Source organism: Streptomyces sp. NPDC007971 (assembly GCF_042958635.1).
Taxonomy (GTDB): domain Bacteria; phylum Actinomycetota; class Actinomycetes; order Streptomycetales; family Streptomycetaceae; genus Streptomyces.
Map to the genome: position 1 here is coordinate 57,672 of NZ_JBIBJK010000027.1, position 56,755 is coordinate 114,426.

General features: G+C 70.5%; 50 protein-coding genes and 3 pseudogenes (2 of these 53 only partly in view). 30 read left to right on the top strand and 23 right to left on the bottom strand.

Features of this window, described 5'->3' with window-relative positions:
- The 5 genes in view from ACFZCP_RS39750 to ACFZCP_RS39770 are tightly spaced (at most 13 nt apart) and all read left to right on the top strand, a layout consistent with a single transcriptional unit that may run on beyond the window.
- Positions 1–131 carry the end of a thiamine pyrophosphate-dependent enzyme gene (locus ACFZCP_RS39750; RefSeq protein ID WP_391439640.1) on the top strand. The gene continues 712 nt to the left of window position 1, outside the view, so 131 of the gene's 843 nt are visible here — the last part of the coding sequence; its start codon lies beyond the left edge, outside the window; it ends in the stop codon at positions 129–131.
- Positions 128–1,144, top strand: coding sequence for a transketolase C-terminal domain-containing protein (locus ACFZCP_RS39755; protein WP_391439645.1), 1,017 nt, complete (start codon positions 128–130; stop codon positions 1,142–1,144). Before ACFZCP_RS39750 ends, ACFZCP_RS39755 begins: the two co-directional genes overlap by 4 nt.
- Position 1,145: 1 nt before the next feature.
- Complete coding sequence (gene lysW, locus ACFZCP_RS39760) at positions 1,146–1,322, top strand: lysine biosynthesis protein LysW (protein ID WP_391439652.1); 177 nt, start codon at positions 1,146–1,148, stop codon at positions 1,320–1,322.
- Between the two features lie 13 nt (positions 1,323–1,335).
- Positions 1,336–2,361 carry an N-acetyl-gamma-glutamyl-phosphate reductase gene (argC, locus tag ACFZCP_RS39765; protein WP_391439911.1) on the top strand — a complete coding sequence of 342 codons (1,026 nt, stop codon included), beginning with the start codon at positions 1,336–1,338 and terminating at the stop codon, positions 2,359–2,361.
- On the top strand, positions 2,358–3,233 hold the full coding sequence (locus tag ACFZCP_RS39770; protein ID WP_362698552.1) for a [LysW]-aminoadipate kinase: 876 nt from the start codon (positions 2,358–2,360) through the stop codon (positions 3,231–3,233). Before argC ends, ACFZCP_RS39770 begins: the two co-directional genes overlap by 4 nt.
- On the opposite strand, the gene ACFZCP_RS39775 is transcribed toward ACFZCP_RS39770, so the two are convergent.
- Together ACFZCP_RS39775 and ACFZCP_RS39780 are read right to left on the bottom strand one after the other, a co-directional pair.
- Positions 3,225–4,286, bottom strand: a complete 1,062-nt coding sequence (locus ACFZCP_RS39775) for an acyl-CoA dehydrogenase family protein (protein WP_391439657.1) — start codon at positions 4,284–4,286, stop codon at positions 3,225–3,227. The genes ACFZCP_RS39770 and ACFZCP_RS39775 overlap by 9 nt on opposite strands.
- 1 nt (position 4,287) lies before the next feature.
- Entirely contained in the window at positions 4,288–5,457 is a 1,170-nt protein-coding gene (locus ACFZCP_RS39780) for an acyl-CoA dehydrogenase family protein (protein WP_391439661.1), read from the bottom strand.
- Between the two features lie 125 nt (positions 5,458–5,582).
- Here ACFZCP_RS39780 and ACFZCP_RS39785 point away from each other — a divergent pair, with 125 nt between their 5' ends.
- Positions 5,583–8,831 (top strand): amino acid adenylation domain-containing protein, encoded by a 3,249-nt coding sequence (locus ACFZCP_RS39785; protein WP_391439666.1) that lies wholly within the window; start codon positions 5,583–5,585, stop codon positions 8,829–8,831.
- Here the strand turns inward: ACFZCP_RS39785 and ACFZCP_RS39790 are convergent.
- The 5 genes from ACFZCP_RS39790 to ACFZCP_RS39810 all read right to left on the bottom strand — a co-directional run bounded on the left by ACFZCP_RS39790 (position 8,809) and on the right by ACFZCP_RS39810 (position 18,178).
- Complete coding sequence (locus tag ACFZCP_RS39790; RefSeq protein ID WP_391439673.1) at positions 8,809–9,564, bottom strand: 3-oxoacyl-ACP reductase FabG; 756 nt, start codon at positions 9,562–9,564, stop codon at positions 8,809–8,811. The genes ACFZCP_RS39785 and ACFZCP_RS39790 overlap by 23 nt on opposite strands.
- A complete protein-coding gene (locus ACFZCP_RS39795) occupies positions 9,561–9,755 on the bottom strand; it encodes an MbtH family NRPS accessory protein (RefSeq protein ID WP_362698537.1) in 195 nt (64 codons plus the stop codon). Before ACFZCP_RS39795 ends, ACFZCP_RS39790 begins: the two co-directional genes overlap by 4 nt.
- A complete protein-coding gene (locus ACFZCP_RS39800) occupies positions 9,752–10,558 on the bottom strand; it encodes an alpha/beta fold hydrolase (RefSeq protein WP_391439678.1) in 807 nt (268 codons plus the stop codon). Before ACFZCP_RS39800 ends, ACFZCP_RS39795 begins: the two co-directional genes overlap by 4 nt.
- Before the next feature lie 37 nt (positions 10,559–10,595).
- Positions 10,596–17,747, bottom strand: a complete 7,152-nt coding sequence (locus ACFZCP_RS39805; RefSeq protein ID WP_391439681.1) for an amino acid adenylation domain-containing protein — start codon at positions 17,745–17,747, stop codon at positions 10,596–10,598.
- A 149-nt stretch (positions 17,748–17,896) separates the two neighbouring features.
- Entirely contained in the window at positions 17,897–18,178 is a 282-nt protein-coding gene (locus ACFZCP_RS39810; RefSeq protein ID WP_391439686.1) for a phosphopantetheine-binding protein, read from the bottom strand.
- A 419-nt stretch (positions 18,179–18,597) separates the two neighbouring features.
- Here ACFZCP_RS39810 and ACFZCP_RS39815 point away from each other — a divergent pair, with 419 nt between their 5' ends.
- The 3 genes from ACFZCP_RS39815 to ACFZCP_RS39825 all read left to right on the top strand — a co-directional run bounded on the left by ACFZCP_RS39815 (position 18,598) and on the right by ACFZCP_RS39825 (position 22,156).
- The gene (locus ACFZCP_RS39815) at positions 18,598–20,445 is read left to right on the top strand and encodes a RiPP maturation radical SAM C-methyltransferase (RefSeq protein WP_391439690.1); all 1,848 of its coding nucleotides are present in this window, start codon (positions 18,598–18,600) and stop codon (positions 20,443–20,445) included.
- A 60-nt stretch (positions 20,446–20,505) separates the two neighbouring features.
- Entirely contained in the window at positions 20,506–21,792 is a 1,287-nt protein-coding gene (locus ACFZCP_RS39820) for an MFS transporter (RefSeq protein WP_391439695.1), read from the top strand.
- Positions 21,793–21,910: 118 nt separating this feature from the next.
- Positions 21,911–22,156, top strand: coding sequence for a hypothetical protein (locus tag ACFZCP_RS39825; protein WP_391439700.1), 246 nt, complete (start codon positions 21,911–21,913; stop codon positions 22,154–22,156).
- A gap of 319 nt (positions 22,157–22,475) precedes the next feature.
- On the opposite strand, the gene ligA is transcribed toward ACFZCP_RS39825, so the two are convergent.
- A complete protein-coding gene (gene ligA / locus ACFZCP_RS39830) occupies positions 22,476–24,560 on the bottom strand; it encodes an NAD-dependent DNA ligase LigA (RefSeq protein ID WP_391439703.1) in 2,085 nt (694 codons plus the stop codon).
- A 613-nt stretch (positions 24,561–25,173) separates the two neighbouring features.
- Between ligA and ACFZCP_RS39835 the strand changes: the two genes are divergently transcribed.
- From ACFZCP_RS39835 to ACFZCP_RS39845, 3 genes are all read left to right on the top strand, one after another.
- Complete coding sequence (locus ACFZCP_RS39835) at positions 25,174–25,827, top strand: transglycosylase family protein (RefSeq protein ID WP_391439707.1); 654 nt, start codon at positions 25,174–25,176, stop codon at positions 25,825–25,827.
- A 123-nt stretch (positions 25,828–25,950) separates the two neighbouring features.
- Positions 25,951–26,223 (top strand): hypothetical protein, encoded by a 273-nt coding sequence (locus ACFZCP_RS39840; protein WP_362698511.1) that lies wholly within the window; start codon positions 25,951–25,953, stop codon positions 26,221–26,223.
- 608 nt (positions 26,224–26,831) lie between these two features.
- Entirely contained in the window at positions 26,832–27,578 is a 747-nt protein-coding gene (locus tag ACFZCP_RS39845; protein WP_391439714.1) for a VC0807 family protein, read from the top strand.
- 481 nt (positions 27,579–28,059) lie between these two features.
- Here ACFZCP_RS39845 and ACFZCP_RS39850 read toward each other — a convergent pair whose 3' ends face one another.
- The 3 genes from ACFZCP_RS39850 to ACFZCP_RS39860 form a co-directional block, all read right to left on the bottom strand.
- The gene (locus ACFZCP_RS39850) at positions 28,060–29,583 is read right to left on the bottom strand and encodes a reprolysin-like metallopeptidase (RefSeq protein ID WP_391439718.1); all 1,524 of its coding nucleotides are present in this window, start codon (positions 29,581–29,583) and stop codon (positions 28,060–28,062) included.
- Between the two features lie 381 nt (positions 29,584–29,964).
- Positions 29,965–30,315, bottom strand: a complete 351-nt coding sequence (locus ACFZCP_RS39855; protein ID WP_391439723.1) for a DJ-1/PfpI family protein — start codon at positions 30,313–30,315, stop codon at positions 29,965–29,967.
- Positions 30,312–30,449 carry a hypothetical protein gene (locus ACFZCP_RS39860; RefSeq protein ID WP_391439727.1) on the bottom strand — a complete coding sequence of 46 codons (138 nt, stop codon included), beginning with the start codon at positions 30,447–30,449 and terminating at the stop codon, positions 30,312–30,314. The genes ACFZCP_RS39855 and ACFZCP_RS39860 overlap by 4 nt, the downstream gene beginning before the upstream one ends.
- Positions 30,450–30,736: 287 nt before the next feature.
- On the opposite strand from ACFZCP_RS39860, the pseudogene ACFZCP_RS39865 reads away from it, so the two are divergent.
- The 3 genes and pseudogenes from ACFZCP_RS39865 to ACFZCP_RS39875 form a co-directional block, all read left to right on the top strand.
- Positions 30,737–30,886 (top strand): annotated as a pseudogene (locus ACFZCP_RS39865) (alpha/beta fold hydrolase); the annotation flags it as partial.
- 345 nt (positions 30,887–31,231) lie between these two features.
- A complete protein-coding gene (locus ACFZCP_RS39870) occupies positions 31,232–32,044 on the top strand; it encodes an SDR family NAD(P)-dependent oxidoreductase (RefSeq protein WP_391439732.1) in 813 nt (270 codons plus the stop codon).
- 273 nt (positions 32,045–32,317) lie between these two features.
- On the top strand, positions 32,318–32,659 hold the full coding sequence (locus tag ACFZCP_RS39875; RefSeq protein ID WP_391439736.1) for a DUF4440 domain-containing protein: 342 nt from the start codon (positions 32,318–32,320) through the stop codon (positions 32,657–32,659).
- A 61-nt stretch (positions 32,660–32,720) separates the two neighbouring features.
- On the opposite strand, the pseudogene ACFZCP_RS39880 reads toward ACFZCP_RS39875, so the two are convergent.
- Positions 32,721–32,906, bottom strand: a pseudogene (locus ACFZCP_RS39880) (AAA family ATPase); the annotation flags it as partial.
- A 332-nt stretch (positions 32,907–33,238) separates the two neighbouring features.
- On the opposite strand from ACFZCP_RS39880, the gene ACFZCP_RS39885 reads away from it, so the two are divergent.
- The 6 genes from ACFZCP_RS39885 (at position 33,239) to ACFZCP_RS39910 (ending at position 39,578) form a co-directional block, all read left to right on the top strand.
- Complete coding sequence (locus tag ACFZCP_RS39885; RefSeq protein WP_391439741.1) at positions 33,239–34,924, top strand: TROVE domain-containing protein; 1,686 nt, start codon at positions 33,239–33,241, stop codon at positions 34,922–34,924.
- A gap of 1,212 nt (positions 34,925–36,136) precedes the next feature.
- Positions 36,137–37,150: an Ig-like domain-containing protein gene (locus tag ACFZCP_RS39890; RefSeq protein ID WP_391439744.1), complete on the top strand. Its 1,014-nt coding sequence runs from the start codon at positions 36,137–36,139 to the stop codon at positions 37,148–37,150.
- Between the two features lie 79 nt (positions 37,151–37,229).
- On the top strand, positions 37,230–37,736 hold the full coding sequence (locus ACFZCP_RS39895) for a SigE family RNA polymerase sigma factor (RefSeq protein WP_391439749.1): 507 nt from the start codon (positions 37,230–37,232) through the stop codon (positions 37,734–37,736).
- Positions 37,729–38,445 (top strand): hypothetical protein, encoded by a 717-nt coding sequence (locus tag ACFZCP_RS39900; protein ID WP_391439753.1) that lies wholly within the window; start codon positions 37,729–37,731, stop codon positions 38,443–38,445. Before ACFZCP_RS39895 ends, ACFZCP_RS39900 begins: the two co-directional genes overlap by 8 nt.
- Positions 38,446–38,862: 417 nt before the next feature.
- Positions 38,863–39,255 (top strand): nuclear transport factor 2 family protein, encoded by a 393-nt coding sequence (locus tag ACFZCP_RS39905; RefSeq protein ID WP_391439758.1) that lies wholly within the window; start codon positions 38,863–38,865, stop codon positions 39,253–39,255.
- 182 nt (positions 39,256–39,437) lie between these two features.
- The gene (locus ACFZCP_RS39910; protein WP_391439762.1) at positions 39,438–39,578 is read left to right on the top strand and encodes a hypothetical protein; all 141 of its coding nucleotides are present in this window, start codon (positions 39,438–39,440) and stop codon (positions 39,576–39,578) included.
- Between the two features lie 236 nt (positions 39,579–39,814).
- Here the strand turns inward: ACFZCP_RS39910 and ACFZCP_RS39915 are convergent, their stop codons facing one another.
- The 4 genes from ACFZCP_RS39915 to ACFZCP_RS39930 all read right to left on the bottom strand — a co-directional run bounded on the left by ACFZCP_RS39915 (position 39,815) and on the right by ACFZCP_RS39930 (position 43,864).
- The gene (locus tag ACFZCP_RS39915; RefSeq protein WP_391439768.1) at positions 39,815–40,204 is read right to left on the bottom strand and encodes a VOC family protein; all 390 of its coding nucleotides are present in this window, start codon (positions 40,202–40,204) and stop codon (positions 39,815–39,817) included.
- A gap of 460 nt (positions 40,205–40,664) precedes the next feature.
- The gene (locus tag ACFZCP_RS39920; RefSeq protein ID WP_391439773.1) at positions 40,665–41,537 is read right to left on the bottom strand and encodes an RNA polymerase sigma-70 factor; all 873 of its coding nucleotides are present in this window, start codon (positions 41,535–41,537) and stop codon (positions 40,665–40,667) included.
- Positions 41,534–42,112, bottom strand: coding sequence for a carboxymuconolactone decarboxylase family protein (locus tag ACFZCP_RS39925; RefSeq protein ID WP_391439914.1), 579 nt, complete (start codon positions 42,110–42,112; stop codon positions 41,534–41,536). Before ACFZCP_RS39925 ends, ACFZCP_RS39920 begins: the two co-directional genes overlap by 4 nt.
- A 963-nt stretch (positions 42,113–43,075) precedes the next feature.
- Positions 43,076–43,864, bottom strand: a complete 789-nt coding sequence (locus ACFZCP_RS39930; RefSeq protein WP_391439777.1) for a TatD family hydrolase — start codon at positions 43,862–43,864, stop codon at positions 43,076–43,078.
- 101 nt (positions 43,865–43,965) lie between these two features.
- On the opposite strand from ACFZCP_RS39930, the gene ACFZCP_RS39935 reads away from it, so the two are divergent.
- A complete protein-coding gene (locus ACFZCP_RS39935) occupies positions 43,966–44,358 on the top strand; it encodes a MerR family transcriptional regulator (protein ID WP_362699999.1) in 393 nt (130 codons plus the stop codon).
- A 305-nt stretch (positions 44,359–44,663) separates the two neighbouring features.
- On the opposite strand, the gene ACFZCP_RS39940 is transcribed toward ACFZCP_RS39935, so the two are convergent.
- Positions 44,664–45,248: an SUKH-4 family immunity protein gene (locus tag ACFZCP_RS39940; RefSeq protein ID WP_391439785.1), complete on the bottom strand. Its 585-nt coding sequence runs from the start codon at positions 45,246–45,248 to the stop codon at positions 44,664–44,666.
- Between the two features lie 487 nt (positions 45,249–45,735).
- On the bottom strand, positions 45,736–46,173 hold the full coding sequence (locus ACFZCP_RS39945; RefSeq protein ID WP_391439790.1) for a hypothetical protein: 438 nt from the start codon (positions 46,171–46,173) through the stop codon (positions 45,736–45,738).
- 911 nt (positions 46,174–47,084) lie between these two features.
- Between ACFZCP_RS39945 and ACFZCP_RS39950 the strand changes: the two genes are divergently transcribed.
- From ACFZCP_RS39950 to ACFZCP_RS39960, 3 genes are all read left to right on the top strand, one after another.
- Positions 47,085–47,465: a hypothetical protein gene (locus tag ACFZCP_RS39950; RefSeq protein WP_391439792.1), complete on the top strand. Its 381-nt coding sequence runs from the start codon at positions 47,085–47,087 to the stop codon at positions 47,463–47,465.
- A 129-nt stretch (positions 47,466–47,594) separates the two neighbouring features.
- Positions 47,595–48,002, top strand: coding sequence for a hypothetical protein (locus tag ACFZCP_RS39955; protein ID WP_391439795.1), 408 nt, complete (start codon positions 47,595–47,597; stop codon positions 48,000–48,002).
- A gap of 327 nt (positions 48,003–48,329) precedes the next feature.
- The gene (locus tag ACFZCP_RS39960) at positions 48,330–48,833 is read left to right on the top strand and encodes a hypothetical protein (RefSeq protein WP_391439798.1); all 504 of its coding nucleotides are present in this window, start codon (positions 48,330–48,332) and stop codon (positions 48,831–48,833) included.
- 89 nt (positions 48,834–48,922) lie between these two features.
- On the opposite strand, the gene ACFZCP_RS39965 is transcribed toward ACFZCP_RS39960, so the two are convergent.
- The 4 genes from ACFZCP_RS39965 to ACFZCP_RS39980 all read right to left on the bottom strand — a co-directional run bounded on the left by ACFZCP_RS39965 (position 48,923) and on the right by ACFZCP_RS39980 (position 52,216).
- Positions 48,923–49,363, bottom strand: coding sequence for a contact-dependent growth inhibition system immunity protein (locus ACFZCP_RS39965; protein WP_391439801.1), 441 nt, complete (start codon positions 49,361–49,363; stop codon positions 48,923–48,925).
- Positions 49,364–49,468: 105 nt separating this feature from the next.
- Positions 49,469–49,876: a hypothetical protein gene (locus ACFZCP_RS39970; protein WP_391439804.1), complete on the bottom strand. Its 408-nt coding sequence runs from the start codon at positions 49,874–49,876 to the stop codon at positions 49,469–49,471.
- A 381-nt stretch (positions 49,877–50,257) separates the two neighbouring features.
- Complete coding sequence (locus ACFZCP_RS39975) at positions 50,258–51,109, bottom strand: hypothetical protein (protein ID WP_391439809.1); 852 nt, start codon at positions 51,107–51,109, stop codon at positions 50,258–50,260.
- A gap of 735 nt (positions 51,110–51,844) precedes the next feature.
- The gene (locus ACFZCP_RS39980; RefSeq protein WP_391439815.1) at positions 51,845–52,216 is read right to left on the bottom strand and encodes a winged helix-turn-helix transcriptional regulator; all 372 of its coding nucleotides are present in this window, start codon (positions 52,214–52,216) and stop codon (positions 51,845–51,847) included.
- A gap of 92 nt (positions 52,217–52,308) precedes the next feature.
- On the opposite strand from ACFZCP_RS39980, the gene ACFZCP_RS39985 reads away from it, so the two are divergent.
- Positions 52,309–53,148 (top strand): NAD(P)H-binding protein, encoded by an 840-nt coding sequence (locus ACFZCP_RS39985; protein ID WP_391439819.1) that lies wholly within the window; start codon positions 52,309–52,311, stop codon positions 53,146–53,148.
- A gap of 105 nt (positions 53,149–53,253) precedes the next feature.
- Here ACFZCP_RS39985 and ACFZCP_RS39990 read toward each other — a convergent pair.
- A pseudogene (locus ACFZCP_RS39990) lies at positions 53,254–53,576 on the bottom strand (HAD-IC family P-type ATPase); the annotation flags it as partial.
- A gap of 613 nt (positions 53,577–54,189) precedes the next feature.
- On the opposite strand from ACFZCP_RS39990, the gene ACFZCP_RS39995 reads away from it, so the two are divergent.
- The 4 genes from ACFZCP_RS39995 to dacB all read left to right on the top strand — a co-directional run.
- The gene (locus ACFZCP_RS39995) at positions 54,190–54,486 is read left to right on the top strand and encodes a hypothetical protein (protein ID WP_391439822.1); all 297 of its coding nucleotides are present in this window, start codon (positions 54,190–54,192) and stop codon (positions 54,484–54,486) included.
- A 62-nt stretch (positions 54,487–54,548) separates the two neighbouring features.
- Complete coding sequence (locus ACFZCP_RS40000; protein ID WP_391439917.1) at positions 54,549–55,055, top strand: SigE family RNA polymerase sigma factor; 507 nt, start codon at positions 54,549–54,551, stop codon at positions 55,053–55,055.
- Positions 55,048–55,770 carry a hypothetical protein gene (locus tag ACFZCP_RS40005; RefSeq protein ID WP_391439827.1) on the top strand — a complete coding sequence of 241 codons (723 nt, stop codon included), beginning with the start codon at positions 55,048–55,050 and terminating at the stop codon, positions 55,768–55,770. Before ACFZCP_RS40000 ends, ACFZCP_RS40005 begins: the two co-directional genes overlap by 8 nt.
- Positions 55,771–56,329: 559 nt before the next feature.
- A protein-coding gene (gene dacB / locus ACFZCP_RS40010; protein ID WP_391439835.1) for a D-alanyl-D-alanine carboxypeptidase/D-alanyl-D-alanine-endopeptidase crosses the window boundary here: on the top strand, positions 56,330–56,755 show its beginning. The gene runs 942 nt beyond the window's last position; 426 of the gene's 1,368 nt are visible here — the first part of the coding sequence; its start codon is at positions 56,330–56,332; its stop codon lies off the right edge, out of view.

Here is a 56,755-nt window from a genome sequence, read left to right on the forward strand (position 1 = left end):
CCAGGACCACGAAAGGCCGTGGAGTGCCCCTCTTCGAAGACCGCAAGAAGAGCCACTACGTACGGCTCACCCCCCGCCTGCACGAGCGGGCGCTGGCGGGGCTGCGCGCCCGGCGAAGGAATCAGGCGTGACAGCGGCCCAGGACAGCCCCCTGTCCATCCAGGACTCGTGGGCCGAGCTGTACACGGACACCGCCCGGGGCGTCCACCGGCGGATCCTGCTCGAACTGGCCCGCGGCGACGAGCGGATCTACTGCGTGGACTCCGACACCGGCGGTTTCGAGGACGACTTCGCGGCCGAACTGCCCGGCCAGTACGTCAACGTCGGCATCGCCGAGGCGAACCTGCTCGGCATGTCCGCCGGACTCGCCGCCGCCGGGCTGATCCCCTTCGCCCACACGATGAGCACCTTCGCCACCACCCGCGCCCTGGAGCAGCTGAAGCTCGACGTGGCGGGCAACAACCTGCCCGTGCGGGTGGTCGCCACCCACGGCGGCCTCTCCGCCGGCCACTACGGCCCCTCGCACCACGCCGTCCAGGACCTCGCCATCCTGCGGACGCTGCCCCACCTGACCGTCCTCGTACCGGCGGACGCCGGCGAGACGGCCCTCGCCGTGCGGGCCGCCGCCCACCACCCGGGCCCGGTCTATATCCGGCTCGGCCGCAACGCGACACCGCAGATCCACCACGAGCCCTACGACTTCCGCATCGGCACCTCCGTGCAACTGGCCGACGGCGACGACCTGACCGTCGTCGCGACCGGGCCCCTGCCCGTCCACTTCGCGGGCGGCGCACGGGAGGTGCTGGCGGAGCGGGGCATCGCCGCCCGGGTGGTGAACATGCACACCATCAAGCCCCTCGACCGGGCCGCCCTGCTGCGCGCCGCGGCGGAGACCGCCGGCATCGTCACCGTGGAGGACCACCTCGACGCGGGCGGGCTCGGCGGTGCCGTGAGCGAGGTAGTGAGCGCCGAACATCCCTGCCGGGTCCGCCGGGTCGCTATCGCGGACCGCTATCTCGACACCGTCGGCGACGAGCGGGAGCTGCTTGCGGACGCGGGCGTCACCGTCGACCGCATCGTGACGGAGGCGCTGACCCTGCTCGACCCCGCACGGACGGACCACCCCAACCCAAGGAGAAGGTGACATGGCCACAGCCACAGCCACGTGCCCCAGCTGCGAGAGCGACGTCGCGCTCGACGCCGCGCCCCGGCAGCACGAGATCGTCGAGTGCGGGGACTGCCACAGCGAGCTGGAGGTCCTCAGCCTCGACCCTGTCCTGCTGGCGATGGCGCCCGAGGTCGAAGAGGACTGGGGTGAATGAGACACGGGGCGGGATGATCCGGGCGGGCATCGTCGGCGCGAGCGGCTACATCGGAGGGGAGCTGTGCCGGATCCTGCTCGGCCATCCCCGCCTGGAACTGGTCGCGCCGGTCTCGCGCAGCCTCGCGGGCCGGCGGGTCGACGGCGCCCACCCGAACCTGCGCGGTCTGACCGACCTGGCCTTCAAGGCGCCCGAGGACGCGCCGGAGTGCGACGTGATCTTCCTTGCCACGCCGCACCGGGAAACCATGGGCATGGTGTCCGACTGGGCCGGCCGGACGGACTGCCTGATCGACCTCAGCGCCGACTTCCGCCTGCGCGATCCGGCCGTGTACGAGCGCTACTACGGCGCCCCGCACACCGCCCCCGACCTGCTGCCGTCCTTCGTCACGGGATGGCCCGAGCAACATCGCAAGGAACTCGCCGACGCCGACCGGATCAGTGTGCCCGGCTGCATGGCGAACGCCGCCGTCCTGGCGCTGTACCCCCTCGTGGCGGCGGGGCTGATCGGGGAGACGGCCACCGTGGACGGCCGGATCGGTTCCAGCGGCTCGGGATCCGGGGCCGGGGCGATGAACCTGCACGCCGAACGCAGCGGTGCCCTGCGGGTGTTCGCGCCCACAGGCCACCGCCACGAGGCGGAGGTGGCGCAGGCCACCGGCCTGACCGTGCGGATGAGCGCGACCGGCGTGGAGGCCGTGCGCGGCGCACAGGTGCTGTGCCGGGCCCTCCTGGTGAACGAGGTGCGCGAGGCCGACCTGCGCCGTGTCTACCGCGACTGCTACGGCGCGCAACCCTTCGTCCGGGTGGTCGCCCAGAGGCGCGGGCTCTACCGGCTGCCCGAGCCGAAGATCCTCAGCGGGTCCAACTTCTGCGACGTGGGCTTCGCCCTCGACGCCGACCGCGGCGAGGTCATCGCCGTCGCGGCGCTCGACAATCTGGTGAAGGGAGCGGCCGGCAACGCCGTGCAGTGCCTCAACATCAGACAGGGCTGGCCGGAGCGCCTGGGGCTGGAGTTCCCCGGGCTGCACCCGCTGTGAGCGCGGCCCCGTCCGGCACGCCGGACATCGTGGTGGTCAAGTGCGGGGGCAGCGGCGCGCTGGACGTCGACCGGCTCTGCGAGGACGTCGCGGAACTGACCTCGCTCGGCCGCGACGTGGTGCTGGTGCACGGCGGTTCCGCCGAGATGAGCCGCCTCGCGGACCAGCTCGGTGTACGCCTGCGCCACCTCACCGCACCCGACGGCGTGGTCACCCGCTACACCGACGCGGCCACCCTCGACGTGCTCACGCTCGCACTGACCGGCCGGGTCAAACCCGCGCTCGTCGCCGCTCTCGGCCGGCACGACGTCCGCGCCGTCGGACTGACCGGGCTCGACGCCGGGTTGCTGCGGGCCCGCCGCAAGAAGGCCGTACGGGCGGTGGTCGACGGGCGGCGCACCATCGTGCGCGACGACCGCAGCGGCCGGATCACCGACGTGAACGCGCGGCTGCTGCTGGACCTGCTCGCCGCCGGCATCGTCCCGGTGGTGTCGCCTCCGGCGCTCGCGGAGGACGGAGAACCGGTCAACACCAATGCCGACCGGGCCGCAGCGGCCGTCGCCGGGGCGCTGCGGGCACGCTCCCTGGTGTTTCTCACGGGGGCACCCGGGGTGCTCACCGACCCCGAGGATCCCGCCAGCGTGCTGGACACCTACCCGGTGCCGGCGCTGGGGGAGCGGGCACCCTCCTGGGTGCGCGGCGGGATGACCGTCAAGCTGGTCGCGGCCCGCGAGGCACTGCTCGCCGGGGTGCCGGAGGTGTGGATCACGGACGGCGGTGCCGCCCACCCGCTCAAGGCCGTCTCCGGCGACGGTCCCGGCACCAGGCTCACGCTGCCCGGGCCGCCGCCGGTCGACCTTCCGTCACCGTAGCCGCAGCGCTCCCGCCTCGCGCCACAGCGAGGTGGGGGCGCCCCACCGGGTCGCCTCGACGGCGGCGGTCCGGTAGTGGCGCTGGACCGCGAAGTCACCGGTGATGCCGGCGGCACCGTGGACATGCACCGCGTGCGCGGTCACCTGGAGCGCGAGCTCCGCCGCGTAGGCGAGCGACTGGGTGGCGCCGACGGCCGCCGGCCGGCCGCCGTCGGCGTCCCACGCGGCCTCGTGCACCAGCAGGCGCACCGCCTCCAGATGCGCGAACTGCTCGGCCAGCGGGAACGCGACGGCCTGGTTCTCACCGATGGGACGGCCGAACTGGTGTCGGTTCGCGGCCCGTTGGACCGCAAGCCGATGTGCGCCGCAGGCCAGACCCAGCAGATGGGCCGCCTGCCGCAGCCGGGCGCGCACGAGGAGGGGCGACGGCCGGCCGTCGGCATCGTGCAATGGCTCCGACAGGGCCTGCGCCGGGACTCCGGTCAGCGCCAGCCGCCGGACGCCTTCGCGCCGGGTGGCCGTGCCGGCCAGTCCGGGGGCATCGGCGGCCACCACGGCGAGCACCGTGCCGTCGGCGGTCCGGGCCGGCACGACGTGGAACGCGGCGTCCGGCGGGGCGGCGGGCAGTGCGCACTCGCCGTCGAGTGCCCAGCCTTCCCGGCCGCGAGCGGCCCGGACCCCGGTGCCGACGCCCAGCCCGGCGCCGGTCTTGCCCGCCCCGAGCAGCGGCAGCACCCGGGTCAGAGCGGCGGATCGGGAACCGGGTCCCTCGCCCTCGGGCGCCCGGACGATGTCGGCGAGCACCGCGTGGGCCTGGTAGGGATCGGGTGCCGCCAGGCGGCCCAGTTCCTCGCACACCGGCACTGCGCAGGCGAGGGGGAACGCCAGACCGCCCATCGCGTCGGGCAGTTCGAGGGCGAACAGATCCAGATCGGTGAGCACACCATGGACCTCGGCCGGATCCATCCGCCCGCCGGGGCCCGCCAGCGGGTCGAGTCGGGCGCGCAGGGCCCGCACCAGGTCCCGCTGCACCTCGTCACGTTCGAGATGCATGTCAGTGCACCTCCGGGGCGGCCGAAGGGGCGGGTTCGGCGGCGAACAGGAACCCGGAGATCGTCTGCAGCATCATCTCGGACGTGCCGCCGGCCACCGTCAGCCCCGGCGCCTCCCGGTAGGCGCCGTCCAGGGCGTCGGCCAGGTCGTCGGGGGCGTCCGCCGCATGCCGCGTCATCGCCCAGCGCGCGACGGACGCGGCCTGCTCGCTGGCGTACCACTTGGCGGTGGACGTCCGGAGTTCGTCGAGCCGTCCGGCGTCGGCGGAGCCGACACAGCGCCAGGCCAGCAGGGCCGCCGCGCGGGTTGCCGCACCGTGCCGGCCGATGTCGGCCAGCCAGTCCGCGGCCGGACCGGGCTCCGGAGCCGGTCCGAGGGTGAGGCCCGCGCAGCCGGCCGCGTACCAGCGTTCGGCGCGCAGGGCGAAGTCGAAGCCCGTGCGCTCCAGCGGAAGCGCCTCGGCCAGGACCGCCCAGCCGTCGCCGACCTCGCCCACGACGGCGGCCGGGCCGACGCGAATGCCCTCCAGCTCCACCCGGTGGAACTGCTCGTCGGCCATGGTGTCCAGGCGCTCCACGTGGACGCCGGGCGCGTGCATGTCCACGAGGAAGAGGGTGAGACCTGCGTAGCGCGAGCCCTCCAGGGAGGTGCGTGCAGCGCACAGGCCGTAGTCGGTGATGCCGCTCTTCAGGTTGAAGATCTTGACACCGTCGATCCGGTAGCCGTCCTCGACGGCGACGGCCCGCGTGGTCAGCGCGCTCAGGTCGGAGCCCACGTCGGGCTCGGTGTAGAGGACGCTCGCGAACCGCCGGCCGGCCGCCAGTTCCGGCAGGATCCGCAGTCTCTGTTCCTCGGTGCCGGCGAGCAGCACCAGTTTGCCCACGGTCTGGATGCCGTTGACGAAGAGTGTGTCGGGGACGCCCGCGCGCATCATCTCCTCCACGGCGAGCGCCGCGTGGGCGGCTGTTTGGCCCTGGCCCCCGTAGCGGCGCGGCCAGTCCACCCCGAGCAGCCCGCGCTCCCCGAGCAGCCGGTAGAGGTCGCGTTCGTCGGGCTCGCGCTCGCGGCTGTCGCGTAAGCGCGCCAACTCCGTTGCCACGGCGTCGGACCGGAGCTGCGTCCGGACCCGGTCGCGGAACTGTGACTCGTCGGCACTGTGGCCGAAATCCATATGTCCCCCCGTGTGTGGATCATATGCGGGGCACTCTCCCGGATCCCGGGAGAACACCGCCGACGAGCCTAGTCCATGGGATCGTGGCTCGTCCTGGAGTTCGATCAGGGTGATAGCGTGGGAGAATGCCGCGACTTGACCGGACGGCCGACGACGGTGCGAGCGCGCTGTCCGCCGCGCAGCAACGGCAGTGGATCGCCGACCGGGCGGTCACCGAACCCCCCGACCACGTGGTCCTGCGGTGGCGCGTCCGCGGCTCTCTCGACACGACGGCCCTGCGGGCGGCGCTGACCGCCCTGCTGGAACGGCACCCGGCGCTGCGCACCCGGCTGAGTCCGGACGGCGCCGTGCCGCAACCGACGATCTCCGCGGATCCCTCCAGCGAGCTTGCCTTCGTCGGTGCGACCGATGCCACCGGAAGACCGGACGCCGTCGCGGCCGAGACCGTGCGGCCCTTCGACCTGAGCGCCGGCCCGCTGGTGCGAGCCGTCGTGAGCGAGAGCGCGGACGTCACCGCACTGACCCTCGTCGTGCCCCGCATCGTCTGCGACCCCCACTCCGCCGGAGTGCTGCAGACCGATCTCGCGGACCTGTACCGCGCCGCCCTCACGGGTTCGCCCGCGCCCCGGGAACCCGCCGGGCGGTTACCGGCACGGCGGTACGCCCCCGAGGAGCTGGACGCCCAACGGGCCTTCTGGCGCGACCGGTTGGCGGATCTGCCGCCCTTCGTGGACCTGCCGGCCGACCGGCCTCGGCCCGCGGTGCACACCCAGCGCACTCGTACCGTCCTCTTCGACGTCCCCCTGCGCCTCGTGCACCGGCCGGGCGACACGGAGCCCTCGCGGACGGCCGCCTTCACCGCCTTCGGAGCCGCGCTCGCCGCGCTCCTGATCCGTTACTCCCGCTCCGGCGACATCGTGTTCGCCACCCAGACGCCGGGGGCCAGAGAGCCGGGAGCGGACGGTGTCGTCGGCTGCCTGGCCCCTCTGCTGCCGCTGCGCATCGACGGCCGCGGCGATCCCTCGTTCCGAACCCTGACCGAGATGGTCCGCGAGGCCGCACGGACGGCGGTCGCCCACTCCGCCGTCCCCTTCCAGCACCTGGTCGCGGACCTCGCCACGGACCGGGAACCGAGCCGGCACCCGATCGCCCAAGTGGTCCTGGATGTCAGGCCGTACGCGCAGCCCGACGCCGCACAACCGGACGCTGTACAATCTGGCGCCGTGCAGCCGCACGCTGCGCAGCCCGATGCCGCACAACCTGACGCCGTGCAGCCACACGCTGCACAGTCCGACGCCGCACAAGCGCACGCCGCGCAGCCGGATCCGGACCGGGGACTGTGGCCGGAACTCGCCGCCTCGGCCCGTTCCCCCTTCGACCTCACGGTGACCGTCGCCCGCGCGGGGGACGCCTATCACGTCGGCTTCGCCGGCACCGCGGACCTGTTCTCCGCCGACGCCCTCGAACGCGCTGCCGGTCACTTCCGCAGGCTGCTGACCGACGGACTCACCCATGGCGACCGACCCCTGTCCCGGCTGACCATGATCGGCCGCGACGAGCGACACCTCGTCGTCGAGGCCGGCAACCGGCCGGAGCCCGTCCCCGGGGCCACCATCCTTGACCTGTTCTCCGAGCAAGTGTCCGCCCGCGGTGACGCCACGGCCCTGTGGAGCCCGCCGCACCACAGCTCGTACGGTGAACTGGACTGCCTGGCAGAGGAGTTGGCGGACCACCTTGTCCGCCTCGGTATCCGTCCGGACGACCGGGTGGCCGTCCTCCTGCCACGCGCCCCGCAGCAGGTCGTGGCGCTGCTCGCGATCCTCAAGGCGGGTGGCGCCTACGTCCCGCTCGACCCCGCCCACCCACCGGAGAGGCTCGATTTCGTCCTTCGCGACAGCGCCGCCCGGCTGGTGCTGACCGACGGGGAGCTGTCCGGACGACTGCCCGGCGCCGTCCAACGCCTGCATGTCGACGCCCCGTTGCCCGTACCCGCCGCGCAGCGCCCGAGTCGTCGGCCCGGGGTCGCACCGGACAACCTCGCCTACCTCATCTACACCTCCGGCTCCACCGGAGTCCCCAAGGGCGTCGCGGTCACCCACCGCTGCGTCGTGCGCCTGGTCCGAGGCCTCGACCGGATCGGCCTGTGCCCCTCGGACACGTTGCTGATGCTCGCCCCCACCGCCTTCGACGCGTCGACGTTCGAGGTGTGGGGCGCCCTGTGCAACGGCGCCCGGCTGGCCGTCCACCCGCCCGGCCAGGTCGGCCCGCGCGAACTCGCCGTCGAGCTGGAGCGGCTGGGCGTGACCGTGCTGTGGCTGACCGCCCAGCTCGCGAACATGGTGGCGGACGTGCAACCCGAGGCGCTGCGCCCGCTGCGCACCCTGGTGGTCGGAGGTGAGGCTCTGTCCGTTCCGCATCTGCGCGCCCTGCTGGACGCGCACCCCGGGCTGAGTGTCGTCAACGGCTACGGCCCGACCGAGACGACCACCTTCGCCACCACGTATCCCGTCGTGGCGGACCAGCTGGACGAGGCGGCCGGCGTCCCCATCGGTCATCCGATCGGCGGCACCCGCTGCTACATCGTCGACGGCGCCGGCCGGCCCGCGCCGGTGGGGGTCCTCGGCGAACTGCTGGTCGGCGGAGCCGGGGTGGCCCGGGGATATCTGGGGCGGCCCGGCCTGACCGCCGAACGGTTCGTCCCCGACCCGTTCGGGCCGCCCGGTGGCCGCCTGTACCGCACCGGTGACCTGGCCCGCAGACGCGCGGACGGTGCCATCGAGTTCGCCGGCCGCATCGACGACCAGGTCAAACTGCGGGGCTTCCGGATCGAGCCGGGAGAGGTCCGCACGGTCCTGGCCGGTCACCCGGCCGTGCGGGACGCCTTCGTCGCCGTCCGGGGAACCGGCCTCGCGGCCGGGCTGGTCGCGTACGTGGTACCGCACGCCGAGGGGGACACACCCGACGCCGCCCTGCGGGCGTATCTCCGTGAGCGCCTGCCGGAGCCGCTGATCCCGGGGCGGTTCGTGTTCCTCGACCGGCTGCCGCTGACGGTGAACGGGAAGGTCGACCGGCGCGCGCTGCCCGATCCGCTGCCCGGCCGGCCCGGCGCGGGCCGGCTCCGGGCTCCGGCCTCCCCGTGGGAGAAGGCGGTCGCCGACGTCTGGGCGTCGGTGCTGGGCCGGTCGCCCGGTGCCGCGGACGAGGACTTCTTCGCCCTTGGGGGAACCTCCCTCGACCTGCTGAAGGTGGCCGCCGAACTGGCCGAGGGCCACGGCACCGTCGTACCGCTGCGCACCCTGTTCCGGCTGCGCACGGTGGCGGAACTCGCCGCGGCCCTCGAAGCCGGTGCGGTCAGCGCATCGGACCGCCGGTGACATAAAGGGTGTGCCCGGAGACGAACCCGGCGTTCTCCCCGACGAGGAACGCGACGGCGTTCGCCACGTCCTCGGGCTGTCCCACCCGGCGCACCGGGGTCTGCGAGGCCACCATCTGCTGGAGCCGGGTGAAGTCCATCCCCATGCGCTCGGCCGTCCCCTTGGTCATGTCGGTGACGATGTAACCGGGTGCGACGGCGTTCACGGTCACCCCGTGCGGACCCAGTTCGATGGCCAGGGTCCGGGTCAGACCGTCGATCCCCGCCTTGGCGGCGGAGTAGTTGGCCTGGTCGCGGTTGCCCAGCGCCGAGGAGCTGGAGAAGTTCACGATGCGCCCCCAGCCCTGCTCCAGCAGATGGGGGCGGATCGCCTGGCACATCAGGAACGGTCCGCGCAGGTTCACGTCCACGACGGTGTTCCAGTCGTCGAGCGAGAGGTCCTCCATCGGCCTGTCCCTGATGACCCCCGCGTTGTTGACCAGGATCACCGGAGGCCCCAGCTCGGCGGCCACCGTGGTCAGGGCGCCCTGGACCTGATCCGGGTCGCCGACGTCGGCGACGACGGCCCGGGCGGTGCCGCCGGCGGCGCGGATGCGGTCCACGGTCTCGGCCGCGGGCCCGGCGTCCCGGTCGAGGACGGCGACCGCGGCACCGTCGGCGGCCAGCCGCGTCGCGGTGGCGGCACCGATGCCGCGCCCCGCGCCCGTGACGATCGCTACGCGTGCTGACGTCATACGTCCCTCGACTCCATCCGCTGCCGCAGGCTCAACGGCCGCATGTCGGTCCAGACCTCCTCGATGTGCGCCAGACACTCGTCCTTCGAGCCGCGCACCCCGCTCTCCCGCCAGCCGGCCGGCACCTCACGGTCGGCCGGCCAGATCGAGTACTGCTCCTCGTCGTTGACGACGACGGTGTAGGGCGTCACCGGGAAGGATCCTCGTCGTGCGCAGGGGCCTCGGTCACGGTCAGGGCGGAGCGGATGATGCGGGCCACCTCCGCGCCCTGCTCGACCAGATAGAAGTGGTCTCCGGGCAGCAGGTGCGCGGTGCAGCCACCGCGGGTCACCTCGGCCCACTCGCTCACGTCCCAATCGGCGGACGTGAGATCGTCCTTGCCGTTGAGGACGGTGATCGGTGCCTGGACCGGCGGTCCCGCGACGAAGCCGGTCAGCACCAGTCCGAGGTCGGCGCGGATCACTCGCAGCACCATCTCCCGCAGCTCCGGGTCGCGCAGCAGCGCCTCGTAGTTGGGTGCGCCGGTCGCGCCGAGCGCATCCAGGATCGTCTCGTCGGACGAGTCGGTCGGGAACGCGGCCGCCGGCCGCTGGGACGGACCGCCGTGGCCCGAGACGAAGACATGGGCCACCGGGGTGCCGGCCGCCTCCAGCGCACGACACAGATTCATGGCCAGCACCGCGCCCATGCTGTGTCCGAACAGGGCGATCCGGCGGAACCCGGCCCGGCTCACCACGCCGGTGAGTTCCGCGACGAGCGTCGGCTGGTCGGTGAACGGGGGCTCGAACAGCCGTGTCTCCCGGCCCGGCAGCTGCACCGGGACCACGTCCACCTCGCTCTCGGCCGCGGCCAGCCAGGCGCGGTAGCTCGATCCGTTGCCGCCGCTGTGCGGCAGGCACAACAGCTGCGTGTCACTCCAGGTGCGGTCGAGGCCACCGAGGAACCAGCGGTCCAGGTCGCCCTTGACCGAGCCCGGTCGGGTCTCGGCTCTCATGCTCCACCTCCGTTGTCGGCAGGATTCGGATGGGTCGTCACGGCTGCTCCCGGCCGAGTTCCGGGAGGCGTTGTCCCGGATCGGCCAGCGCGGCCCGCAGCACCCGGCCGAAGCCGTCCACCAGGCGCCGTGCGGTCGGCTCGGTGAACACGTCCGTGTTGAACTCGACCGTGCAGTCCAGCGCGTCGCCCCGGCCGACGACGGCGACGTCCAGGTCGAACTTGGCCGTGCCGGTGTCGACGTCGATCACCTCGGTGGTGAGTCCGGGCAGCCGCGGTGCCGCCGCTGCGCCGTCGTCGACGGAGAAGACGACGTCGATCAGCGGAGTGCGGTCCAGGCTGCGGCTCGGCAGGAGTTCCTCCACGAGCCGGTCGAACGGCAGCTCCCGGTGGGCGTAACCGGCCAGCGCGGTCTCCCGGGTGCGCTCCAGCAGTTCGGCGAAGGACGGGGCGCCCGACAGATCGGCCCGCAGGACGAGCGTGTTGGCGAAGAACCCCACCAGCGCCGCCAGTTCGGGGCGTGACCGCAGGGACACGGGCGTGCCCACGCCGAAGTCCTCCTGGCCGCTCAGCCGGCCGAGGGTGACCTGCAGGGCGGCGAGCAGCACCATGAACTCCGTCACTCCGTGCGCCTGTGCCAGCGCGGCCAGCCGCCCGGTGTCCCCGGCGTCCAGCAGGCCGGCACGGTAGCGGCTGCCCGCCCCGCTGCGCACCCGCGGACGCGGCCGGTCCGTCGGCAGGGCGAGGGCGGGCAGGTCCCGGAGCCGTTCGCGCCAGTGGTCCAGCTCGGCCCGCTCGACGTCCGCGGCGCGCCCGCGCTGCCACCGAGCGTAGTCCGCGTACTGCACGGGCAGCGGGTCCAGGCCCCGCGACCGGTCCCCGTACACCCCTGCCACCTCCGCGTACGCCTCTGCCACCTCGGTGAACAGCAGACGCAGTGACTCGCCGTCGGCCGCGGCGTGATGCAGTACCAGGGAGAGCAGGTGCTCCTCGGGTCCGACGCGCAGCAGCGTGGCACGGACCAGCGGGGCGCGGTCCAGGCGGAACGGCTCCCGGGCCGCCGCGAGCGCCGCCTCCTCGGCCCTCGCCCTGGCCTCGGCCACGGGCAGGTGGGACAGATCGGTCTCGGTCGGCTCGAAGACGTCGGCGGGCTCCACCACCTGCACCGGAAGGCGGTCCTCGCCCAGGGCGAACCGGGAGCGCAGCACCTCGTGCCGGGCCACCACCTCGCGCAGCGCCGAGCGCAGGGCACCGGGGTCGAGGCGTCCGCGCAGCCACAGGTTCGTGGGCACGTTGTAGTCGGCGCAGCCGGGGCGGAGCTGGTCGAGGAACCACAGGCGCTGCTGGTCCACCGACAGGGGCGCCGGAGCACCGGCCGGCCGGGGGAGCACCGGGGTGTTCGCTTGGCCCGCGGATCCGGGATCGGTCAGCGCGGACGCCAGGCCGGCGATGCTCCGGTGCTCGAAGAACGTCCGCACGGTGAGGCCGACGCCGAGCGCGGCGCGGAGCCGTGCCACGATCCGGGCGGCCTGGTACGAGTTCCCGCCCACGGCGAAGAAGTCGTCGTCGGCACCGAAGCCGTCGTGCTCCAGCACGGCGGCCCAGACGGCGTGGACGGCCTTCTCCAGGTCGGTGCGCGGAGGCCGGCCGGCCCCGCCGTCGCCGGGCCGGCGGGGCCGGGGCAGCCGGTCCCGGTCCACCTTGCCGTTGCCCGTCAGCGGCAGTTCGTCCACGGGGGTGACCGTCGACGGCACCATGAAGTCGGGCAGGTGCTGCCGGGCGTGCCGGAGCACCTCGTCGGCGTCGGCCTGCTCGGACGCGGGCACGACGTAGGCGGCCAGCTCCGCCGCCGCACCCTGTCCGTACCGCAGCACGTGCGCGTCCCGCACCGCGGGGTGCCGGCGCAGCGCCGTGGCCACCTCCTCAAGCTCGATCCGGTAGCCGCGGATCTTGACCTGGTCGTCGTCGCGGCCGAGGAAGTCGAGGGTGCCGTCCGGCAGCCGGCGCACGATGTCGCCGGTGCGGTAGACCCGTTGCCCGGCCGGGCCGAACGGGTCCGGGACGAACCGTTCCGCCGTCCTGCCCGGGGATCCGAGGTATCCGCGGGCCAGGCCGCGCCCGCCGATCCACAGCTCGCCGGGCACGCCGACGGGCAGCAGTTCGTCGTGCGCCCCGACGACGTACAGACGGGTGTCGCCGACCGGGCGGCCGAGCGGGACCGAGGCCGTGTCCTCGGAGGGCACGGAGGCGATGTGGTGCAGGGTGGTGTTGGTGGTGGCCTCGGTGGGGCCGTAGCAGTTCAGCAGCCGCAGGCCGGGCAGCGCAGCCATCAGCCGGCGCAGGTGCGGCACGGACGGAGCCTGTCCGCCGATGCCCAACTGGCGTACACCGGCGAACAGTTGTGGGTCGGTGTCAATGATCATCTGCGCCAGGGCGGCGGCCAGCCACACCACGCTGACCCCGTAGCGGCGGACCACGGCCCCGAACTCGACCGGGTCGACCGGCCGCTGGGCGGGTATCGCGATGCGCGCCCCGTGCGCGAGCGCCAGCCAGAGGTCCAGGTTCGACGGGTCGAAGGTGGTCGGCTGGGCCATCAGGAACGTGTCGTCCGGGCCGACCGGCGACTGGTCGCAGCCGAACACCAGGCGCACCAGCGCGTGATGCGGAACGGCGACGCCCTTGGGCCGGCCCGTCGAACCGGATGTGTACATGACGTACGCGAGATGGTCGGGGTCCGGGCCCGGCGGGTTGTGCCCCGGCTGCGAGCCGATCAGCGCCCGGTCGCGGTCCGGATCGACGACGTGCTGGAGCGACCGGGGCAGTTTCTCCCGCACGGCCGGCCCGGCCACGGCGATGTCCGCGGCGCAGTCGGCGATCAGCGCACCGATGCGTTCGGCGGGGTGATCGGGGTCGAGCGGCAGATACGCGGCGCCGGCCTTGAGCACTGCCAGCATGGCGACGACCGCGTCCGGGCCCGGTGGCAGGCACAGCGCCACGATCCGGTCCGGGCCGGCACCGAGGCCGGTCAGGTGGTGGGCGAGCCGGTTGGCCGCGGTGTTCAGCTCCCCGTAGGTGAGCGATCCCTCCGGGCCGGTCAGCGCCACGGCCGAGCCCGCCGCCGCGGCCTGCCGTTCCACCACCGCGGTGATGGTGTCCACCGGGGTGGACACGCTCGTGTTGAACGTATGCAGCAGATCGTGCCGTTCGGCCGGATCCAGCAGGTCGAGTTCGGACAGGCGCTGCCCGGGCGCCTCCAGTGCCGAGCGCAGGAGCCGCTGGTAGTGCCCCGCCATCCGGGTCACGGTCGCGCGGTCGAACAGGTCGGCGCTGTAGTTGATGCGCCCGGTGAGCCGCCCGTCCCCGCCCGTGCGCACTTCCAGCACCAGGTCGAAGGCGGCCGTCCGCTCCTCCACCGGCATCTTGGTGACTGCGACGCCGTCCAGGGCCAGCCGGTCCTCCGGCGCGTCGATCACCTGGAAGAGCACCTGGACCAGCGGGTTGACCCCCGTGTCCCGGGTCACGCCCAGGGCGCTGACCAGTTCCTCGAAGGGCACCTCGGCGTGGTCGGCCGCCTCCAGGGTCGTCTCGGTCACCTGCCCGAGCAGCGCGCTGAAGGTCGGGTCGCCCGTGCAGTCGGCGCGCAGCGGAACCGTGTTGACGAGGAAACCGACGAGGTCCGCGACCTCGCTGCGGCCGCGGTTGGCGAACGGCGTGCCCACGACCACGTCCTTGTCCCGTCCGTACCGGGACAGCAGGGCGAAGAAGGCGGTCAGCAGCGTCATGAAGGAGGTGACGCCGTGGCGGCGGCCGAAGTCGGTGAGCGCGGTCCCGGTTTCGGCCGGCAGTTCGAAGTAGAGGGTTCCGCCCCGGCTGGTGGGCCGAGCCGGACGGACGCGGTCCGTGGGAAGCTCCGGCTGCGCCGGCGCGTCGGCGAGCCGCTCGCGCCAGTGGACGAGGCTCGCCCGGTGCCCCTCACCATCGAGGGCCGCCCGCTGCCGGCGGGCATAGTCACGGAAGCGCATCCGCACCGGCGGCAGGTCGGGAAGGACTCCGCGCCGCAGGGAGCCGTACAGCGCGCTGAGTTCGGAGAAGAGCACCTCGGTCGCGCGCCCGTCGGCGACCATGTGGTGGACGACCCAGGCGAGGACGTGCTCACGGCGACCGCGGCGAAGCAGCGTGACCCGGATCAGCGGACCGGTGGACAGGTCGAAGGGCCGCACCGCCTCGGCGGCCAGCAGCGCGTCGACTTCCTCCGGCGGCGCGTCCGTGAGATCCCGGAAGGTCCATTTAGCCGTCGGCTGCGGATCCACCACCTGGCGGGGCACGCCGTCGGTGGCCACATAGCGGGTGCGCAGGATCTCGTGCCGGGCGACGAGCCCGCGCAGGGCACGGCCCAGGGCGTCGGCGTCGAGTTCCCCCTCCAGCCGGAACACCTCGACGACGTTGTACGCCGGGTCGCCCGGCCGCAACTGGTCCAGGAACCAGAGCCGGTGCTGGGAGGACGACAGCGGTGCGTCGTCGGGGTCGTCGAGGTCACCCGGGTCGCCCAGGGCGTCCACGTCGTCCATGGACACCGGGGCCGCGGACGGGAGCTGTGCGGTGCCCTTCGCATCGTGCCCCGCGCCGCGACGGCGCTCGATCGCCGCCGCCAGCGCCTGGGGGGTGGGAGTGCGGAAGAACCGGCTCATCGGGATCTCCACCCCGAAGGCCTCGCGCACCCAGGACAGCAGCCGGATCGCCCGGATGCTGTCCCCGCCCGTGGCGAAGAAGTTGGTGTCGCCGGTCACCGTCGCATGGGGCAGAAGGGCGGCGTACCCGTCCGTGGTGATCCTGCGCACCAGGCCGCCCGGCTGCTGTGTGCCCGCGGCCGGCTCCGCGTCGGGCGCCGGGGGAGGGGCGGCGGACAGCCGGGGGCGCTGGGCGCCCAGCGCGGCCAGGTCCACCTTGCCCGAGGCGGTGATCGGGATCCGGTCCACCTCGACCAGCATCGCCGGAACCATGTACGCGGGCAGCCGGTCGGCCAGGTGACGGCGGATGCGGTCCAGGTCCGGCCGCTGCCCCGCAGCGGGCACCAGGAACCCGATGAGCGTGGCGTCCATGTCGGCGACGACGGCGGCGGAGACCTCGGCCGCCCCGCTGAGCGCCGCCTCGATCTCGCCGAGCTCGACACGTTGCCCGCGGACCTTCACCTGCCGGTCCCGGCGGCCCAGGAAGACGATCTCTCCGTCGGCCGACCAGCGGGCCAGGTCGCCGGTGCGGTACATGCGGCCACCCGGCCGGAACGGATCGGGGAGGAAACGCTCCGCCGTACGCCCGGGCCGGCCCAGATAGCCGCGTGCCACTCCGGCGCCACCGACGAAGAGTTCGCCCACCGCGCCCGGAGGAACCGGACGCAGCGCGTCGTCCAGGATGTACGCCTGATGGTTGTCGACCGGCAGACCGATGGGCGGCGGTGAACGCCATACCCCGGTGCACTCCTGGTAGATGACCCCGATCGTGGTCTCGGTCGTCCCGTAGCCGTTGACGAACCGGCGATCGCGGCACCAGCGGGTGGTGAGCCGGCCGGAGAAGGGCTCGCCGCCGACCGAAACCAGCCGCAGCAGCGGCACGCGGTCCGGATCCAGCAGTTCCAGCAGGGCTGGAGGCAGTTCGGCGACCGTGATCCCGCCTTCGGTGAGGGCCCGGGTGAGGCCCTCGACCGAGCGCCGGTCGTCGTCGCCGATCATGTGCAGCGAGGAGCCGCTGAGCAGCGCGCAGAAGATCTCGAACACCGACACGTCGAACCCGGGCGACGCGTACTGCAGCATCCGGTCGTCGGCGGTCAGGCCGAAGAGGCGCTGCAGGGACTCGACGAAGTTGACCGCGCTGTCGTGCTCGACGAGCACCGCGCGGGGCGAACCGGTGCTCCCCGATGTGTACATGGCATAGGCGAGCCGGCCCGGATCGGTGGCCGCCGGCTCGACCGGCTCCGCGGCGATGGCCCCACCGTCGTCCGTGGCGATGGCCCCACCGCCGTCCGTGGCGGGGGCTCCGCCGCCGTCCGCCGTCCCGGTCTCGTCCGAGTCCAGGTCCACGACCTGCCAGTCGCCGGCCGGGACCCGGTTGCGGAGCGCGGCATCGGTGACCACCGCGACAACGCCCGCGTCGCGCAGCAATGCGGCGAGGCGCCCCTGCGGTACGGCGGGGTCGAGGGGGAGCCAGGCCGCGCCGGCGTGGAGCGCGCCGAGACAGGCCAGCACCCAGCGCTTGTCGTCGCGGCTGACGTACACCGCGACCAGGGCCTCGGCCCGGAGCCCTGGCACCGCGCGCAGCCGGTGGCCGATGCGGGCGGCCAGCCGGGCGGTCTGGTCGTAGGTGAGGGTCCCGACCGCGTCCACCAGCGCGACGCGGTCGGCGAAGCGCTTCCGGGCGCGGTCGAACGCGGCGGTGAGCGTGTCCGGGCGGCGGGGGCGCGCGGTGTGGTTGGGTTTCTGCGTCACCTCGAGCAGGTCGTCGCCGCACAGGGTGTGCAGGGCGGACAGGGGGGCGTCGGGCGCGGCGAGGGCGGCCGTCAGCATCTCCTCGGCCCCGCGCAGAACACCTTCGACGAGACGCGTCTCGTGACGGTCGGGATCGTGGCCGGCAGACAGGATGCCCACGGGAAAGAGCCGGAAGTGGACGTCCGCTGCGTCGGGCTCGTCCACGCAGTCGGCCTGCCGGGACTCCTCCGGCTCCGTCTGCACCAGGATCGGCGGCGCGGTGCGGGCCGTCGGCCGTCTGCCCGTGGTGCGGGCCTCGGCGAGCGCGCGGTCGGCGGCACGGACCAGGTCGAGGACCGGCTGGTTCAGCTGCACCGTCAGTGACAGCTGGCGGACCCGGCCGCGGCCGTCGCGGACGGCGACCAGCAGATCCGGCTCCGCGCAGTACCGGGAGACGGAGGCGAGCACGGCAGCCAGCAGGACGGAGCCGGACGGTACACCGGTGCGTTCCGCGCAGTCGTGCAGGGCCTTGACCGTCGCCTCTTCCAACGGCCGGACGATCCGGCGACGGACGGGCGGTGGGGTCCTTCCCGTCGCCACCGCACGGGGCAGCGCCGTGGGAAGGCTCCACGGCCCGGTGTCCGGCGCGGCGTGCACAGGGCGGGCGGCGGCACGGCGGATCCGGTCCAGGAATCGGGCACGCCGGTCTTCGAGCGTGATCTCCGGGGGCATCTGGCCACTTCCTTCGCGCAGGGTTCAGCGCGGGTTCGCGCGAAACACGGCGCGATCCCGACAGGGCCGGACGGTGTTCTCAGCCGGTGACGGCAGTTTCAAGCCGGTGACGGAAGCCTCAACCGCAGCCTCGACCGATGACGGAAGCCTCAGCCGGTGACGGTGCCCGAGTCGAGGGACTCGTTCCTGCAGGCGTCGATGACCGAGGCGAGTTCACGCACCGTGGAGTGCTCGAAGATGAGCGAGAGGGGGAACTCGACGCCCCAGACATCCCGCATCTTGTAGGTGACCAGCGTGGCGAACATCGAGTGACCGCCGATGGCGAAAAAGTTGTCGTCCAGACCGAACTGATCATGATTCAGCGTCTCGGTCCAGATTTCCGTCACGCGGGACTCGGTGGGTGTCGGCTCGTTCCTGTCGGCGTTCAGCAAGACGTTCTCCCCCATGAAGTTGACCGGTACCGAAACGCGTCAGCAGCTGCTGACGGTCGGCATCGGAGGCACATCGTACGTCACGAAGTGGCAACGCGTGGGAACACAGTGTCGAATCACTTCGCAAAGGCACGTCAGCGGCGTGCGCGCTCGTGTACACCGGATGTCGTGCCGCGTGGCCGATCCTGCCACCGCACCCGGCCGGACCCCTTCCTGTACGTCAGTTTTGCGCCAACTCCCGTGTCGGGCACGGACCTTGACCTGAAAGAGTTTGCGTGCATAGCCTCGTTCAGACATTCGGTGAACGGGGGAAAGGGTCAACCGGTGGCTTGGTTTTAGCGTACCCGGATTCGGGCGACTTCCAGCACCTCATCTGAAGCATCCCTCGAGAGCCATTACCCTTTCCGAGAGGTTTCCCTGTGCTTCGTGTTGCTTTCGTCAACATGCCTTTCGCCGATTGGAACCGTCCCTCGTTCGCACTGAGTCAGCTTGCCGGCCTGATCGGCAAGGAATACTCGGACAGAGCCACCGCGGAAGTGCACTACTTCAACGTCGACTTCGCCAAGTACTTCGGCGTCGACGTCTACGAGCAGATATCCGGCGACATGACCCACCTGTACAGCGGGGTGGGGGAATGGCTGTTCCGGCACATCGCCTTTCCCGACGAGCCCGACAACTCCGAGAACTACTTCGGCAGGTTCTACCGTGAGCCCGGGTGGGAGCACTTCCGGGAGGACCTCGGGCAGCGGCGCGAGGGCATCGAGGCGTTCCTGGCCGAGCTCATCGACCGCCACGACCTGGCGTCGGCGGACGTCGTCGGCCTCACCACGATGTTCGCGCAGACCGTCCCGGCCATCGCCCTCGCAAAGATGATCAAGGATCGGAACCCGGAGGCGCTGATCCTGCTCGGCGGCTCAAATGTCGAGACCACCATGGGAGCCGTCCTGGCGGGCGAAGTACCGTGCCTGGACTACGTCTTCTCCGGTCCGAGCCTTGTGAGCTTCGGCCAGTTCCTCGACTATGTGACGGCCGGACGCAAGGACGACATGCCCGCGATCCAGGGCGTCATCACCCGAGCGAACTGCATGCTCCCGCAGGTGCGCCTGAGCGTCGGCCGCGACCGGGACATCAACGACTACGTGCCACTCGACTACGACGGCTTCGTCGCCGCCATGCGCGGCGCCCCGGAAGTCGTGGAACAGGGACAGCTCGAACCGACCCTGTTCTTCGAGACCTCGCGGGGGTGCTGGTGGGGCGCGCGCAGCCACTGCACGTTCTGCGGGCTCAATGACGAGACCATCGGGTTCCGCCAGATGAACCCCGACCTGGCCGTGCAGCAGTTCGAGTGGCTCTTCGGGTTCCACCCGGAGTTCAAGAACTACATGTGCACCGACTACATCCTCCCGCGCAACTACACGGACGAGGTCTTCCCGAGAGTCGACGCCCCCGACGACGCCTCGGTCTTCTACGAGATCAAGGTCCCGGTCAGCGTCCCCAAGATGAAGGTTCTCGCCAAGGCCCGGGTGAACCGGGTACAGGCCGGGATCGAGGCCGTCAACAGCGAGATGCTCCAGCTGCTCGGCAAGGGCACCACTGCCTTCCAGAGCCTGCAGTTCATGAAACTCTGCCTGCAGTACGGCATCCACCCGGAGTGGAACCTGCTCGTCGGCGCGCCCCGCGAGCCCGAGGAGATGTACGCCAAGTACGAGCGGGACTTCCCGAGCCTCGTGCACCTCACACCGCCGACCGGAGCCTTCTTCATCCGCTTCGACCGGTTCAGCCCCTACTTCAACGAACGCCTCAAGTACGGGCTCGACCTGCGGCCCATGGACTTCTACCCGCTGGTCTTCCCCTTCGAGCCGCAGCAGCTGGACCAGCTGGCCTACTTCTTCTCCGACCACGGCCCGGCCCCGTACGCCATGACCGCGCTGAAGTGGTACCCGACCCTGCAGCGTGTGGTGACGGACTGGCAGGCCCGCTGGGGCGACGCCGAGCGTCCCCGGCTGGCGCTGGTGGAGGACGGCACAGAGAGCTTCATCGAGGACACCCGCTACGACTCGGTGCAGCGGATCCCGGTCGACGCGGGCATGATGTCCGTACTGCGGGCGCTGAACGCGCCTCGGCGTCCGGACCAGCTGACCATCCCGGAAGGGATGTCGGAGCCCGAACTCGGCGAGCTGCTGGACCTGCTGCAGAGCCGGCGGATCCTGTTCGAAGAGGACGGGCGGTTGCTCAGCCTGGTCACGGGTGTGGAAGCAGCCGCGTAGCGGGAGCCCGTGGACACAGGGGTTCCTCGAAGCGCGGCCTGACGACAGTGCGGAGCGGGAGTGACGGAAACGAACAGCACGGGCGGGCCGGAGCAGGCGTTACCGGAGGACGGCCTTCCAGCGGCGGCCGGGGCGGACACGGACAAGGAGGCCTGGCCCCACTTCGGCCGCCTGTGGCTGGCGAGCGCCGTGTCCGCACTCGGAGACGGTGTGCGCAACGCGGCGCTGCCCCTGCTGGCCTTCTCCTTCACCCACAACCCGGTGCTGTTGTCGCTGACCACCATCGTCACCGCCCTCGGGATGATGACGGCCCCGATCGGCGGGGTGTGGGCGGACATCTTCAACCGGCGGGCTCTGCTGATCGCGATCGACGTGTGCCGGTTCGCCGTCGTCACGCTGATCGCCCTTGGCGTCCTGACCGACACGCTCGATCTCGTCTTCGTCTACGTCGCCGCCGCCGTGCTCGGCATGGGCGAGTCCGTCTTCCTGGTCACGGCCCAGGCGTTCTTGCCGAAGGTCGTCCCGGCCGAGCGGATGACCACTGCCAACGGCAGGCTGCACGCCGTGCAGGTGGTGCTGCGCGACAGCCTCGGGCAGCCGCTGGGCGGTGTGCTGTTCGCCTTCGCCGCCGCGGCCCCCTTCCTCCTCGACGGCGTCTCGTTCCTGCTTGGGGTGATGCTGCTGTCCTTCCCGCTCCTGCGATCGGTGCGCAGCGTAGCCGCGGGGCCGCGGCCCGGGTGGTGGCCGATGATCCGCGAGGGCATGGGCTATCTGCGCGCGGACCGGCTGCTGATCCGGCTGGCCCTGGTGCTCGGCACGCTGAACTTCTTCACCATGAGCCTCGGCGTGCTCATGGTCCTGTACGTCGTCACCTGGCTGCACCTGCCGGAGAGCGCCTACGGCTTCTTCCTCGCCGCGAACGCCCTCGGCGGGGTGGTCGGCGGACTGGGCAGTGACTGGGTGCGCCGCAAGGCCGGCGTGCTGCCCGGCGCCGTCGCCGCTCTCGCCGTGATGGGTGTCGCCTGTCTGGTCCTCGGCGCCACCCGGGTGTCCTTCGTCGCCGCCGTCGCCTTCGGGGCTGTCGGATGCGGCATCGCCATCTGGCAGACGATGATCACCGCGTTCCGTCAGACGACGATCCCGCAGGACATCCTGGGCCGGGTCAACGGGGTGTTCCGCCTGCTGTCCGTGTGCGTGTCGCCCTTCGGCGCGATCACGGCCGGCATCGTCGCCAAGTACACCGAGGTCAACGTGCCCATCCTGGTCTCCGGCGTCGGCATCCTCGCCCTCACCGCGATCAGCGCCGGCCCCTTGCTGCGCCTGGGCGCCGCCCAGCCCGCCCACTGACCCGGCCCGCTCCGGCGGGCTGCCCGGCCCGTCGGGGGCTGGGCGCGATCCACATGACAAGGGGCGGACAGGATGACCCAGCCCAGCCCAGCCAGCCTGTGCCGCAGTGAGCACTGGCATGGTCAGTCTCGCCGTGATTGACCTGACGAGCCACAGACTCACCCGCGAATCGACCCTCGACCAGACGGGATGCCTTACCACCGGCGGGGCCTGGTCGCTCGCGTCAGACCTGTTGGGGCCACAGGCTGACGTTGCCCCGTCTGACGCGGACCTCGACCCACGTTCCGTCAGCCCCGTCTGGTGGAAGCGGGTCGGCGAGGTCGAAGGCGACCTGCGCGCCGGCCACTTCCAGGAAGGCCGCTGAGTCGTCGGACACACTCAGACGGCCCCGCAAGAGGATCCGGTCATCCTCCTCGGCCACTGAGTATGAGGGAGAAGCAGCCGGCTTCGTGTTGTCGGCCCACGTCATGTCCTCGTCGACAGTCCACTCGACATGATGCTCACGGCCCACGTCACCTGCATCACCCCGCCACAGCACCACAGCGGTACCCACGCCCGAGCGCGCACGCACCGTCCCGGACGGCACCGAGGCCTGCCTCACTGCTTCAATCCCGACCAACACTCCGCAATCATCCACGACCTCGCCCCGTGACCAAACCCTTCCGCCGGGACCCCACGCGCTCTCAGACGAGGAGGTCGGCGACGAGGGCAGCGAACTCGTCCGGGGTGGCGAGGCGGATGCCGAGTTGCTCGGCCTTGACGCGCTTGGAACCCGCCCCTTCGCCCGCGACGACCAGGGTGGTCTTCTTCGAGACGCTGGAGGAGGAGCGTCCTCCGGCTCGTTCGATGAGTTCGTTCATCTCGTTGCGGGAGAGCTTCTCCAGGTCGCCAGTCATCGCACCGGTGACCACCACGGTCATCCCCGCCAGGGGGCCTGCCTGCGCAGGAGCGGTGGCCGTACCGTCCTGGGCGGTGGTGTCGGCCGGGGGAGGGGTGGCGCCGGGCTCGGTCATGTTGACTCCGGCGGCGATGAGCTTGTCGATGAGTGGGGCCAGTTCCGCAAGCTCCGCGACGATGGAGGGGGCCTTCTCGATTCCGATGCCCTCGACCTGCTGCATCGCTTCTGCGTCGGCGGCGCGGACATGGTCCATGGTGGCGAAGTACCGGGCGATGCGGCGGGACATGGACCGGCCCGTGCCGCGGACACCGAGCGCGCACAGCACCCGCGACAGCGGCTGTTCCTTGGCCTTCGCGATCGCCGTGAGGAGGTTGTCGGTGCTGGTCGCGCCCATCCTCTCCAGATCGAGCAGCTGTTCGCGTTCCAGGGTGAACAGGTCGGCGAGATCGGTGACCAGGCCCGCGTCGACGAGCTGGACGACGCGGGTGGTCCCCAGGCCCTCTATGTCGAGCTGGTCGCGGCCTGAGGCGTAGGCGAGGGAGGCGACCAGGTGGCAGTTGCGGCCCTGCGTGCACCGCCAGCGTTCCTCGCTCGTGTCGATCCCGGAGCCGCAGCGTGGACACTCGTCGGGGAAGGCGATGGATGTTTCGTCGCCTGTGCGCAGGTGGGTGACGGGGGCCTCGATGCGGGGGATGACGTCTCCGGCGCGGTGGACCATGACGTGGTCGCCCAGGAGGAGGCCGCGGCGGGTGATGTCGGCCGGGTTGTGCAGGGTGGCGTAGGTGATGGTGGAGCCGTCGATCACGACCGGTTCCAGGACCGCGCGCGGGGCGATGATGCCGGTCCGGCCGACGTTCCACTCAACCTCCAGCAGCCGCGTGATCTTCTCCACGGCCGGCAGCTTGTAGGCGATCGCCCACCGTGGTGCGCGGGAGCCGGACCCGGCTGCCTGCTGGTCCGCGGCGAGGTCGGCCTTGATGACGATGCCGTCGATGCCGAACGGCAGGCCGGCACGGGCGGTGGCGATCTCCTGGACGTGGGCCAGGACCCGCTCGGGGGAGTCGGCCACGACCTCGGGGACAGCGGTCCGTGCGCTGGTGTGCACGCCGAACTCGGCGGCCAGTTGCATCAGGTCGCTGTGCGCGGAGGCGGTCAGTCGCTCGGCGAGGGCTGCAGTGGTGCCGGGCAGCGGCAGCAGGCCGTAGCCGAAGAACGTCATCGGGACGGTGTAGGCGCGCTCTTTGGCCCGCAGGGTGCCGGCAGCCGCGTTGCGCGGGTTGGCGAAGGGCTGTCCGCCGTGGGCCGTGCGCACCTCGTTGGCGTGCTCGAACTGGGCGTTCGTCATGAGGACTTCGCCGCGCACCTCCACGGTGACCGGCTCGGCCAGTGTCCCGGGAAGCCCTTCTATGGTGCCGATCGCGTGTGTGACGTCCTCTCCGGCCGTTCCGTCCCCGCGGGTGATCAGCTGGGTGAGGCGGCCGCCTCGGTAGCGGGCGGCGAGCGCCAGCCCGTCCAGCTTCGGTCCCACGCTGAACCGTGTGACCTCATGCCCGAGGCGGTGGGCCAAAGACGCGGTCCAAGCCGTGAATTCCTCTGCGGAGAACACGTTGTCGAGGCTGAGCATCGGGACCGTGTGCGGCACGTCGCCCTCGACCGCGCCACCGGCGACCTTCCCGGTGGGGGACTCGGGCAGCACCTGATCCGGGTGCCCGGCCTCCCACGCGGCGATCCCGCGCACCAGCAGGTCGTAGGCGTCGTCGTCCAGCGGGGAGGTGCCCCCCGCGTAATAGTCGGCCGCCGCACCCACGGCCTCCTTGACCGCCTGCGCATAGGCGGCGGCATCCACGATCACTGCTGCAGAAGTCGTCATGCCCGGAATCATGCCGCCCACCACTGACAATGGCCCCGGCGATGCCGCCCACCCACAGGACATCACGGCCGTCGCCGCCCGCACGCGGAACATCAGCCGAGCGGCAGACGGGTCCAGGTCTTCCCGCGCTGGACGCTGCTCCTGCACCGTCGTCCGCCGATCTGATGCTCTGTCAGATCAAGCTGCCGGGCGCCCCTTAGCCCGTCCGTCCGTGTTGTCCAAGACGCGGATCTTGGCGCGGCCGGTGATCGTGCGCGCCTCCTGGTCCCCTTGCTGCAGTGCCCGGTACTGCGAGGGTGCCATCCCGGCCGCCGCACCTGAGCGGAGCGCTTCCGGATCCCCGCCGTAGACGTGCGCCGCCCTGCGGGCTGCCTTCGCAGGGGGCGGCCGCCTCCCCCGGGCCGCGCCGCCCGTCCTCCGTGCGTCCATGCCCACTTGTGTGCCCGGACCGGCCTTTAGTTGACGGGTTGTCAGCATTGTGCGCGGTGGCGCGTGTCGGCGCACGACGCTCCGCGAACTGTTCGCGCCTTGTGAGCGGCAGGGGATCACTGCCGTACTGCCTGCAGCCCGCCGCATCACCGGCGGGCGGAAACCGCAGTGGAGAGGAAGGCCTATGGCCGCACGACCGCCCTACCGCCGCACCGCACCGACAAGGCTCCTGCCGTCGCTCCGTACCGCCCTCTCCGCCGCCGGCTTCGGCATCGTCCTGCCGCTCCTCGCCCCGGGCGCCGGAGAGGCGGCCTCCGGTGCAGCCTGGGACCGGGTCGCCCACTGCGAAAGCGGCGGCAACTGGAGCATCAACACCGGAAACGGCTACTACGGTGGTCTGCAGCTGAGCCAGTCGACCTGGGCGGCGTACGGCGGGCTGGCGTACGCGCCTCGGGCCGATGTGGCGAGCCGGGCCGAGCAGATCACTGTGGCGCAGGCGGTGCTTGCCCGGCAGGGGCCGGGAGCATGGCCGGTGTGCGCGGTGCGGGCACACCTCACGGGGGGCGGCGGGCAGAGCGAGCCGGTCAGGCGTTCCGGCGGACTCCGGCGCACCACGCCCAAGTCCCGCCCACGCGGCAGTACCGGTCAACGCAGCAAGCCGGCTGTCCCCGGCACGTCGTACATCGTGCGCGGCGGTGACACGCTGTCCGGCGTCGCGCGGCAGGCCGGGGTGCCCGGCGGTTGGCAGCGGCTGTACGACGCCAACGTGAACGTCATCGGCCCGGATCCCGATGTGATCCGCCCGGGGCAGCGGCTCACCCTGCCGTTCGCCGGCTAGCGGCCGTCCGCGGGATCCTGCCCCGTCGCGCTGCGGTGGCACGGGGCTTTGCGGCCGCGGGCCGCTGAGTACGCTGTGCCACCGCCGGCCCGCGCTGTCAGTGGTGGCTGCGAGGCTGGACGGATGGACCGTGATGACGAGCAGTTGCTGCGCGGCCGGGTCTACGGCGCCGACCACGACCACCCCGGCCCGGTGCCGGGCAGACGCTACGCCGAACTGGTCGGCGGGCCGCTGGACGGCCTGCTGCTCGACGTCACCGGCCGGGGGCGGGACGCGATCGGATCCGGCGTCGTCCTCGGCACTGAGCTGGGGCGGTTCGGCGCCGGCGGGCGGGCGCTGTATGACCCGCGCCCCGGCGACCCGAGCCGCTTCGACTGGACCGGTGACGCTCCCTGACCGCCGCGGCCGGTGCGCCGCACGAACCTGCCGGGTCCAGTCCGGCGGCGTGGGGCGGGTCGTGCCGGGGCGTCCCGAGTGCCCCCGGTATCCGCGACGAAGGTGGTGAGCAAGGACACGTAGGCGTCGGGGCCTTGGGCGTGCGGTCTGGTCCGGGTGCGGTGGTTCCCCGCTGTTCCCGGCCGTGTGCCCCCGGACCGGGCACATCGGGGGAGAGAGGGACTTGATGGGCCAGGCGGAGTCCGTCCGCGGAGGTTCTCGATCTCGGCGGCGATGCTGTCCGCCTCGGGGCCGACGACCACCTGAACGACGGTGGCCGATCGCATGATCCCGAAGGGGCGCGGCGGCGCGGCCCGCTGCTCGGGGGCACGGGCCATATGCGCAACTCTGCTCGGCGTTGTGCTGCCTGGCAGAGTCCGGACCGGCCTGCATCCCGGCCCCACCCCCGTCCCGGAACCAGTCATTCCGGACAGTTTTGGTGATCATTTGACATGGGGGCCGGCCTCCTCGGCGCGCACCTGCTTTACCTTTTCCTTAAGTGCTCACCAGGCATTTCCAGCCATCCACCACCACTTGAGACTCTCTCAGGTACTTTCAGGGGGAACACCGTGCCCGCTCAGGACACCACGACGACGCAGGCTGCAGAAAACGCAGCCGGCACACCGGACGCATCGGCCGACGGGCGCCCGGCCCCGCCCGCCCGGTCCAGAGGCGCCGCCATCGGCGGTTGGTTCCTCACCATCGGACTGAACGTCGCCGCTCCGATCTTCACGTACAACGCGCTCCACGACCATGGCTGGAGTGAGTTCTCCGCGCTGCTGGTGAGCAGTGCCTGGCCGGTGCTCGACAGCGCCGTGCACCTCGTATGGCGGCGGCGGCTCGACGAGTTCGCCATCGTCACCCTGGTCTTTCTCGTGATCACGGCCGCGGTCTCCCTCTTCGGTGCGCACTCGGCCCGCGCTCTGCTGATCAAGGACTCGGGTGTCACGGGGCTTTTCGGTCTGTTGTGTCTGGTGACACTGGCGGCGCCGCGCCCGCTGATGTTCTACTTCGGCCGCAAGTTCGCCACCGACGGGACGCCACAGAGCACCGCATGGTGGAACGGCCTGTGGCAGTTCGAGGGGTTCCGCACGACCATGAGGACCATGACCGCGGTCTGGGGCATCGCCTACTGCCTGGAGGCCGTGGTCCGCATCGCGCTGTCCTACCTGTTGAGCACCGGCACCATGGTGGCCCTGAGCCCGGTCCTGATCTACGGGGTCCTCGGCGCCCTCGCCCTGTGGACGGCCCTGTACGGCAAGCGGGCCCGGCGCAGGGGCGAGGAGCGTGCTGCCATGGCTGCCGCCGCGAGCTGACCACTCGTCCGCTCGTCCCTGCCGGTCCGGCCCGCCTGGACGGCACCGGGGAGGCACCCGATGACCGGACGGCTTTCCCATGACCGGACAGCCGCCCGGTGACGGCGCGGACCGGTCCCTGCGCCGGCCGGGCGACATGGTGCCGTCCGCTCCCCGGGCCTCCCACGGCCGGCGGTACACGCCCGCTGGTCGCCCGAGGTTCGCCCTCCCCGGGCCGCGGCTGCCGGCTGCGGGTCCGACCCGGGCGGGCGGCTCCCGTCACAGCCGTCGGGTCCGGCGCCGTGGGGCGGGGCGCCCCCCGCCCCCCGCCGGGGGGGGGGGGGGCCCCCGGGCGGGGGGGGGGGGGGGGGGGGGGGGGCCCCGCCCGGGGGGGGGGCCCCCCCCCCCCCCGGGGGGGCCGGGCGCGGGGGGCCGGCCCCCCCCCGCCCCACGGCTGCTCGGGGGAGGCCCGCCGGTCAGGGGTGGTGGGGCGGGCGTGGGCTCACGAAGCCTTGTTGAAGAGTGCGACGACGCTGCGGCTCTTGTCCATGGTGATCTGGTAGTCGACCGTGGTGTCCGTCTGCTTCACGCCGTCGACCTCCCAGCCCGCGAACACGTAGCCGGCCGCCGGGTGGGCGGTGAGGGTCACCTGCGTGCCGGGGTCGTAGGGGCCGAACTCACTGACCGTGATGCTGCCGCCGCCCGCCGGGGAGACCGACATCGTGAGGGTGTGCCGATTGGTCGCCTTCGTGGCGCGGTAGGCGGACACGAGCGGGGTGGCCAGCTGGGCGATGGCGGCGTTGTTGTTCTTCGCGTCGCCGAGGGCCTTGCCGTCGGTCGTCTTGTTGACGGTGTTGGAGTACTGGTTGATGACCTTGCAGGCGGGCAGACAGGGCGTGTTGTAGGCCATCAGCGTGTGGAACTTGTTGTCGGACGTGATCCAGCCGAAGTTGGTGTCGTTCGGGCCCGGCGCTGTCTCCCCGTTGTTCATCACGGTCTTGCGGTCGTGCCGCATGCCGAGGTTGTGGCCGATCTCGTGGCCCAGGTTGTCCCAGTCCTTCACCGACAGGACGCTGGTGACGGAATAGGCGCTCTCGCTGGTCCCCGAGGTCACGGGGATCGGCAGGTCGGCCGAGCCGGAGCTGTTCTCGGCGGGGATGGAGGCGAGCAGGGCCACCAGGTCGGCGCCGTAGTCATCCCGCAAGGCGTGGGCCGTGGCGCCGAGCGTCAGGTCGGCTCGTTTGTTGAGCTTGTTGAGCATGGTGCTGGAGTTCTCGTTGAGCACGCCGGACGGAGACGTCTGGTAGGAGTGGACGACGTGCACGCTGGCCGGCACATGGCTGACGGCGAAAGCCTTGTTGAGCTGGCTCGCCCCGTAGCGGATCCGGGCCTCGACCTCCGACACCCCGCCCAGCTCGGTGACGGCTGCGGGGGTGTAGGGGACCAGGACGTCGATGGCGACGGGGCTGTTGGCGTCGGCCTTGGGCGTCTTGTCCACTTGCCCGGGACGGCGAGGTTGCGAGCCCAGGGTCACGGTGTCGCCTTTCTGCCCGCTCGGGGGCAGCTTCAGCGTGTCGATCTCCTGCAGGCAGTACTCGCCCGGACGCTTGGGCAGGGGGGTGAACAGGTAGTCCTTGGTGCCGACTTCGATGACACCGTCGAGGGCGACGGGGCCGCCCGTGCAGGCTCCGGCGATGGACAGGGACACCGTGTCCTCGGGCTTCTTCGGGTCGTACCCGTCCCAGTAGACCGTGCCGTCCGCGTCCTTGTGGTAATAGTCCCGCATCGCGGTGATGCCTGGGGTGCCGGGAAAGAGCTGGAACGTACGGTGCTCCGGCACTCCTTCCTTCTGCGTACGGCACAGGGAGGCGAACTCCTTGGCGTCGGCGCGCAGTACGGCGGAGCGCACCACCCAGGGCTGGTGATGGTCAGAGCCCCGCTTTGCGGGCGGTGCGGCCATGGCCAGGGGGAGGGAGGCAAGAAGAGCAGTCGCCGCGGTTCCGGCGACGAGCAGGTAACGACGCATCGGGGACGTCACCTTTCTGGTGGGGAACGTGCCCCATGATCAGGGTCCGATCGCGTCATGCCGTCGAGCGCGGGGTCACGGGAGCAGTGTCGCCCGGAGGTTCATTCGGTCAGCCCCCTGCGGACCGGACGGGGTGCGGACGTTGAGCCGGCCAGTGTGCTCGCCGACTGGGCATGCGGTGTATCGACCTGTCCGGCATCGGCTGCGGGAGTCCGGCGACGTGCCGACGGCGGGGCGCCCGTCTCACGGAGCAGCTGGAAGACCGATGAACATCTGGTCGGGGCGGTTTGGTTGGGATCATCCTGTGCGCTGGAGGAAGATCCCTGAGACAGGGAGTCCGGCCAGTCGGATGATTGTCGAGCGGCCCTCTGCCGCCGGGTTTCACCTGTTGCCGAAGACGCCCTCGGAGGTCAGGACGGTGTCATTGTCGATGTAGAGGACATCGCGGTCCACACGCAGTCGGGGGTAGAGCTCTTCGAGGTCGTCGGCGCTGGCCCAATGGGTGGTGACGGTGCGGCCGTCGAGCAGTCCGGCTGCAGCGACGGCGAAGGCGCCGGTGCAGATGGAGGCGATGCGGATCCCGGCGCGGCCGGCGAGTTTGAGAGCGGCCCTCACCCGTGGGTGCGGAGGGCGCCGGTAGTCCTCGAAGCCCGGGACGATGATCGTGTCCGCGTCGGCGAGCGCTTCGAGACCCGTGGTCAGTCCGAGGGTGAAACCCGCGCTGGTGGTCACTTCTCCTCGGTGTCGCCGCACACGGTGAGCTCGTACGGCGTGTCCGGGCGGGCATTGAAGATCTGCGTGGGGATTCCCAGATCGATGGGCAACACACCGTCCAGCGCCAGAACCGTGACGCGGTGCTTGTTCATGGCTGTAAGGCTACGGCCATGGTCGATTTCGCAGGGGAGGGCGCGTGGCTGTCCTGACCTTCGAGCCCAAGGTCCATGCAACGTATTACCAGCTCAGCCACGAGTTCGAGCGATGGCAGAGAGGTGATCGTGCTCCTCGGCTTGGCCCGAAAAATGCGCATGCTGGCATATCAGCCATGGCCTGGAAGGGAGGCTGGGGAGCAGGATCGAATGACGAGCGGCAGACAACCGGCTCCACACACCGGTGGAGCGGTCCGAGAACCCCGGCCGTGGACGAGGAACTGACAATGGCTTCGCAGAATGTGGTGGGCCGCTTCTTCGACGTGCAGGGCGGCCAGATGTACGCCCACGTCCGCGAAGGTGACGGCCCGGTGCTGGTCTTCCTGCACTACTGGGGAGGTTCACGGCGCACCTGGATCCCGGTGTTGCAGCGTCTGGGGCCCGGGCAGGGTTTCGTGGTCCGAGATCCTTCGACGCCGGCCGGTTGGCGGCTGGGTCCACGCGGTGGACGACCCGTTCTTCGGCTGACCGCATCGGGCGGCCTGCGCACGGGCGCAATGGCCGCCTGCTGCTGGGCAGGCCCCCGGTCATCGTCGACGCCGGAACACCCGGCAGCGGCAGGCCTACGGAGTCACCGTCCGGACCGCCGCGGTCCATGACTGGTTCTGCGCCCTGTGAATCAACAGGCGAGCCGGCCGGTGTGGCGTGGCGTTCCTGGTGGTGACGACACCAGGTTCAGCACACACTCGCGGCTGCCGCCGGGTCCTGTCAGGGTGGCTGGCATGACCCCTCGCACCACTTTGATCACCGGCGCCACTCAGGGCATGGGCCGCGCTCTGGCACTTGACCTCGCCTCACGTGGCGGCACCGTCCTGCTCCATGGGCGCAACCGCACTCGCCTGGAGGCCGTGGCCACCGAAGCACGCGCCACCTGCCCCGACGTCACGGTCCGTACGTACCTTGCCGACCTGTCCGACCTGGACGAGGTGCATGCGATGGCCGACCGGATCCTTGCGGCGGAGCCGTACCTCGACGGCCTGATCAACAACGCGGTGGCCGGGGGCGGCGCCGAACCGCTCACACGCGAAGTGAGCCGCCAGGGCCATGAGCTCCGCTTCGCCGTGAACCACCTCGCCCCCTACGCTCTCACCCGGGATCTGTTGCCCCTGCTCACCGCCTCGGCTCCCGCCCGAGTGGTCAACGTCGCCTCGATAGGGCAGGAGACCATCGATTTCGGCAATGTCATGCTGGAGCGGGACTACGAGGGTCTTCGCGCCTACTGCCGAAGCAAGCTCGCGATGATCATGGCCACCTTCGAGCTGGCTGCCGAGCTCCAGGGCACCGGAGTCACGGTGAACGCCCTCCACCCGGCCCACCTGATGGACACGGACGGCGTCCGCGCGTACGGCCTCACTCCCGTCGCCAGCACGGACGAGGGAGTCCGGCCGACGGTACGCCTGCTCCTCGATCCGGAGCTCGTCACCACTACAGGTCGCTACTTCGACCAGTTCACCGATGCTCGCGCCCATGAACAGGCATACGACACCAAGGCCCGCGAGCGCCTGATGAAGCTGACGCACACCCTGATCGGATAGGACCTGACAGCGAGCCAGCTGAAAGGAGCCCGGTCGGCGCGCGCACGGCCGCAGCGCCGGAGGGGTGCGACTGAGGCGAGCCAGGCCGCCAGGGGTGTGGTCTGAAATGGGCCCCGCCGGTCCAAGCCGCACGCGGTTGTTGATCACCCATGGGCACGCGTTCGCGAGTGGTGACGGCACCGCCGTGCCGTGGCGCGTCGCGTGATCAATGTGCTGTGCCCTGGCAAGCAACGATCGTAGGGTCCCTGCATGACGGATGAGAGTGAGCGGGCCGTGCGAGCGGCCATCGATGGGGAGATGCGGCTTCTCGATCCCGAGGTGCGCGCTTCGCCGGACCGTGTCCTGGAGCTTCTGGATCCGGAGTTCACCGAGATCGGAGCTTCCGGACGCAGGTGGGATGTGGAGTCGGTCCTGACTGTGACGAGCAGCGGCTCGGTGTCCGCGGAGTCTCCTGTCAAGGTCAGTGAAATGTCCGGAGCCGTCCTTGCTCCGGGTGTCGTTCATCTCACGTACTTCGCCGACAACCAGGGCCGTCGGGCATGGCGGAGCTCTGTGTGGCGTCTGTCCGAGACGGGCTGGCGGATGTACTTCCACCAGGGCACGTTGGCCGGATGAGCGGGTGAGACCGCCGCCTGCGAGGGCGGCGGTCGCCCAACTCACCGGGGCGGCTCCTGTGGGCCGCGGCCGGCGTTCTTGCTCGCGCGCGAGTGCCTGCAGGGCGGTAGGAGTCGGTGCCCGTCGCGATGAGCGTGCCGTTGAAGATGAGCCGGTCGCCGACGGCCGCGCAGAGACGGGGATCGGTGAAGGTCTTGGTCCGACCGTCGTAGGACTCTTCGGAGGCGATGGCGACACTGCTCCGGTCCCCTTAATCCGGCAGGACCGATGGACAGGAAGTGGGACCGTCGGAGGCCTGTGGGACGACCACCCGCACGACGTCCGAGAAAGGGCCCGCGTTATTCGCTGGTGTGGAGCCCGGTGGTGCTTGTACGTTGGCATGGCGACCGCGCCTCCGATGCGCTCGGCTGCGGCTACTTCCTTCTGACAACCCAAGTGACGCCGCCGCCCCTTTTGATCTCGGCAGGCGCGGGCGTCTTCGCCCCGTCCGGACCTTTGGGACGGGGCAGTCCCATTCTTTGAATCCGGGGGGATTCGCTGCCTCGTTACACCCCACGCGTCTCCAAGATCTGGTCCGAGATGCTCGTGGCGCCGCACGTCTTCGCGGCCGCCCGCTCCCTGTCCCTCCCACGGCTCCATCACGGGCCCGCCGGGCCGGACTTCCGCACCTACGAGGGCGGCCCGGCCTTCGTCCGGGAGCCCCACGAGGAGCTCTTCCTTCTTGCGGTCGGCAACTTCGTCTCCCAGCGGACCTTTTACGAGACCGGTGAGGAGCGGGACGACCGGTACGCCCGTCTCGTCGGTGAACTGGCGGTCCAGGACCCCGTGTGGACGGCCGGCCTGCTGCGCTGGCTTCGCGGCGAGGGCAACATGCGCACGGCCTCCCTGGTGGGCGCCGCCGCATATGTGCACGCCCGGCTCGAGGCCGGGGCGTCCGAAGGGCCGTCCAACCGGTCCGTGATCGACTCGGTGCTCCAGCGCGCCGACGAGCCCGGCGAACTGCTCGCCCATTGGATCTCGGTGTACGGGCGGAAGGTGCCGCAGCCCGTGAAGCGGGGCATCGCCGACGGCGTACGCCGGCTGTACACGTCCCGGTCCCTGCTCAAGTACGACACCGCGTCCAAGGGATTCCGTTTCGGCGACGTGCTCAACCTGGTGCACGCCTCGCCCTCCCCGGACAAGCCCTGGCAGGGCGCGCTCTTCCGGTACGCCCTGGACCGCCGTCACCACCCGGAGCAGGCGGTTCCGCCGGCCTCCGACCACCTGCTGACAGCCCACCGGGAGCTGATGGAGTCGGCTGCGGACGAGCGGCGGGCGGTGGTGACCGGGCCGGGCGGCTCCGAGCGGCTGGCAGCGGCAGGCATGACGTGGGAGGCCCTGGCGGGCTGGCTGCACGGACCGATGGACGCCGCCGTCTGGGAAGCCCTGATCCCCACGATGGCGCCGATGGCGCTCCTGCGGAACCTGCGGAACTTCGACGAGGCGGGTGTCTCGGACGACGTTGCGGCCCAGGTCGCCGTACGGCTCTCCGACGCCTCCGAGGTCGCACGGTCCCGGCAGTTCCCCTTCCGCTACCTGGCTGCCCACCAGCACGCGCCGTCGCAGCGCTGGGCGGCCGCGCTGGAACGGGCACTGGGCCACTCCCTGGCCAACGTACCGCCCCTGCCCGGCCGGACTCTGATCCTGGTGGACCGGTCCGACTCCATGTTCTGGGACACCGTCTCCGAGCGGTCGAAGCTGACTCGGGCGGATGCGGCGGCCGTGTTCGGCACTGCACTGGCCATGCGTGCCGAGCAGGCGGATCTGGTGGAGTTCGGCTGGAACAGCGCAGAGGTGCCGTTCGAGCCGCGCGGGCCGGTGCTCGAGGTGCTGAAACGGTTTCACAGGCTCGGAGGCACGTACACCACGAAGGCGGTACGGACCCATTACCGGCAGCACGACCGGGTCCTGGTCGTGACGGACGAGCAGGCCGCCCCCTACGGCCCCGGCGAGCCGACCGAACCGGTCCCGGCCGACATCCCCGTCTACACATGGAACCTGGCGGGGTACCGGCCCGCCCACGGCCCCAAGGGCCCCCACCGGCACACCTTCGGCGGCCTCACGGACGCCGCCTTCCGAATGGTCGGCCTCATCGAGGCCGGCCGCGAAGCCGCTTGGCCCTGGACCGCTGAGCCGCCCGGATCCGAAGGAAGCGTCCCAGGGGCTGTCCCTTGGGCGGCAGCCCCGCGCGGGCTTCCCGGAGGGAGTGGCGGACCGGTCGGCTGAGCCGGGAGGCTGCTGGACCGGTCCCGTTCGGGCCTGTTCTACGTGGCTTGTTGCTTGGTGCGGGCGGTGAGGCGTTCCCAGTTGCGGTGGCCGATGTCGGCCTTCTGGTCGTCGGTGAACGGCGAGTTCTCCAGGAAGGCTCGGGCCTCGCCGTTGCTGGTGTCGACGTAGGGGAAGCCGCCGGGGCCGAAAGCCGTAGGTGAAGGGGTAGCCGGTGGAGTACAGCATCCGGTCGGTGCCCATGACCTCTGCGGTCCAGCGCAGGTACCGGGGGCTGTTGGTGCCGCTGCCGGCGACCCAGAAGTTCTGCTTCCAGTAGTCGGCGAGCGGCTGCCTCAGGCCGCCGGCCTCGGCGAAGAACCCGACGTGGTCGAGATAGAACATGGTCAGTTCGCCCCAGTGCCCCGCGATGACCTGCAGGTCGGGGAAGCGGTCGAAGACTCCGGAGAAGATCATCCGCAGGTACTGGATGCCGAGGTCGTAGTACCAGCCGATGCCGGCCCCGGCAAGGGCCCTCGCCCTTCACGCCTCGCTACCCGAACGGACCGTCCTCACCGTGGCCGAACGGCACCTCCTGACCGAATGGCTCAGGCGCCTGTACGCACAGGACGCCTCTTCACGTGGTGAGTCGGCGGTGGTCGACCAGGCTGGGAGCGAGGGCGACGAAGGATGCAGACCTGGTGGTCTCCGGCCCCCCAGGAGGACACCGCGGGAGGCGAGGACGCCGGCACGGTAACGGTCGGGCAGCAGCAAGGGACTGACGTCCGGCACCGACCTCCCCGGCGACCACTGTGGCGGATTGCCACCGGGCAGTGGTTCTTGCTCCGACGCCCGCCGCGTCGCCGCCGTGCTGTGTGCGCCCCCAGCGCCGTGAACGGCCGGTCCTGCCGGTCGAAGACCGGCACATCGGCACGCCGTCCGGGCCTCGTTGCCGACCCCCGGCTCAGCTCTCCAGCCGGCCGCACGGGCGGCGGTGGCCGGTTCCAGCTCCAGCAGGTGATGCTCGCCCCAGCTCATCGATGCCCGAACTCATCGGTGCCCCAGCCCCTTTGCGGCAGCCGTTGTCTGACTGCCCGGCCACCGGATACCGCAGGCCGCGCCGATCGGGTCTTGCTCGCTCTCTCCGGAAAAACTCCGATCTGATGCAACCCGGTCCCGGGCCCGTGCGTAATTCAGCCGATAACTGCACTTCACCTGGGGGATTTCATGTACGTGGACCGTTCTGCCGGTCGCACCGCAGGCCGTCTCGGCGCCGCTGCCGCGGCCTGTATCGCTCTGCTCTCGGCCGTCGGCTGCTCGACGGACGCAGGTTCCGGTGTCCGGGAGACCACCCCCGCGCCGGATGCCCGGGCCTCCGGCGCGGCAGCGCCCACCGGGGCGACGGGCGGGAACAGCGACGGCACAGACAAGGCGTCCGACATGCACTCGGCTCCGTCCGTGCCGGAGCCTGCCGTGCTTGCCCAGGCGAGGGTGAACATCGGGGACGGGCAGACGGTCGGTGTGGGCATGCCGATATCCGTCACCTTCCGCCAGCGGGTCCCCGCTGCCGAGCGCAAGGCCGTGGAGAGCTGGCTGCGCGTGCAGACCTCGTCCGGCACCAAGGGCGCGTGGAGCTGGGTGCAGGACCACACCGTTCCGGGTGGGGAGCGTGTCGACTTCCGCCCCAGCACCACCTACTGGCAGCCCGGCACCAAGATCACCCTGCGCCGCGGCTCGCACGGCACAAGCCACTTCACCATAGGCCGGTCACTGGTCGCCACGGTCGACACGAAGACGCACATGATGACCATCGACACCGTCGGGACTCCGCAGCGCATCCCGATCACCGCGGGGAAGCCAGGTCTGGACACCTGGAAGGGGACGATGGTGGTGATGGACAAACAGCCCCGGGTGTTCATGGACTCCCGCACCGTGGGCATGGGCCCGAATGACACCTACCACGACTACTACTACTGGGCCGTGCACCTGACGACGTCCGGGACCTACGTGCATCAGAACCCGCACGCGAACACGGCGGCCGGGCACAGCAACGTCACCCACGGCTGTGTCGGCCTGGCCACCACCACCGCCAAGGGCTTCTACGACCAGGTACACGTCGGCGACGTCATCACGGTCACCGGAGCGAACAAGGGCACCGTCGCCCCCGGCAACGGCTACGGCGACTGGAACCTGACCTGGAAGCAGTGGCTCGCGAACAGCGCCGCCGGGCAGACCACGACCGCGTAACCCTCGCCGGAACCACGGCAGGACCCCACCGCTCCGCCGCACACCACGCGCCCCGCGCTGTGAGAGAGAGCACGACAAGGTGACCGAGGACGAGTTCGACCTCTTCTACACGGCTGCCTATCCGCGCCTGGTCGGCCAGCTCTACGCCCTGACGGGCGACTACGGCGAAGCCCAGGACGCGGTGCAGGAGGCGTTCGTACGTGCCTGGGACCGGCGGGCGTCCGTTCTGAACGGCGACCAGCCTCCCGAGGCCTGGATCCGCACGGTGGCTCACCGCTTGGCGGTGAGCCGCTGGCGGCGGGCGCGCCACTGGTGGGAGCTGGTCCGCGGCGCGGCCCCGCCGCGGCCGGTGCCCGAACCGAGCCCCGACCACGTGGCGTTGGTCGCCGCCCTGAGGCTCCTGCCCGAAGCCCAGCGGACCGCGATCGTGCTGCATCACCTGTGCGATCTGAGCGTGGAGCAGATAGCCGCCGAGGCCGGTGCCGCGACCGGCACCATCAAGGCGCGCCTGTCACGCGGCCGTACGGCACTCCTCGCTCACCTGGTGAGCGAGGAGCCGCACCCGACGGAGGAAGCCTGTGCCTGATCAGCAGCCCCCGCAGCTCCTGACCGAGACGGAGCTCTCCATCCGGCTCCACCATCTGGCCGCACGCAGCACCGCACCAGTCCCGACCACCGGCGCACACGTCAGGAACCGGGCGGTACGCCGCCGCCGCGGCCGCCGTGCTGCGCTCTGCGGCACAGCGCTGGCGGCAGCGGCCCTGATCACCGTCACCTCCGGCGTCCTCGACTCCCGGACCGAGCCGGACGTACCTCCCGCGGCGTCCGTGGCCCACACGCCCGCACCCGCCCCGTCCCCAGCGCCCGTTCAGCGGGTGAAGGTCGACCTGGACACCCACACACTGACCATCGGGGGCAAGAGGTTCCGCATTGCCGCGCCGGCGAGCTTCTGCCCGATCGGCGAGACGGCGGTCACGGTCACCGCCAAGTACCCCGCCGTGCAACTGCACCCCAGCAAGGCCATCAGTCATTCGGGTATCAGACGGTGGGCGGTCACCTTCACCGACCGCAGTCACCGTCAGCGGCTCCTGATGTTCGGGCTGGATCCCGCCGACCGCTACGCCCTCGGCACGGACACCGTCTTCGGCGCCGTCGGCCTCGCACCCAAGGACGGGAAGGAGGTGTACGACATCATCAAGCCCGGCGCACGAATGGAAATCAAGGGAGGGCGGGCCAGGAACGCGCAGCCCGGCTCCGTATGCGTCGACCACCAGCCGGTCACCGGCGCCCGCTGACGCCGAACTCCCGGCGGGCGGCGCGTGCGCCCGCGTTCGTCGTCCCGTGGGTGCTGGTGCGCCCCAGTGAGTACGCACGTCACGGTCGCGGCAGTGACTGCTGGTGCGCAGTCGGGCCGCCCTGGCCGTGGACGGGCGAACTGCTCCGTTGCGACGGCCCTGTGGCCCGGTCGTCCGAACTGCCCGGCATGTATTCGACCGGTCCCTCGCAGTGCCCGGTTCGTATCCGGCGGGCCCGCTTGCCGGTCGCCGCCCCTGACCTCCGGCTGCACCTGCCCGTGCCGGCTGCCGGACAACACAGCCGAGCATCCACCCGACCCAAAGCGTGCGCGACGCACACATTGGTGCTACGGTAAAAAGAAGCGTGCGCAGCGCACACATTATTGCTGTCTCGCACATACCCGAAAGGAACGTCCCATGACCCGCACCGGTATCGAAGCCGCCCTCAACGACTTGCTCTTCAACCGCGGCATCACCCTGCAGGAGGCCGCCGACCGCCACTTCACCCCGCAGTACCGCCAGCGCACGGACGGCGAGTGGGCCGATCGCGCCGAGTTCCTCGACCACATCGCCCACCTGCGCGGCATCGTCGCCGACGGCAAGGTCGAGGTTCACGAGGAACTGTACGACGGCGACAAGTACGCCGATCGGCACACCTGTCACATCACCAAGACGGACGGCACGACCGTGGCCATGGAGGTCTATGTGTTCGCCGACCTCGCCCCCGACGGCCGCTTCAGCCGCATCGAGGAAACTACCCTCATGCTCAAGGGGTCCGACGCGGACCGCAACATCGGCAGCGCCCGCTGACCCCCTGCCGCAGCGGCACGCGCCACTGTCCCACTCCGGCAGCGGAACTTCCCACACACGAACGGAAGCATTCCATGATGAAGAACCTGCTGTCTCCCGAGAACCCCCAGTTCTGGTAGGAGACCCTGCGGTCGATAAGTCACATCGCCTACGGCGGCACGGACTTCGGCGAGGTGGTCTCCATGAGCGGGCGCATCGTCGAAGGTGACTACGACAGTTGGCACCAGGATTGGCCGGCCACCGCCGACCGGGCGCCCGCCGAGGACTTCATTTCGCCCGTACCGCCGCAGTGCCCGCCGTGTTCGCTGCTCTCCACGTCCTGACGACCGCCCAAGGCCGCCCCGAGCTCGCCTGCTGCCGCCCGGCGGGACTGTGCCCCTGCCGTCCTGCCCCTGCCCGTCCATTGCCCTGTGGTCGGCTTATCTGTGGAGGCCGAGGACCGTGGTCCGACCTCGGTGGCCACCGGTCAAGGCTCGCTGTCACGGTACGTCCTCTGACGGCGAAGGGTGAGCGTGTGCCATCGAAGTTTGGTGGGTTCTCCTACGAGTTCATGGGTCGGTCAGCCGAGGTAGTTCGCGCGTCCCTCGTCGTCGAGCTCGAAGGAGCCTTCGGGGATGATGCAGAACTCATTGCCCTCGGGGTCCGCCATCACCAGGAATCCACCATCGGCGTACTGCTCCAGCCTGCGCCCACCGAGCGTCTCGACCCGCTGCTGCTCGGCGGCGGGGTCGGGCGAGGTGATGTCGAAGTGCATGCGGTTCTTGCCCGACTTGGGTTCGCTGGCCTGCTGGAAACCCAGGCCGAGGCCGCTCTCTCGCCGCAGCCATACGTACGGGCCCATACGGCCGACGACCGGCCTGCCGAGCAGCTCGGACCAGAACGCGGCAAGCCGCTCGGGGTCGGTGGCATCGATGATGAGGGCATTGACCTGCATAGGTGAGTCCGCCATGCCCAGATCCTCTCAAGGGGGTGCAAGGCAGCTCAGCGGCGGGGCTCCAGCCAGGGGGAAATCAACTCCGGTGCCACAAATGGCTCGGTGGTCCATGCTCAGCGACATTGGCTGAAGGTTCGATGGCACAGGACACAGGGAACAAGCGCCCCCTGTCCCGTCTCAGGCGACGTGGTCCCAGTCTCAAGTGGTCTGGGCCGACTCGGCCGGCGTCTCAGATGATTTGGTCCGTCAGGACTCGTTGGGTCCGGTCTCACTTGGCCCGGTGGCGTCTCACGCGTCTCAGGTGGTCACCGGGCCTTTCGGGGGTCAGGGAGCATCCATGTCGGATCGTGCGCCAATCCCGCGTTCGTCCCGGATCCTTGGTCCTGGCCGTCGTCGGGTTCTGGCCCGGTTTGCGGTGGTGAGTGTTCCGGGCGGTTTCGCCCGGAACACTCACGACACCAGAGCAGCAGCCGGCTTACCTGGCGAGTTCAGCCGGTTCATCCAGTCTCGTCAGCTTCTGCGGGTTTCTCATCAAGAAGACCCGGGTGACCTGCCCCTTCTCCACCACGAGACTCACCGCCGTGGCCAGCTCGCCGTCGATCTCGATCCGGCCCGCAGGTGCGCCGTTGAGCCACACGGCCGTCGTCGCGAGCGCGGCCACTTCCACCCGGTTCGTGCGCGCGAGCACCTTCGCCACGAGCTCGACCCCGTGGATCGGAGCCAGAGCGGCGGCCGCAAGCCCGCCACCATCGGCGATCAAGACCACGTCCGGTGCCATGACGTCCACCAGCTCCTGCAACTGCCCGGTGCGCAACGCGAGCAGGAACCGCTCCACCACGGCCTGCTGCTCCGACCGGCTCACCTGCACCCGCGGACGCCGGGCCGCCACGTGCTCGCGTGCTCGCCGCGCGACCTGCCGCACCGCGGCCGCGGACTTCCCGATGGCCTCGGCGATCTCGCCGTACGACAGCTCGAAGACCTCTCGGAGCACGAACACCGCCCGCTCCGTCGGCCCGAGCGTTTCAAGGACGGTCAGCATCGCGATCGAGACGCTCTCCGCGAGTTCTACGTCCTCGGCGACATCAGGGCTGGTCAGCAACGGTTCCGGTAGCCACTCGCCGACATAGTCCTCGCGGCTGCGCGCCAACGTCCGCAGCCGGTTGAGCGCCTGCCGCGTGACGGTCCTGACGAGGTACGCCCGCGCGTCGCTCACCCGCGACTGGTCGACCTTGGCCCACCGCAGCCAGGACTCCTGCAGCACGTCCTCCGCGTCTGCCGCGGAGCCGAGCATCTCGTAGGCGACCGTGAACAGCAGGCTGCGATGGGCGACGAACGGGTCCTCGGTCATGCCGTCGACGCTACGCCGGACGTCTCAGGACGCGCGGCCAGCGGGATCTCGCAGGCGTCGGAGAAGCCCTGCGAGGTGATCCCATGTGCCGTGTTGCACCTGGCCGCCAGGTTGGCGAAGCCGATGAACACGGTGAGCTCGACCAGCGCCGCCGGGCCGAGCCGGCCGAGCAGACTCGCCGACAGCTCATCGGTGACGGTCGTCGGCGTGTTCGTCATGGCCTCGGCGTACTCCATCACCTCCCGCTCCAACGGCGTGAACACCTCCGACTCCCGCCAGCGCGGCACCTGGCTCGCCTTGGCCAGGTCCAGGTTCTGGTTCAGTGCCGCGAAGTAGTTGATGTCGAGGCACCAGCTGCAGCCGACCTGTGCCGCGACGGCCATGTGCGCGAACGTCTTGAGGCTCGCGTCGGCCGCGTCCCACGTGCCCACCTTGGCTGAGAACTCCTGGTTGGCCTCGGCGAGCTTGGGGTTGTTCCACAGCACCTCGTGGGGCTCGGGCACGGAACCGAGCTGCTTGATCAGGTTTTCGCGGAGCTCGGCGGGGAGCTCGGCCTTCGGGACGCGTAGCGCCATGGTGTTCTCCTCGGACGTTTGCCTGTTTGGCATGAAGACACCACCGGGCCCGCGAATGTGACAACCGCCATCGCCACTACGCATGGATCGTCAGCGCGCACACAAGCCGACCCGCGGCCACTGAGACGACAGTGACCGGAAGGTCATTCCTCCTCGCCGGCATCCGGGTCAACGGCTGCCTCGCCCCTGGAAGCGGTCAAGCCCAACGGAGGAGCCGGACCAGATCAAAACGGTTGTCCAAGCTTTCGCCCAATCCGCGCCGGCTGAGGGTGATCCTGGCGTACCTCGACAGGTGGGTCCCCGACCAGGAGGCCGCAGGGCTCTGCCTGCGGCTCCAGCAACTGGGGCGGGATCTCGAGGAGGCTTCGGGTGAGGTGCTGGGCGACCTGCCCGGCGTCGATGCCGTCCGGCAGCGCGACGATGGGGGCATAGCGGCGTGCGCTGGACGAGGGTCGCGACCGCCGAGAGCCGGCCAGCTGTCCCGGCCGCCATTGCGTGCGATGTCGCGGGAGTTGGTCGACGCCGATCTACCCAGCCGCCGGGCCAGGTGCCGGGCAGACTCACTGGTCGCGATGCCAGGGGTACCTCCTCGCGCTCGCTGCCGGTCAGATGCCGCTCCGATCGGTGGTTGTGGGACCAGGTGTACGCCGCCGCGTTGGTACAGAGACCGGCGGACATGGTGAATCGGTGCCCCCGCGCCCGCCAGGTCAAGCTGAACGACTGCAGGGTGAGATCTGGAGGCGCTGGCGCGCGGGGCCGTCATCACGGACCAGTGCCTCCACCATCACCTGATCATCCGTGGACGGCTTGTTGACCGCTTGAGGGTGCCGCCGTCTGCCGTCACCCGGATGCGTGTGCCGTGGCGAGATCGCCACTCGCGTTCCCGGGACCGCCCTGCTCCGCAGCCTCCAGGCGTCGTGGCGGAGCAGGAAGCCGGGGCTCGGCGTCGGGGACGGCGTCGGTTCAGACGATGCCCAGGAGCCTGCCCAGGGTTCCTCCGAGCACCCGGTCACGTATCTCGCCAGGAAGGGTGACCCGTTCGACGGCGGTGCGGGCGAGCACAGGATCGCCGTAGGGGGCGTCCGAGCCGAACAACGTCCGCTCGGGGATCTCACGGATCGCCAGCCGCACCGCGAAGATGATGCCGGCCGTGGACAGTTCCAGATACATGCTCGGCGTGTCCCGCACCAGTTCGATGGCTTCCAGCCAATGCATCCCGCCGAGCTGGCTCACCACGAGTGGAACCGCCGGGTACCGCGCAGCGAGACGCGACAGGGTGCGCAGGTCTTCCGCGGTGGTGGGGGCGAAGCCATGGACGACGACAGGCAACCCGCCATGGTCGTGCGCCGCGGCGAGCACAGGCTCGATCCGGGCCGCCTGCCCTGCGGGAGGCGTGAGTTCTCCGATGCCGCGCAGTCCGCGCCCCACCACCTCGCGGTCGATCAGGGCCGCGACATCCTCCGCGGGCAGGTCCAGCGGCACGGAGCCGAACCCGATGAACCGGTCCGGGTGCGCGGCCAAGGTCTCGTGCAGTTCCGCCCAGGCGGTGCTGTAGCCGTCGACGCTGTTCCCACGGCCTGCCAAGGCATGGTCGAGGACGCTCATCTCGCGACGCAGTGAGACAAGATCAACGGCCCGTTCCGGATGTGGTCGGGTCCCGAAGAGCACCGCGCGATCCACTCCTGCATCGTCCAGGGCGGCAAGGTGGCTTTCGACCGGGTCGTGGACATGGCCGTGGGCATCGATGATCACTGTTTCCTCCAAAGGAGAGGGGCCGCCGGAATGCGGCAGGACGGACCAACTGTTGCTCCTTGACACAGTTGGAAGGTCAAACCCCAGAGGAAGAACAGACGGTGCTCATCGGAGAACTGGCCAAGCGGACCGGGACCAGCGAACGCCTCCTGCGCTACTACGAACGGGCGGGGCTGCTGAGGCCGGAACGTCAGCCCAACGGGTACCGGACCTATGACGAGACTGCCCTCGCGGCAGTCCTGCGGGTCCGGGCTCTGCTCGCGGCGGGACTGCCGACCCGCATCATCCGCCAGGTCCTGCCCTGCACCAACGCCGAGGCCGCCGTGCTGCCATGTCCCGGCGTCCTGGACGCGCTCCGCGCGCAGCTGCGCACCCTTGACCAGCGATCGGCCGAGATCAACGCAGCCAGGGATGTCCTGCTGCAGACCATCACCACCGCCGAGACCGCTACCGCGATCGCCGAGTACCGAGCCCCAACAACGGATGCGCCGTGAGCCCGCCCTCCGCACCGGCTGGGAGAGTGCGCCTTCCGGCTCGTCGCCCCGCGTTGCTGAGCCGGCAAGGGCGCATCCCCGCGGGTCAGCGGCCGGTCTCGTGGGTGGCGGGGCGTATGAGTGTGGCGAGGCAGCGGCGGGTGGGGGAGGGGCTGGTGGTGCGTGCGGCTCCGCCCGCCCAGGGCCCCTTGGAAGGCAATGAAGAGGCCTTGAACTCGGGATCGGCAAAGGGCCCTGGACGCCGCACGTGGTTGACGCTCGGCCTCGTGGCGTCCCGGTGATGTCCGTCCTCGTCGGCTGTGCTCTCAGCCCAGACTCTCGAATATCTCGTCCCAGAAGGAGGAGTCGTCCACATACGGTTCCTGGCCGGTCATGCGCCGACGCAGATCGGTGACGGCGGCCGTGTGTACGGCATCGTCGGCAGATTCGAGGGAATTGCTCGACTCGGCGACCAGCCCGAGGAGCACGGCCAGCGTGGGCAGGTCGTCGGCGGCCGGTCCCTTCCACCCGGCCCCGTGGTCCCACCCGTTGGGGTCGTAGTGGGTGATGCCACCGTCCGCCGCGTCGAGCATCAGGTGCTGGTCGTACCAGGTGGCCATGGTGAAGCAGAAGTTCTCGGGCGGGGAGTCGTCGTCCGGGTACCGTTCTCCGTAGATCTCGTCGGCGTCGAACGGTTCCATCCCGTCCTCGTCCCGCAGGTGCCTCGTGTCGATCCCCACGACATCGAGATGGACGGCGGGAAAGCCGACCGTGAGCAGGAACTCCCTCGACCTGGCATGGGCCAGCTCGGCCGGCAGAGCGGCCGCGTCCGGTCGCCAGAGCGAGCCTTCACCCAGCCGTTCCTCCAGCCACACCGCATCCGGTATCAGTGGAATGTCCTCACTCTTCACTGCGTGGCCCCCGTGAGTTGCGCATCGTTCGATCGTCACCGGCCCCGGTCAGTCGCACGGCCGGTCGGCGCAAGGTTACCCACGAGATGGCCTGACCTGGGGCTTGGTGTGGTCGGACAGGGTGCCGTTGTCGAGGTGGACGGGGAGTTCGGCGCGGGGTCTGGTCGCCGCTTCGGGTGGATCGGGGCGGGTCCTGGATGAGGAGTCGGCACGGAGCGCAGTCTTCTCCGGTGTGATGGCACAGTCGAAGGAGTCGCGTCCGAGGCGTGCTGCGATCCGTCCCGGTGAGATCAACACGGTCGGCTGTTGGACCGGCTCCAGAATCTGTACCAGGCGGGCGGCGATCCGAAATTCCAGCGCCTCCCGGCCTCCGACAGACTGCTGGTCGTGGTGAGCGGCGGCTTGTGCATGCCGGGTGACCTGATGGTTCCACGCGAAGACCCCCGCGGCGCGTAACCCGACGCCGTGGGGGTCTTGTGCGGTTCGGTCAGAATGTGCGCGCGGTGACCCACGTCGCCTGGCTGGACGGGTTGTTCAGGTCGAACGTGGTCCCGGACAGACGCCCGTCCGTGCCCCGAACCCCGGTGTAGCGGCCCACGGCCCCGTTCGACCACCTGATGGTGAAGTAGATGTCCTGGCCGTTCACGGCGCCGTTCAGGAGGGTGCCGACGATGTCGCCCTGGACGGCGGAGCCGTAGAGGTTTCCGCTGCCGTCCTGCGTCAGGTTGACCGTCAGGAAGGCGTTGCTCTGGTAGATGTCCCAGACCCCGCCGGCGTAGAACCCGGCGGACCGCACGGAAATGGTCCTCGATGCGGTGACGGTCGTCGCGCTCGCGGGGGCGGCGACGCCGATCCCGGCGACGGAGAGGAGAACTGCGACGGCCGTCGCGGTGAGGAGCCTGGGCGTGCGGCGTGCAGCGGACATGAGCCCTCCACAGGAGGTCGGATCAGGCGTGAGTAGCGGTGCCGCGGCGACCGCCGGTGAACCCGTGAAGCTGCTGCCGACCGCACATGCGGTGGTCGCCAGAAGCAGAACCAGTCGTTTCGCAGCTCTCATGCTTCTCTCCCTCTAGCCATGGCGCGGTTGCGCTGGCCCATGTCTAGCTGGCGAGGGTTGTCCGGCGCCGGGACGTGGACACCGGACATCAACAGCCGGACAACGGCCACGTGCCGCGGCGGCCGCGGACAGGACGTCCATGCCAGGTGCCGCACGCCGGCATGACCCGGACATCGGTCCGCTGACGCGGTTCGCGGCCGGCTTGCGGAAACCGCGCGAGGCGGCGGGACGTCCGCCCCCGCGGTCCACCGAAGGGGCGCGACGGTCCGGCTGATCGACGTCAGCGACAGGGGCCGCCCGGAGCAAGCGACAGGTGCCGCCTGGAGAAGGTGACGCAGCTACCGGCGTCCGGCTCCGGCTGTAGGACAATGACCTTCTCCGCCGACGTTCACCGGGGCATTGCGGAGGTGGTGACCTGGCGGTGGCCCAGTGTGACGTCCGCGCAGGCCGCGCCCGCGGCGAAGAGCACCGAGGTCACGTTCGGTATCTGACAAGGCTCAGCGACGAAGACGTGCGGCCGCTGCTGGACATGCATGCAGGCCGTGAACACTCTTGCGGGCCAAGGGGCGCCCGGACGGTTTCTCTGTGCAGACGTGCTGACCGAAGTGAGGAGGTAGCGCGACGCCACGTTTCACGGACTTCGATTTCGGCGTGTCGTGGGTGATGGGATTCTTGCTTCAGGACTGGACCCACGACGGGGACAACCCTGCCGACGTCGTCGCCAAACAGCTTGCGGCAGTGGTCGGCGAGGAGGTCCTGGCGGTACACGTGACGCACGCATGCTCGGCAACCTTCCCTCTTCCGCACTGGAGGCGCTGTGGTACGCCGGCGCGCAGTACATACCGGGCCTGCAGCCTCTGGGAGGAGGCGCCGAGTGGACGCGTACGGTCGTCGGCCTGTGTGACGCCCGGCTGTCGGCGAACGCGGACGTGCGCCCACTCACGGGAGCTGACGCCGATGACGGCAGGGCCTGCCTCGACGCAGTCGTCGCCGAGACCGACGGCACACGGTTCCTGGAGGCCGGGGTGCGTGCGGCGCTCACCGATTGCGCGAGCCGCTGCACCCCGGACGTGGCGTTCCGGGTATCGCTGAGAGCGATCACATTCTTCTCCAAAGCCAAGACGGGGGAGGAACGCTGTCTCGGGTTGAGGTTCAGCTAGGCCGGCCAGTCCTGGGCCTGGCCGCACATTCCCTCACCCCACTTCGTGGACGACGGTCGACAACACCCGTGCCATAGCGCACTCTTGGCACAGCCGTTTCGACCGTGCAGGCAAAGAAGGGGGCGCCGGATGACGCAGTCGGAGGACAAACTCTTGGCGGAAGCCCTCAGCCGTATCAACCCCGGCGGGAAGCTCGCCTCCCCGTTCCTCAAGAACGACATCGGCGAATTCGACCGCGAACTGCCGCTGGGTTTCGAGCACGCCCTTGAACGGGTCCGCGCTGTACTCACAGAGCTGCCGCGCGGCGCGAACCCGGAACTGGTGGAAGCAGGGATGGGCCGAGTGACGCTGCGGGTGCTCACCGGAGGCGGAGCCCTCGAAATGAATCCGGTGGTGGTCACTGTCGAGGTGACTCGCAGCGGCGAGCGGACCACCACCCTGCATGTGCGAGCGATCGCGAAAGAGGGGCTGATCAAGCAGCGTGCAGGTCAGAAGACAGCCGAGCGCATTGCGGCGCTCCTGAACGAGCCGGCCTGAACCCGTGATCAGCACAATGGGGGTCAGCCGACAGGCCGGGCCCTGTTCGTCCAGCGGCTGGTGAGGGCGCGGCCGGGCGGGGAACGGGCCCGTGACGGCCGCGCGGCGCGGGTACAGTGCGCCGGTGCTCTGCCGCACGGCTCGGTGGTGCAAGGGCGGACCGCTGGGCGCGGCCCGCCCGGTGCCTGACCATGCGGCTGTCGGTGCCAGATCGAGACCGGCACCGACTCCTGGCGTCTCGCAGGCGCCCGAGCCGGCCCACTGCAGCGGGCTGACGCCCCGGAAACCGCTGGACTGCTGGTCAGGGCACGTGTCAGTCTCCGCTTCGTGGAGATTCTCGATGTCCTGACCACCATGGCGAAAACGGGCCGCTTGGGCCCTGTGTTCAGCGGAGCCAGCTGGAGCAACGTGACGACAGCTCTCGGCGAGCCATGGGACATCGGAACGATGAGCCGGAACAGAAAGTGGCCGCGGCTCTTCGCCTACGGAGATCTTGAGCTCAGTGTCTGCTGTTGCCGCAAGATATCCCTCATCTGTGTCCAGACCTGGCGTGACGTCATCGAACTCCCACCCTCGGTTGCCGGAGGGACGGACACTTTCCCGGCGGATCTCAAGCACGCGAACGTCGTTTCAGCCCTGGACGAGGCCGGCTGTTCCTGGGCGCCGTATCCTCCGTTGACCTTCGGCAACCAATGCTCGCTCGTGGCGATCCCGACAGGAGCGAACTTCACTTTCGAGATTCCCGAGGGCGAAGAATCCGTGCTGAACGTCCTGGGCTTGCCAGGCGACGGACACGACTGCACCGCACGGACCACAGGTGAGGATCACTGATGTGAAGCGCCGTGAAAACCCGCGAACACCCATCGCTCCAGTGATCGCTGACCGCTGCCCGAACTCGTCGGCAACCGCTGTAACCGAAATCAGTGAACAGAGCCAGAGCGAGGTGGTTCGGGTCGTGCGGCGAAGAGGGCGAGTTCCTCGGCTGCGCCACGGGGCAGGTCGGCGACTGCTGCGGCCGGCAGGGTCGTGATCACGGTGCATAGCCGAGCGCCGAGGCCCGGCAGCAGGGCCCAGGCCGAGGCGGGGGCATTTACGGCGGCGAGCAGCAGGTCGCCCTCGTAGAAGTACGCGTCAAGCAGCGGCTCCTTGAGCAGCAAGCGCACTGCGAGTGGAAGGACGTACGGCAGCGCCACCTGCTGCGAGATGAGGGTGCGCAGATCAGCCGGACCCAGTTCGCCCAGCGGAACGCGCCGCAACTCATGCACCTTGCGGACCAAGCGGGTCGCGTCGGGGGGAGGCGGCGTCCAGCAGGGTAGGTCCAGCTCATCGAGCGTGCGATCGAGATGCAGAAGGCGGTCCATGGGGCTCAATCTCAACTGTCGGTGGACATCACTCCGTTGCAGTCAGCCGGTGGTCCAAGTCGGCAGGCGACTACAGCGGTCGAGCGAAGCTGACATCCAGAACGGTCAGGGAATCTCCGGCTCAGGGCGCCAGGGTTTGTCCGGCGGGACCTGCGGTCGTGCGGCGTCGAACAGGGGCCAGCCGTCCACCTCGACCGATCCCGCCGCGGGAAACAGCCCTCGGACGAGAGCCTCGTCCAGCAACACCCGCACGGTGCCGGGCTCGTAGAGGTTCAGATACTCCCGGTCCGGCATGCGCACCACCGCGCCCTCGTCGAAGTAGCTGTCCGCGATCACCCGGTCGGATGCCGACCGGAACACCAGACGCAGGCGGGCTCGGCTTCCGGGGCGCCGCAGCGTCACCTTGCTGCTGCACCCGGGGTAGCCTCGCACGCGATCGTGCCGGTGCCCGAAACACCAGCCGTACTCCACGCCACCCACCACCAGGCGACGGACCCTGCGTCTGCTCCCCATGGCGACACTCTAGATCCATCACGGCGAGGCCCGTCGCGGCCACCGGGCAGGCGTGGCACGCACGGCACGGGCGGCAGGGAGGAATCGTCCGACACGGCCCCGGAATGACAAGAGAGCGTACGTCTTCCAGGCACACCTCGTCCCCGATCAGGCCCTCCGGTACCGATGCCACCCCCCGTCTCAGGGGCCCTCTCAAACGGATCTTGCACACAGCAGGAACGATCACGAGCAGTTCGGGGATACCGCGTGCGTCCTGCGAAGCAATGAACCACAGCCGCTTGCCCCCAGTTGCCCCGTTCCCCGCGATGAACAGGACTGCGACACGGTGCGTCGCCCGTGAGCCTGCGCGGCAGGCTGATGCACGGGCGACGCAGTCCGCCGCTACCTGACGTCTACGTAGTCACCGGCCGCCGCCGAGGCGGCGGTGGTGGTGTTGGTGGCGAAGGAGAAGCGGTAGTACCCGTCGGCGGTGGCGGTGGTGGTGGTCTTGAGGGCGCCGCTGGTGCTGCTCGTGACCTTCTTGAGGGTGGTGTAGGTGTTGCTTCCCTTCTTGCGGTACTGGAGCAGCACCCCCTGCCCTGCGTAGCCGGCGTACGTGCCGTCGTTCCAGTTGGCACGCTTCAGGCTTCCGGTGACCGTGATGGTCTTGCCCTTCGTCACCGGTTCCGGGGTGGCGTCGGCGGTCAACTGGGATGCCTTCTTGATCCGTGTGGTGGCAACGTCGTCGTTGTAGCTGGCGTTGGCGTAGAGGTCGTACCCGCCGAGGAACAGCTTCCAGGTCCCTGCGACACCGTTGTTCTTCAGGTCGGACGCGGCGTTGATGTGGAAGACGGCCTTGCAGGCGTAGACGCCGGTCCGGGTCGTCGACTCGGTGCAGGTGGGGTCGTCGTCGGTGCCCAGGGATCCGGTGATGGTGTCTGTGCTCGAACTGTCCGTGCCCTGCCAGAGGAAGGCTTCGGTGAGGGCGACCCCGCTCGAACTGGTGGCCGTGTACGTCACGGTGACGGACTGCTTGGTGGTGGTGCCCAGAACGATGTCCTTGCCGCCGTTGATGACAGCCTTGGAGAAACTGATGTTGCCCAGCGAGGTGGTGGGGTGGACATCGTGGTCGGCGAAGGAGCCGAGCTTCGCCGCTGTGCCCGGACGCTCCGCCGCCTGGGCGGCTGCCGGAAGGCAGAGCGCGGACAGGGCGAGGGCGCCGGGAAGGGCTGCAGAGATGGCACGTATACGCATGTGAATCCCCGTGAGGTCGAAAGTAACCCGCCGGAGGTTTCCGGGCGGGCACGCTGGGCGCGCGTGGCGCACAGGTTTCATGCGCACGGTACGCTGCGCGGCCCGAGGCTCCGCATCCGTGAAATTACGCAGTTCACCACGGGCGTCCACGGCAACACGCGCTCCGCAGGCCGGAACGCCGAATAGTGCGCCCTCGGACCGTCACCGCCGCCCCCGGAGGTCCTGCCGGCTATGGGGATTGTCGGCGTTGCTCGCCGGGGAGAGGGCAGATGCCGTCGTGCGGCCGGAGACTCGCAAAGTCCCTGGGCCCACTACTGCTTCGCTGACACGCCGAGAAGCCGTGGCAGTGAGGGGGACACAATGTCCAGGCGCGCGCTGTCTCCGGGCGGAGCCCTCCGGACCGGCGCAGACACACCCCCTGTTCCACCAGCCGGACCTGACGACGGCCAGCCTGGACCGGTACCTCGCCCTTCGGCAGGCGAACCGGGAGTTCCTCCGCCGATTCGGCGGCTGGGCCTCGCAACTCGTCGGCCGGTCTTCGTCGACCTCGTGCACCCCGGCGTGCAGGAACCTTCTGCGGCAGTTCGCCGGGCGGACCGTCGGTCGGCGTGACCGGTTCGCCACGTACGGCACAAGACCCGAGCAGATCCCCGACGGTTCGCCGGCTACTGCCGACGCATCAACGTAGGTCATCAGGTCACGCTGGATTCGCCTTCCGGGTCGACCACTACCGCACTATCCCGGGTTGCGCGGCGGTAGCCGCTGTGTGATCCGGTCGAACAAGTCTGTCAGCGGCTCGCTGACGTCCTGGCCGAACTCGGAGAGTCCGTAGGTGACCTGGGGCGGCGTCGTCGGCTCTACCTCCCGCCAGATCAGGCCGTCCTGGACCAGCGCGCGCAGGGTCTGAGCGAGCATCTTCTCGCTGATGCCCTGGATGCTGTCGCGTAGTTCGTAGAACCGGAGGTCGTGGCTCCGCAAGGAGATCAGTACCCAGATACCCCACCTGCTGGTCACGTGGTCGACCATGTCCCGCGCGGGGCAGTCGGTGTGAAACACCTCATACCGATTGCCCGTCTCGGCCTGCGTCAGCTGCGCACCTTCCCCCATGTTCGGAGCTTACCTCTGGGTATGTTCTTACGAAAAGTCAGCCCACCTCCTAGCGTCAATTGCCGCAGTGCACAACGGACTAGGAGCTGAACATGATCGTGGTGACCGGGGCTACCGGGAATGTGGGCCGACCTTTGACGCAGGCTCTGGCCGCGGCGGGCGAGCAGGTGACGTCGGTGTCGCGGCACGCGGTGGCGATGCCGGACGGAGTCCGGCATGTTGCGGCCGACCTGGCCGAGCCGACAAGTCTCACGCCGGCGTTCGACAAGGCGAAGGCGCTGTTCCTCCTGCTGTCCGGCGACCTGCACGCCCCCGAAGCCAGGCCGACCGACATCATCGGCCTGGCCGCGGCCAGTGGGGTCCGCCGGGTCGTCCTGCTGTCTTCGCAGGGCGTGGCGACCAGGCCGCTCGGCCCGTCGCGGGTCGCGATGCGCGCGGTGGAGGACGCGTTGCGGGAGTCCGGCCTGGACTGGGCCGTCCTGCGGCCGGGCGGCTTCGCCTCCAACGCCTTGGCCTGGGCGGAGTCCGTCCGCACGCAAGGGACGGTCGCCGCGCCCTTCGGCGACGTGGGAGTGCCGGTCGTCGACCCGGCGGACATCGCCGAGGTCGCGGCGGCCTGCCTGCTGCACGACCGGCACACCGGTGGGGTGTACGAGCTGACCGGGCCGGAGGTCATCACGCCGCGTCAGCAGGCGGAGGCGATCGCCGCCACGCTCGGCTCGCCTGTACGGTTCCAGGAACTCACCCGCGACGAGGCCAGGACCACGATGACCCAGTTCGTGCCGGTGGAACTCGCCGACGACACCCTCGACATCATCTCCGCCCCGAACCCGGCCGAACTGCGGATCAGCCCGGACGTGGAACGAGTCCTCGGCCGCGCCCCGCGCCCCTTCACCGGCTGGGTCGCCCGCAACATCGCCGTTTTCCGCTGAGGCACGACTCAACTGAACCACCCGTGCAGCCTCGTGCGGCTCCGGCCGCACGAGGCGCCCACCTCCGTAGTGCCGCCGTCGTCGGCGCGCGAGGCATGTTGCCGTCTCCTTGGCGGCCGATGTGCCGGTGTTCATCGCCACGCCGACGTCCGCCTGCACGAGAGCCGGGGCGTCGTTCGTACCGTCGCCGGTCATCGCGACCCGCTTCCCGCCGGTCTGCTCGCGCTTGATGAGGGCCATCTTGTCCTCGGGAGTGGCCTCGACGAGGAAGTCGTCGACGCCCGCACCCTCTGCGATCGCCCTTACGGTCAGCGGGTTGTCACCTGTGATCACGACCGCCTGATGCCCATCCGGCGCAGTTCGTCGAACCGCTCGCGCATCCCGTGCTCGACGACGTCCTTGAGGTGGATGACACCGAGGATCCGGGCGCTCTCGACCCCCGCCTGCCGTACCACCTCGCCTACGACGAGCGACGTATCGTCGGTGACGGAGATGCCGTCGACCAGCGGGCCGACCTCGTCGGTGGGACGGCCGGCGTGCTCGCGGACCCAGCGCATGGTGCGTGGACATCCCGCAGGACGACCTGGCGGTACCGTCGCCCTGCAGGTGGAGCGGCTTGAGGGCGTCCGTCCGTGCGGCCCGGCGGCGCAGCAGGCCGCGACCCGTCGGCGGGCCACGGACGGCCACGGCGCTACGGCCGCCGCGGCAGCGTCGGCCACGCGCCCGGCGGACGCCCGCCGACCCCCGTTGTGGCCGGCTGGGGGAGTTCGCCGGCCTGCTGGGGCCGCGACCGCTGGGCGTGGATCCCGTGCCTGTTCGCGGGGCCCTTCCTGCATCACGTCTGCGTCGGTGTTCATCGGCGGTGGGCATGGGGGTGGGCGTGGGTGTGGGTGTGGGCCATACCGGCGGGGCGGTGTGTGGGCACGTTGTGTGCCTCCTGCATCTGGCTGCCTGGTGGAAAGAAAAGGTTGTGGTGCGATGCAACCTCTCCGCGGGCCCGTGCGTATGAGAGGCGATACTGCACCTCACCCGGGGGATTACATGTACGTGGACCGTTCGGCCGGTTGGCCCGTCGGCCGTTTCGGCGTTGTTGTGATGGCCTGCGTGGCGCTGCTCTCGGTCGTCGGCTGGTCGGCGGTTGCGGGTTATGGCATCAGGTCGGTTGCCGACGGGCCGGATGCCGGGGCCTTGACCGCGGCCTCTGCCAAGGGCAGGGGCGGCAACCATGACGAGGTGGGCAAGGACATCGTCGCTGCCGGCAACAGTTACCGTGACTGGAATTCGACCTGGAAGCAGTGGCTCGCGCACAGCGGTGCCGGCGTCCCTGCGACCGCATGACCCCCATCGCACCGGCCCCTGCACCGCACGTGCCCCGCGCCGTGAGAAGAGAGCACGACAAGGTGACCGAGGACGAGTTCGACCTCTTCTACACCGCTGCCTGCCCGCGTCTGGTGGGTCAGCTGTATGCCCTGACGGGCGACTACGCCGAAGCCCAGGATGTGGTCCAGGAGGCGTTCGCACGCGCCTGGGAGCGGCGTTCGTCCGTGCTGAACGGTGACCGGGATCCGGAAGCGTGGATCCGTACGGTGGCGCACCGTCTGGCGATGAGCCGCTGGCGTCGGGCGCGTCGCTGGTGGGAGCTGGTGCGGGGCGAGCCCGTGCCGCCGGCGGTGCCCGGACCGGGTCCGGACCATGTGGCGCTCGTCGCTGCTCTGCGGCGGCTGCCGGAGGTCCAGCGGACCGCGATCGTGCTGCATCACCTGTGCGATCGGAGCGTGGAGCAGATAGCCGCCGAGACCGGTGCGGCCGTCGGCACCGTCAAGGCACGTCTGTCACGCGGCCGTTCGGCACTTGCCGCTCACCTGGTGAGCGAGGAAAACCACTCCACGGAGGAAGCCTGTGTCTGACCAGCTACCACCGCGTCCCCTGACCGAGACGGAGTTGTCCGCACGGCTGCGTGGCCTGGCCGCGCAGGGCGCGGCCCCGGCGACGGGGGCGCAGGCGAGGAGCCGGGCGAAGCGCCGGCGCCGCGGCCGGCGCGTGGCGCTCTGTGCCACCGCGCTGGCCGCGGCAGCCCTGACCGCCGTCACCTCCGGCGCCCTGAGCTCCGCCACCGGGACGGCCGTACCCCCTGCGGCGTCGTTGTCGCGCACTCCCGCCCCCGAGTCGTCGCCGGTACCCGTCCAGCGGGTGACGGTCGATCTGGACGCCTACACATTGACCATCGGCGGCAGGAGGTTTTCCATCAGCGGGCTGCAGAAGAACTGCCCGATCGGAGAGCGGGCGGTCACAGTGACCGCCAAGTACCCGTCCCTGACCATGCCCCCCAACCAGTACAGCAAGCTGACCAAGTACGTGGACGTGAGGCGGTGGGCGGTCACCTTCACCGACCAGAAGGGCCGCCAACGGCTGCTGATGAACGCGCTGGAGCCTTCCGCCGGTCTCAAGAGCATCGGTCAGGACGCCGGCCCCGGCGCCATCGCTCTCTCGCCCCGGGACGGGAAGCGAGTGTACGACGCCATCCGGCCCGGTGCGCGGGTGGAGATCAAGGGTCGGCAGGCCGAGAGCGCGGACCCGGACTCTGTCTGCTACGAACGCATGCCGGTCGCCGGCGACCGCTGACGGCGGACCGCGGGCGTGGCACACCGGCCGTGCCGGTTCGGGGCTGGTGCGAAGACCGGGCCGGGGAGCGCCGGAGTTCCACGCAGGCATGCCGGGCTTCCATGCAGGCGGGCCGGGCATGCGGGGCGTCCAGCGCCTGTAGTGCGCCGGAAGGGCCGCTACCGCGCATGGGAATTGCCGTCGTTCACGGGACGGATGCATGCGAAGTACCGGGCCTGCTCAACAAGTTCCCCACCGACCCGCTAGTTCAGCCGGTTCCTGACCGCCTGACCGCCTGACCGCCTGACCGCCTGACTCTGTCCGTCTGTCCGCCTGACTATTTGACTGCCTGGCCGGCTGAGTGTCTGCCCGTTCTGGCGTCCGCGCCTGCATCGTGCCTGGCTCAGGCGTCACAGCCTGGATCGTGCCCGGCCGGTGACCGGCCACAGAGCTGGGCCAATGCCCGCGCGGGCAGGCATGCCGCTCTCCGGCCGGGTCCAGGTGGGATGGCTGGTGCGGCGTGTCTGGCTCTCCTTCACCCACGACCCCCATGACCCTACTCCTGAAAGCTTTGGGCAAGATGACCGAAATGACTGCCACGACCGCCGCGGACACCTTCCTTCCGGGGGGTCGGCGTCGGCACCGCAAGCCCCGGCAGAACGGCACGGGAACCGGCCTGCGCCGGGCTGTCGTCCTCGCCGTGGCCATGCCGGTGGCGTCCGCAGCCCTGGCGGGACCGTCCGCCTTCGCCGCCCAGAAGGGTGCCGGCGCGACGGCCGGGACCCACGGCCTGGATGCCGGCGACCAGCAGATGGCCAAGAGCCTGAAGACCCGGGTGCTGGATCAGCGGCTGGGCTCGAACGTGAGCGGCGTGGTCCTCAATGCAGACTCGGACACCGCGGTCTGGGGCCACCACGCTGCCACCGCGCTGATGCCGGCGTCCAACGCCAAACTCGCCACGTCGACCGCCGCCCTGACCGTGCTCGGCCCGCAGCACCGGTTCACC

Excerpts from the sequence above, each read along its gene's own strand:
- argC (WP_391439911.1), top strand. The coding sequence starts at position 1,336 with ATGATCCGGGCGGGCATCGTCGGCGCGAGCGGCTACATCGGAGGGGAG.
- ACFZCP_RS39975 (WP_391439809.1), bottom strand. The coding sequence starts at position 51,109 with ATGCGTATACGTGCCATCTCTGCAGCCCTTCCCGGCGCCCTCGCCCTG.
- ACFZCP_RS39800 (WP_391439678.1), bottom strand. The coding sequence starts at position 10,558 with ATGAGAGCCGAGACCCGACCGGGCTCGGTCAAGGGCGACCTGGACCGC.
- ACFZCP_RS39825 (WP_391439700.1), top strand. The coding sequence starts at position 21,911 with ATGGTCAGTCTCGCCGTGATTGACCTGACGAGCCACAGACTCACCCGC.
- ACFZCP_RS39840 (WP_362698511.1), top strand. The coding sequence starts at position 25,951 with ATGGACCGTGATGACGAGCAGTTGCTGCGCGGCCGGGTCTACGGCGCC.
- ACFZCP_RS39965 (WP_391439801.1), bottom strand. The coding sequence starts at position 49,363 with ATGGACCGCCTTCTGCATCTCGATCGCACGCTCGATGAGCTGGACCTA.
- ACFZCP_RS39910 (WP_391439762.1), top strand. The coding sequence starts at position 39,438 with ATGAGCGGGCGCATCGTCGAAGGTGACTACGACAGTTGGCACCAGGAT.
- ACFZCP_RS39945 (WP_391439790.1), bottom strand. The coding sequence starts at position 46,173 with ATGTCCGCTGCACGCCGCACGCCCAGGCTCCTCACCGCGACGGCCGTC.
- ACFZCP_RS39775 (WP_391439657.1), bottom strand. The coding sequence starts at position 4,286 with ATGCATCTCGAACGTGACGAGGTGCAGCGGGACCTGGTGCGGGCCCTG.
- ACFZCP_RS39835 (WP_391439707.1), top strand. The coding sequence starts at position 25,174 with ATGGCCGCACGACCGCCCTACCGCCGCACCGCACCGACAAGGCTCCTG.
- ACFZCP_RS39925 (WP_391439914.1), bottom strand. The coding sequence starts at position 42,112 with ATGGCGCTACGCGTCCCGAAGGCCGAGCTCCCCGCCGAGCTCCGCGAA.
- ACFZCP_RS39885 (WP_391439741.1), top strand. The coding sequence starts at position 33,239 with ATGCTCGTGGCGCCGCACGTCTTCGCGGCCGCCCGCTCCCTGTCCCTC.
- ACFZCP_RS39780 (WP_391439661.1), bottom strand. The coding sequence starts at position 5,457 with ATGGATTTCGGCCACAGTGCCGACGAGTCACAGTTCCGCGACCGGGTC.
- ACFZCP_RS39905 (WP_391439758.1), top strand. The coding sequence starts at position 38,863 with ATGACCCGCACCGGTATCGAAGCCGCCCTCAACGACTTGCTCTTCAAC.
- ACFZCP_RS39870 (WP_391439732.1), top strand. The coding sequence starts at position 31,232 with ATGACCCCTCGCACCACTTTGATCACCGGCGCCACTCAGGGCATGGGC.
- ACFZCP_RS39950 (WP_391439792.1), top strand. The coding sequence starts at position 47,085 with ATGCTCGGCAACCTTCCCTCTTCCGCACTGGAGGCGCTGTGGTACGCC.
- ACFZCP_RS39850 (WP_391439718.1), bottom strand. The coding sequence starts at position 29,583 with ATGCGTCGTTACCTGCTCGTCGCCGGAACCGCGGCGACTGCTCTTCTT.
- ACFZCP_RS39790 (WP_391439673.1), bottom strand. The coding sequence starts at position 9,564 with ATGACGTCAGCACGCGTAGCGATCGTCACGGGCGCGGGGCGCGGCATC.
- ACFZCP_RS39915 (WP_391439768.1), bottom strand. The coding sequence starts at position 40,204 with ATGGCGGACTCACCTATGCAGGTCAATGCCCTCATCATCGATGCCACC.
- lysW (WP_391439652.1), top strand. The coding sequence starts at position 1,146 with ATGGCCACAGCCACAGCCACGTGCCCCAGCTGCGAGAGCGACGTCGCG.
- ACFZCP_RS39985 (WP_391439819.1), top strand. The coding sequence starts at position 52,309 with ATGATCGTGGTGACCGGGGCTACCGGGAATGTGGGCCGACCTTTGACG.
- ligA (WP_391439703.1), bottom strand. The coding sequence starts at position 24,560 with ATGACGACTTCTGCAGCAGTGATCGTGGATGCCGCCGCCTATGCGCAG.
- ACFZCP_RS39860 (WP_391439727.1), bottom strand. The coding sequence starts at position 30,449 with ATGAACAAGCACCGCGTCACGGTTCTGGCGCTGGACGGTGTGTTGCCC.
- ACFZCP_RS39955 (WP_391439795.1), top strand. The coding sequence starts at position 47,595 with ATGACGCAGTCGGAGGACAAACTCTTGGCGGAAGCCCTCAGCCGTATC.
- ACFZCP_RS39980 (WP_391439815.1), bottom strand. The coding sequence starts at position 52,216 with ATGGGGGAAGGTGCGCAGCTGACGCAGGCCGAGACGGGCAATCGGTAT.
- ACFZCP_RS39920 (WP_391439773.1), bottom strand. The coding sequence starts at position 41,537 with ATGACCGAGGACCCGTTCGTCGCCCATCGCAGCCTGCTGTTCACGGTC.
- ACFZCP_RS39805 (WP_391439681.1), bottom strand. The coding sequence starts at position 17,747 with ATGCCCCCGGAGATCACGCTCGAAGACCGGCGTGCCCGATTCCTGGAC.
- ACFZCP_RS39785 (WP_391439666.1), top strand. The coding sequence starts at position 5,583 with ATGCCGCGACTTGACCGGACGGCCGACGACGGTGCGAGCGCGCTGTCC.
- ACFZCP_RS39995 (WP_391439822.1), top strand. The coding sequence starts at position 54,190 with ATGTACGTGGACCGTTCGGCCGGTTGGCCCGTCGGCCGTTTCGGCGTT.
- ACFZCP_RS39970 (WP_391439804.1), bottom strand. The coding sequence starts at position 49,876 with ATGGGGAGCAGACGCAGGGTCCGTCGCCTGGTGGTGGGTGGCGTGGAG.